Raw genomic sequence first — 57,671 nt, forward strand, 5'->3', positions numbered from 1 at the left:
AGCAGTTGTAATCCGGCCAATGGCTTTGATATCCGGGTTTTCTGGTGTTGGAGTCGTCGTGACTTTGGTGCGACCAAACTCCGGCCCTTCCAGACCACCACACAAGTGGTTTAAAAAAGCCCCGATGCCAGGATTTTCAACCTGCACCCGAACACAGTGCTCTGCTGTTTGCGCGACCGGGCAATTGCTGGCGGTGGCAAGGCTGACCACCTTATGGAGCGTTTCTTCGGTCGGCACAAAAAGCCAGAAATAAGTTTCTGCAAAAAAATAATCATCGATGGATTCGCACTCAGCACACCACATTTTAGCCCTCCTCAATACTGCGTTAATACCTTTACCTGTAAAGCGAAGTTAAGGTTCACTCTGTTTTCAAAATACCGGGCCACCAACGGGAGGTCAGAGGAATAGGCAACAGAACGAGGGATTTATGACTTTATAATCATTCACCTGACAGTGATAATGCTATGCGTTAAGCATTATTTTGGAAAGTTACCGTGAGAAAAATGCGAGGTAAAATGTCAGGGGTATTAGCAGGAATAATGGTAGTTGGCGCCACCCTGTTGCTGGGCGGCTGTGTTGTTATGAACCTGCCCCGATTTGGCGGTGAACCGGATGACGACAAAAAGCAAACCTATGCCCGGTCGGATAACTACACAGACAATGCCTTTCACAATCAGACCGCTACCCCGGTTTTAAAAGAAGGTGTTAGCACCTGGTCTGTCATCTGGGGCAACATTACCACTTCGGTTAAAGATTTAGCGCCCAATAGCGCTATTCCGGTAAATAAGGTCGATTTTAAAGCGCTGGATCCCAAAGACAATATTTTGGTCTGGCTGGGCCATTCCAGCTTTTACCTGCAACTTAACGGCCAGCGTATCCTGGTGGATCCTGTATTCAGTGATTATGCGTCACCCTTTTCCTTTATGGTAAAAGCATTTAAAGGCACTTCGGTATTTAAGGTGTCTGATCTTCCGGATATTGATGTCCTGCTGATATCCCATGACCATTATGACCACCTTGACTATAACACCGCGGTAGCCCTGAAAGACAAAGTGAAGAAGGTGTTTGTGCCGTTAGGGGTAGGCTCGCATTTTGCCCGCTGGGACTACACCGACACGCAAATTGAGGAAGCCAACTGGTTTGACAGTATAGAGCTGGAGAGCAATTTACGCATTCATCTGGTTCCGGCCCGACACTACTCCGGACGGGGTCTGAACAAAAACCAAACCCTTTGGGGTGGCTATGTGCTTACTACGCCTGACTATCAGCTTTACCTGGGCGGCGACTCCGGCTATGGCCCCCACTTTAAGGCAATCCGCGATCGCTTTGGTGATTTTGACTTAGTTGCCCTGGACACTGGCCAGTATGATCCTCGCTGGCCCTACATCCACATGACGCCAGAAGAGTCTAAACAAGCCGCCACTGATGTGGGCGCAAAAGTATTCCTGCCCATTCACATTGGTCGCTTTGCACTGGCTCGTCATCCCTGGAAGGAGCCGTTTGAAGATATAGAAGTTTTAAGCGACAACGCACCGTATCAGCTTTATACGCCCCTGATAGGCCAGCCACTGCGCCTCGGCGAGACACCAGCCCCCTCTACAGAGTGGTGGGAAGCTGTAGAGTAACAACCTGTTTGCCGTTACACCGCAACCAGGAATAAGCCCGCACTGACAGCCGCGCTGGCAGTGCGGACATGATTCCAGAATGTCCAGCGAACAAGATAATGTTGCCAGACCGCCTCACCATTCGTGTTCCCCTCCTCCTCAAGCCGGCGGTTTAGCGGTACATTTCCCACGGCTGTAACTATCAGCATACCACCAAGGTACAGGCCACCAGCCAGCCAGGTCATGGCAGAAGGGCTGGTAAAAAGTGCTGCCAGGGTCAGCACACTGGAGCCCCAGAACAGCAACATAAATGCCGAGCTTAAAATGTCCCGATTGATTTGGCGCATGGTAGTTGCCCCTTGTTGCGCCGGTAACCGGCTCAAGGAAGGCATCACAATTACCGAAAAAGCAAAGTAAATACCAGCCATTAACGCACACAATCCGCCGCACAAAACCGTAATCAGTGTTTGCATTTCATCTCCTTGTTTAATTCCTCTGAGTATCTCGTTTTACGCCTGAGTAAACGCAACCATGCGTCCAAAAGACCTGCCCGATCGTCCTCATTTCCAACTTTTTTTACCGAAGACATTCTCGACAATCCGGATTTCAGAATTCCTGTCCCGGTCTTTCAAGAAAAACAAAAGTAGACAGATAAGTATATTTTTAATAAAAACATACACTTTACTTAAATACACAAATTTTTACGTATTTTCCCCTTGCAACACCGGACTGGTTCTGTGTATTTTATAAACAACACTTGAACGGTCGTTCAAGATGCAAAAATGAATGACTTGTATAAACAACCTTACGACGCCATGGAGAAAGTCTTATGCCAGCATATGCACGGCCTGTCGCCATAGATAGTAACGAAAGCTCAAGGGCATTGCTGTGTCCCTGGCTTAACCCATTAACACCGGGAGCAGCAGCGAATAGCCCGACGAACATGGTAACTAACTGTCTGACAAAGCTGCTCAGACATGCCTGTAATACCGGCCGGACTCAGGTTGATTTCCCCCTGGTTCATCCGGTTTAAAATCTTATTCGACACAAGGAGTTAACCATGCAAAACCCCGAACAGCAACGCCCGCCATTACCGCCTTTTACGCTGGCATCTGCTACTGAAAAGGTGCGTCTGGCAGAAGATGGCTGGAACAGTCGCAATCCGGAAAAAGTCGCCCTGGCCTATAGCATTGATACCCGCTGGCGTAACCGGGCAGAGTTTATTCACGGCCGGGATCAAGCCGCAAAATTTCTTTCCCGAAAATGGGATAAAGAGCTTGAGTATCGCTTGATCAAAGAGTTGTGGGCGTTCACTGACAACCGGATTGCCGTGCGTTATGCCTACGAATGGCGCGATGATTCGTCTAATTGGTTCCGCTCTTACGGCAATGAAAACTGGGAGTTCGACAACCAGGGCCTGATGGTTAATCGCCACGCCTCATTGAACGATCTGCCAATCTCGCCGCAGGAGCGTTTATTTCACTGGCCATTGGGGCGCCGTCCCGATGACCACCCGGGTTTATCCCAACTGGGCCTGTAGCCCCTTTAATGGGGTGTCATCGCCCCATTTTTTTTAATTAATCTGTATGCCAGGCCCGGTGCTGCAATCGCAAAATTGAAGCGACAGTTTTTACATAATCAGGCCATTTGTATACCGAACTGTTTACTTTTTAAGGTAACGGCTGTCGCGTCACTGTTGTTAGTTAATGCAGTGCGCTGAGGTTATCTCATCAGAACGGTTAACCGATAAAGAGAGATATCACATGGACAATTTAAGCGGAATTTTAAATCAACATACATTTGCCACCGTCATAAATCACAGTGGTCTGTTAACGGGCGTAAAACACTTCGGCGATCAGGGCCAGTTACATTTGCTGCAATCCGGCAAGGTCAGACTGAATCGCCAGGGGCACCGGGATCTGCTAATGGACCGCCCCTCAGTGGTGTTACTACCTAAAGGTCAACAGCACCTTCTGGAATCCATTGGTGACCAACCCGCTAAAGTGATCAGTGCCAGTGTATCTTTTAGCATTGCCAGTTCCTCGCTGTTAGTCAAAGCCTTGCCGGATATCGTCTATCTGCAAGTGACTCCCCAGTGTTCGTTATCCTGCACTGTGCAATGGTTATTTAATGAGGTGTTTGAACAGCGTCTCGGCAAAGACATCATGATCAATAAACTGGGCGAAATATTTATGTTGCAGGTACTTCGCCACGCCACCGAGAAGGGCAGTCTGCACCAGGGGGCTCTTGCTGCGATTAATCATCCGCAATTGCGTAAGGTCATCGAAGCTATCCACGCTGATCCGGGACAACACTGGTCTTTAAATGAACTTGCAAGTATTGCTGCTATGTCCCGGTCTAAGTTTGCTGAGAGTTTTAAATCCCTGGTGGGACAAACCCCAAACGATTACATCACTGACCAGCGTCTTGCCGTCGCCCAAAAGCTGCTTAAGCGCAACAAACCGGTAAATTATGTCGCCGGTGAAGTGGGCTACGAACATGGCTCTGCACTGGTGCGCATATTTAAGAAGAAACTGGGAGTGTCACCACGCCAGTGGCTCCAGCAAAGTCGTAAGGGGTATTCGACGGCAACCGGAGCGCCGGCCGCCGGGCTGGCAGGGTAATTTCCCGGAATAAACGAGGATTCGATGGACAACATCACCGATATTATTAAGCGAATTTCATTAAAAGCCGAAGTCTTTTTCAGTGGCAAACTTTGTGGCATCCAGTCTTTTGCCAGCGACGATAAAGGGCATTTGCACCTGCTGAAATCCGGCACGTTAACGATTGTCATGAAAGATGGCAGCAAGCAGGTCATTGATAAACCGTCGGTAATATTTATTCCCGGGCCAGCAGAACATCGCATTCTGGCACCGCAGTCAGAAGGCGCCGAAATGGTCTGCGCAACCATCAGTATGGAATCCGCCCATCAAAAACTGTTGCTGGAGGCGTTTCCGCCGCTGATTGTTCTGCCGCTGGATAGCGAGATATACATAGGTCAGACGGCGCAGTGGTTGTTTGATGAGGCGTTTAGTCGCTCTGTTACCCGCAGTGTGATGATAGATAAACTGAGTGAGATATTCTTACTGCAGGTATTACGCTACATTCTGGAAAACGATTTAGCCAAGGGTGGCGTATTGGCGGCGCTGAGTCACCCGATGATGGCCAAAGTTATCAGTAAAATGCATAACCAGCCTGAGGTGAACTGGACAGTCGACAGCCTGGCGGAAATCGCCGCTATGTCCCGCTCCCGCTTCGCAGCATCCTTCAAAGAGATAGTCGGCCTGACACCCAACGATTACCTGACCGACGTCCGCATTGCGCTGGCACAGGAAATGTTACAGGCTAATAAGCCGGTTAATCTGGTTGCTAACCTGGTGGGCTATGAGCATGGTTCAGCGCTGGCCCGGTTGTTTCGCAAAAAATTGGGTATGTCACCCAGAGAGTGGCTAAAAGAGCCCTCAACCGGAAATAATAAACCGCTGTAAAGGCGTGCGGCACACACAGGAACAGAAACGTGGCCTTTCCTTACTTCGCTCGTTACCAGAGCCCTGATATCTTCGCCCATAAGGTGATGTTATGCATAAATGGAGGACGCATGGAAAACCCGGGAAAACTGTTCTTCTTCTGTGGCAAGATGGGAGCAGGAAAATCCACAAAATCAAGGGCTGTAGCTGCTGAAAATAACGCCGTCTTAATTTCAGAAGATAATTGGCTGTCTGCTCATTACCCTACTCAAATTAAAACGTTTGATGATTACATTAAGCACTCAAACCTCATTAAACCTTTCGTCAAAAGACATGTTCAGGATTTGCTGAGTATTGGGATTAATGTTGTTATGGATTTCCCGGCCAATACCGTAAAACAACGAGCCTGGTTTATATCACTTTGCCTCGAAGTAAGCAGTGAACATGAGCTCTGGTATTTAGATCTCACCGATGAGCAATGTTTATCCCAAATCGCCAAACGTCGGGTTGAACAACCAGCAAGAGCTATGTTTGACACCGAAGCCGTATTTCATCATGTGACCCGGTATTTTGAAGCGCCAGCGGCCAGTGAAAAACTTAATTTGGTGCGTGTGGCAGGATAAGCATGTAATCCCCTAAAGGCATTACATTTCGCCACGAGCAGTAAACACGATTAGGTACAAAGCGCAGACGATTGGTCGCTTTTTGTCAGTCGGCTTCCCTTACATTAACAGCACTGGCAACAGGCCAGCATCGATTAACCGTAATAATTTAAGGAACCTTCTCGTGAAACCATTATCGCTACTGTTTGTGCGTTTAAGCACGCTCTCCGCAAGATTGTTTACGCCATTGCAAGCCGGGCTTTCACTGGTTGGCCGGCTGTATGTGGCCTGGGCCTTTTTTGCCTCAGGCCTGACTAAAACCAATGACTGGGAAACCACTTTATTCTTATTCGAATACGAATATCACGTGCCCTTTCTGCCTTTTGCCCTGGCAGCCTGCCTTGCCACTGTCGCAGAATTAATTCTGCCTGTATTGCTCAGTGTCGGGCTGGCCGCCCGCTTTAGCGCTTTAGGCTTAGGGGTTGTTAATGCAGTGGCGGTGATCAGCCTGGAAGAGATTGCCCCGGCAGCACTCTATGGCCACGTTATCTGGGGGCTCATTTTACTGCATGTCACCGTGTGGGGCGCTGGTACACTTTCGGCTGACCATTTTATTATGCGCAGAAAAAGTCCACTGCTTAACGCGCAGCCTACGTCAGCCTGAGTAGCAGAACGTGACCAATACCAGCATGCACAAGCCAGTCACCGGCGCTGAGCAAGTCATTCAGGGAGCGCCGTCTGTCACACTCGACAGCGGCGACCACTGCATTCCACAACATTACCTCAGTTATGCTTATCAGCGCGATACCATTGAAGATATCGTGCGGCAGTGTCACTTGAGTGATGACTACCTGATTATGGCCGGTGAAGATAGTGGCGGACTCTATATACAAATAGGCATTGTCGGTTTCGACACCTACAAAGCTCGTACGCCAGAGAGTAAGCGTAAAATTGTGTATGGCAGGCGTTGGCGTATAGAGCCCAAATTCCCAACGTCGGAGCTTATTCAAACCATTTTTCTGGCACTGAAAAAAGCCCGGGAACACGAAGTAAGGGAACGTTTTAAAGTGGCTTTAAATGGTCAGTGGAGCTCTCCTTTCAGCACCCACCAGGATTTACCATTGTTTGTTGCGCAGTCGTCCTTTTTGCGCGACAACGAAGGGAGCCCTTCAATCCACCATTTTCGTCAGCAGGCTGTGAGAATATGCAGGCAATTGCGCTTTGATCACGGCAATATCTCTGTGCTCAGTATCGAGCAACGTAGCAACGCGCAGTGGCTGCTGGACCTGTCGCTTTCCCCTTCGAGGTACTCGGAATTACCTGAGTCAGCGATGCGCACGATGACCTTGTTACTGGACTCCCCTTCGGTCAATATCATGCTGTTTGCACTGATGGATATGTTTATCAAACGCAGTGACGACTGGGTTGCAGAGCACTTTACCTACCAGAAGGTCGCCCGTTTTAGCACCCGCTATTCAGCAACCCGCCAGGCCTCACTCTCGCTGCAAACCCGCAAACGCAATGAACAGGCTGAATTCGACGACTTTTACCAGCGCCTGGCAGCGCATAACGATGGCGTCGACCGTGACAGAGCACCTGATATCATTGGCAAGCACCTGCCCCGGGATATTCAGAATCAGTTACAGCAACACTCCGATATCGATGGCTTTTTGCCTGAGTTGTCCATTACTGCTGCGCCTTGAGCTCCTCTTTAAGCGTAGCTATCTGCGCAGCTAGTCAGTCTCTGGCTGTTGCATCGAACGGTCTTAGCTGCCCTGCCACACAGTACACGTAGCGCGGGCTGGTATCGGTGCTTGCAATCACTGTTTATGATCTGCCGGTGCCCCGGCAGCGTGCATTGTCAGTAGCGATAAGGCAATTTGTTTAGCCACCTGGGCTGCATTTTTATTGCTGGTAGTGTGGGCATTCACAATGGCACCATCGGTCAGCACGGCAAACTGCACAGCCAGTTCGTGGGGATCGGCCAGTGGAATACCGGCCATAAGCTCTTCGATATACTGAATCACCAACCGCTTATGCATGGCACAAATAACATGCACCGGATGGTCCTGACGCGGATACTCGGCCGATGCATTAATAAACATGCAGCCGGAGAACTGTCTGGAGGTGGTCCATTCCGCAATAGCGTCAAAGTAGGCCAGTACTCTGGCAAATATTGGCTCGCCGGTTTGCTTTGACTCATACTTTTTCACCCCGGCTTTCAGCATCGCCATAAATTCCTGATCGCGGTGCTGCAAGGTTGCAATAACCAGCTCGTCCTTGGATTTAAAGTGGTTATACAGGGTACGCTTGGCCACGCCGGCATGTTCCAGCACGGTATCAATCCCGGTACCTTTAATGCCTTCGCGGTAAAACAGCTGCTGCGCGGTTTCAACCAGATGTTCACGCTTACTTTTACGCCCTTGCGCCATGATGTCACCTCAATGAGTACACCGATCAGTATACATTAAACATAATGAAACAACAGTTTCACTCAGCGTTCAGGCGGCGCACTCAGGCGGCCATATAAAAATACCGAAAAAGGCACGCAATAGCTTAATATCGCTTTGGTAAAGTTAATGTTGTCGTGATTCAGTAACACTTCATACTGATTAATTAAAAACAAGATGGTACCCACCACCAGCGCCGTTTTAAATGCACTGATCAGGTCACTGAAATTAAGGTGTTTGGCCATACGTTTTATCATTGTGACAATACCTGCTCTATCCCTTCAGGATAACGATGTCCGCGATAAAGTAGCTGTCCGGATTGTGAAACAATAACAAACACCGGCGTACCCAGCACGCCGTAAGCCTGGCTTATATGATTGTCGTGATCATATGCCACCGGAAAAGTCATGGCGTAGTCGTTTATATAACGATTGGCGTTGGCCACCGAATCGTTAATCCCCACGTTTACTGCCAGCACGTCTATAACATCACCGTATTGCTTATGCAGATTAACCACTTTTGGCGTTACCTTTTTACAGTACGGGCACCAGGTCGCCCAAAAATAAAGTAACGTGGGTTTCGCATTCTGACTGGCAGGGAACGTAAAGGTTTCCCCCCGAAGGCTGACAAACTCAAACTCGGGGGCCTGAGGCGACGTTCTCTGCTGCTCTTGTGCGCTGGCGATACTACTCACTCCGCTCAACAACAGGACAAATACAATACTGATCAAATTTATATAGCGCATAACAACTCGAATGTTCTGATTAATGGAAAATGAGTAAATAAAGACCGTGCTACCCTGACCTTTCTTCCTCTTTTTGTGCCGGACCCGGCATGCCCGTATGGGTTTGCTATAACCGCATAGCGAAAGACAAACTGATAAAATCAAGTCCGGGATTAGGCTTTTTCACCCCGCCATTTGAGTAGTGAAAGTAACGCAGTGCGAGGCGATACTGATAGGTTCGACCGAATTCATAACCAAGCCCAAGGCGATCCTCAAACTGATAGTGGGTACTTACATTTTTTCCGGCAAACCTGGTGTCATCCAGCAGCGATAAACCGATCCCAAACTCACCAAAAAAACGGCCTGTAGCGCTTGGAGAGAAGGTTTTACGTAATACCGGTGACAGCGCAATAATAAAGTTAGTATCGTGTTGTCGCTCGGCACCGTACTCCCAGAAATTCACACTGGTTTCCACGTAAAAGTGCAGATCCGGGGAGTAATCGGTTAAGACTTGCTGATAATACTGATACGCGACTTTTATGCCCTCAACGTCGCCTTCCCCACGAATATAATCTACCGCTACGCTGGCAGCCTGAGCGTAAGACGTGGTCGCGGCAATCACAACAACAACGCCTGTCAGCTTTTTTAGTAAGCGTGCCGCCATAGGTAAAACATGCTTATACCAATTCATTTTCACACCTTAAAATATGGGTTATTTGATGGCGGAAATTCTAGGCTGGTAAGCGCTGGATAAGTTGCCCTGTCGTATCGTAAAGTTACCCAATCAGCGCCTTTCGTGGTCTGTGGATTTTCAGAGTAAAAAAAGGCGGTGTATCACTACACCGCCAAACACTGGAGACAGTGAATGTCCCCGACAGGTGAGCCATTTGGCGAGCCGATTGGCAAGCCAATTAATAAGCTAGTTCAAGCGTACTATCCATCCTTTTTGCAGCGCCGCGGACAGCCACGCAGCAAAATCAAGCGCCGGATAAGCATCCAGCAAAGCGCCTACACTCAGCCCCTGACGAACTCCATCAAGCCATTGATATTCCAACGAATTGGTAACAGTTACCGAGGTATTTTCCGCGCCCTGCGCAATAACATAACAACCACTTTCTTCACTATTCATAACTTTTTCCAACTGTGCTTTTGCGGGAACATTACTCTCGTCGTAATCACGGTGAAGCTGCCATAACCCGTGCAGCGGATACTGACTGCTGATCAGTTGCAACGACGGTTGTAATTGCAGATAAATTGCATCGGGGTCCTGGGTTTGCAAACGCGCTAATGAATCGACTTCCAGCTTCAGATGGCGTTGTCTCGAAGCTGAGTGAAAGGCCCACTCAAAACCCGCCATTTCGGTTAAATACGGATGGGTCGCGTGTAACTCGCTAGTACGTAACAAACTCACCAGGCCATAGCCCCAGTCAGCCCAGTCGCCACTTACCGGCAATTCTTCTCGTAACAGCCGGCGACTAAGAATATATAAGGCGTCTTCGCCAAGCATTTTGGTAACTACCGGAAAACTCAGGCTCAGACTTCGTTGTGCGGTGCTGTACAAATTATACTGGTATACCGCCAGACCAGCTTGCCCGGGGTCAGAGTGTATCGCTTGTAGCAGATCTGCCTGATAGCGTTGCACCGGGTTTATTGGTTGATTCGATGGGTAGGAAATCATTTAGCAATCTCCAGTACCATCATGTCCATGTGCCTACGGGCTTGCTCTGCTTCAGCCAGCAGTTGCGGCCATTGGGGTAAATTATTGTCCCACTCAATCAGCGTTGCTGCTTCAGGAAAACGTTCGTGGGCGTTATGAAAAAGCGCCCAGCAATCATCTGATACTGGCTGACCATGATCATCCACCACCAGCTTGCCCGGTGCTGCCGGAGAGCTGCCGGCCAGATGCAGTTCTTTTACAGCCTGCGCCGGTAGTTCACTTAACCACTGACGGGCCTGCACCAGTGGATTTTCCCGGGAAAAATTGTGGTAATTCACCAAAATATTATTCAGGTCCACCAGCAGTCCGCACTGGGTCTGCTCGACCACCCGGGATAAAAATTCTGTCTCGGTAAACTGACTCTGCGCTACAGGGATATAGGTCACAATATTCTCTATCAGTAACTGCCTGCCCAACAGTTGCTGTACCCTGTCGATGTTGTCGCAAAGTACGTCTAACGTTGCGCGGTCAAACTTTAGCGGCAACAAATCCCCGGCATGTACCGGTGAGTTGCCCAGTTTTCCCCAGGTAAAACAGGCGTGATCCGATATCAACACCGGATCGATGCGCTTTACCAGGTTAGCAAATGCCTTAAGGTAATCAGGGTTAATTCCCTGAGCGGATCCCAACCCCATAGCCGTGCCATGAATACTGACAGGGTAGGAATCCCGAATCTGGTCTGACAGGCGACATATCGCGCCGCCGTCAGCGAAGAAATTCTCGGCATGAATTTCAACAAAATCAATAGAGGACGACGGCTGCATTAACGCCGCAGAGTAATGCTCGTGACGTAAACCAACTCCCACCGGAGCAGAGCTGGTTAGAGCCTGACCACCAGGTTTTAATACGGCCATCGTAAATCCTCCTTTAAGCCGGGTTAGCGATTTTGGCGCTGTTCAGCGTCATAACGTTTTTTGGCCTCTGCTTTGAGCATGCCGCCTAAACTTTCGCAACTCCCTTTAGCGACCAGCTTCCATTCGCCGGGATCCTTATCCATAGTGGACTGCCCCGCACAACTGTGGGTGCCAGCCAGGTTACCGCAGTCGTTCTGACCTGCGGCCGCGATGCCGTAACATTTTTCCTTACCTGCCGCCTGCGCTGGCGCAGCGATAACAGATGTCAGTGCCATGGCCAGCGCCGCAGCAGCAATAGTACGTTTGTTAGTCATGTTTATTACCTCGTTAAGCGACTAAGTTAATGTGTGAGTCAATCCACTGGGTTAACTCGGCGTAAGAACCCGAGCCAACTTTAGTGTCGAGACGCTTTTCGTGATCCAGCAGAATGAGCGTGGGTACTGCGCGTACGCCAAGCCGGTGTGCCAGTTCGAAGTCTTCTTCAGCATCCACTTTGACTACGCGTAAAGCGCCGGCATAACCCTGCTCAATCATGTTGATAACCGGTGCAATTTGTTTGCAGGGGCCGCACCACTCAGCACTAAACCACAGCATCACAACAGGCTCCGGATAAGGATGGCCATTTGCGCTGATAGACTGAAATTCCGCCGTCATAAGGCTTACTCCTCTGCGTTGGTGTCTGCGACAGACAGGGCCTCAATGCCATCCCATACCCGGTAAGCGGTTTTCAGGTTAGCTGGTACATCTTCCAGCCACTTCTTCTGTACGGCTTTATTAAGGTTCAGATAGAGCTTGTCGTCTTCGATGTAAAACGCAGCAGGGTCTACGTCGAGCTTCTTATTCAAGGCAACACCCATGGCACAGTAGCCACCAAACTGCGGGGCATATTTGTCGGCATCGGCTTTAAACATGTCGCGGTTTTTGGCGCTGGCAAAGCGGTAGATAGCACCGTCATGGGTGGCAGTAAATTTAGCTGTACCTTCCACCGCTTTGTGCTGAGTAAAATAAGCCACAGGATCATAACCATGGATAGCTACATCGTTTTCGGCGATATTAACTGACGAGGCGAATGTCAGGCTGCTGAACAGAATAGAACCGGCCAGGCCAGCCATTTTTACCAGACGTGAAATTTTCATAAGACGTTTCCTTAAACAAATTAACAAATATAAACAGGCAAAGTGCGAACCTAAGATTCAGGCTTGCTCTCTGTGATGTATAAGGTATGAAAATTCGAAAACAGGAAGGAAACTCAAACGCCACAAAATAAGGCTATTCGTCCAGAGAGCTGTCAGACCGACAGAAGGCAGAAAAACCAGGCAATAAAAAGGGCACACCTAAGTGTGCCCGGCTTGCTGTTTTTACGGAGAACAAGCAAAAACTATTTCTTGAGGGAAGCCGCGAAATCCTGCGCTTGCTTTAATAATCGCAACGCGTTATTCCCCCATATATCGGCGAGGTCCTGTTCGGTGTAGCCCTCGGCCAGTAAACGTTCGGTGATCTTAGGCAGTGCCGCCACGTCCATCATGGTTTCGACACCACCGCCACCATCCCAGTCGGCGCCCACGCCGGTATGCTGCGGCCCGGCCACTTCCAGAATGTGCAGAAAATGTTCCATGTAATCTTCAAAGGTAGCTCTGACCGCCGGATGCTCCATATCAATCTGCTTGCGCTTGGCTTTAAGCGCGGCAATTTCATGGGCGCTCATTTCAGCCATATTACCCATCTGCTTAAATAAGGCGCTGTAGGCCTTACCCCTTTCAGGATCACTGGGAAGTTCTTTAAGATACGAGCTGTAGGCATTCACATGGATTACACCACCACTCTCTACCAGCTTTTTAAGCAGACTATCGTCAACATTACGGGGATGATCATAGATAGCTTTGGTGCCAGAGTGAGATAAAATTACCGGCGTTTTTGACAGTTCAATCATGTCGCGAAGAACGTCATCATGGGCATGGGAACCATCCAGAATAATGCCCAGCTCATTGGCTTTTTTAACCAGCTCTTTACCCAGTGGCGACAGTCCGCCCCACTGCTGCCCATCAGGGTCTGTGGAGCTGTCACCAAACTGGTTATTTTTAAAATGCACCGGCCCAACCATGCGCAGGCCCATTTTGTAAAAGCTCTCCAGCAGACTCAGGTCTTCACCTAGTGGATAGGCGTTTTCCATGCTGATATAAACAATTTTTTTGCCTTGTCCGGCAATGGTTTTAGCATCTTCGGGCTGGGTTGCCAGCGCAAAGGTATCCGGATTAGCTGCCACCATTTTATGGATCGCCATAGCGCGCACTAACGCAGTGTCACGGGACGATTTAAACCCGGCATCGGTTACCGGCCCCTGCGGACTGTAGATAACCCAGAAACCACCATCCAGACCACCGCTATCCATGCGGGGCACATCAACCTGCGAAAAATCATCGTCATAGGTATGTGCATGCATGATGTCAAAGCCTGGTTGCACCAGCAGCGCCGGTGTATCCAGGTGAGTATCCATTACCACCAGCGACTCGTGCAGCGCATCAGCATCGGTTGCAGCGCCAGCCGGACTGCAGCAAACTGCCACGGTCAGCGCGCAAAGCGAATGTTTAAGCGTTTTTATCATTGCAGAAAATCCTGTGTATCATTAAGGCTGCAAAGATAGACAGGCTTTAATGACTTTATTTATTGTTACTTGGCAATGTGCATATCAAACCACGTACCAGAGTAGCCATATTCACCGTATTTTGGGATAAACCACCCCTTAGTATCGATAAAATGCATATTTAATACCGTATACCAAATTAACAACTGGTTAATCCCTGCGGGAAACAACACATCAACGCGCTGGCTTGCACTTCTGTAGGGATTTAATTTTGACCATTTGCACCACTATAGACAAAAGTATAACCGCGCAGAATGGTTTATCTCTCAGCCCAATTTGCCGTATAGTGCTTATCACAAAGAAAGACACGCCAGAGGAAAACTGATGACCCACCCAGTAAAAATGTCCACCGGAATGAAAATTTTCAGTTGGTTAATGGTGTTATGGAATGGCATTGGTGTGGCCGCCTTTTTTAGCCAGGTGATGATGACACCGGAAATGATTGCCCAGTTACCAGAAGCCCAACAGGCCGTTTACCGGGATATCCCGGCTTGGTCGTATAGCGCTTATGCGCTTGCCGTATTTGGCGGTCTGATTGGCAGTTTGTTACTCGCACTGGGTAAAAAACTGGCCTTTCCAGTATTGGTGGTTTCACTGGCGGGGGTAGTGGTGCAGCAGTATTATAATTTTGTCATCATCGATGCCATCAAACTGATGGGGTGGGGCATTGTGGTTATGCCCATCATTGTAACCACCATTTCCATTGTCTTAGTGTTAATCAGTCAGCGTGGTGTGAAATCAGGCTGGTTAAACTAACCCAAAGAGAGAGTTATGCAGTATTCTGATCGGGCCAATGCCATCGCGCCCTTTTATGCCATGAGTTTTGGCGAGAAAGCCACCGCCCTGGAAGCTAAAGGGCATTCTGTTGTCCGGTTAAATATCGGCGAACCGGACTTCGGCGCACCGCCAGCCGTGCAGCAGGCCATGCAACAAGCGGTAGAACTAAATCAATTGCCTTATACCAGTGCCCTGGGCGACAGCCGGTTACGTGTGGCAATCGCAGACTTTTACGCTCTTAAGCACGGCGTAACCATTGCGCCGCAACGGGTAGTGGTTACTGCTGGCGCATCTGCCGCGCTGTTACTGGTTTGTGCCGCCCTGGTCAATCCTGGCGACGAGGTGATGGTGGGCGATCCCTCTTACCCATGCAACCGTCAGTTTGTCACCACTTTTGGCGGGCAGGTTAACCTGGTTCCGACCACCGAACACGATCGCTTTCAGTTATCGCCTGCTCTGGTAGAACAGTACTGGAACAGCACTACCAAAGCGCTGATGATAGCTACGCCATCAAACCCTACCGGAACGGCCGTAGCCAGTGCAGACCTCGCAAGCATGTGCGAATTTGCCAAAGCCAAAGGGGCCTGGCGGATCATCGACGAAATCTATCTGAACCTCAGCGACGACGAGCATGGCGAGCCGCAAACCGCTTTAGCATTTGATGACGATGCCATCATCATTAACAGTTTTTCTAAGTATTTTGGCATGACCGGCTGGCGCTTGGGCTGGATGATTGTTCCCGAGGATATGGTGGAAGTAATCGAGCGACTTGCCCAAAATCTGTATATCTGCCCGTCAACACCAGCACAGCTGGCTGCCCTGGCCTGCTTTAAACCAGAAACCCTGGCGCTGTGTGAAACACGAAGAGCTTCCCTGTTAACCCGTCGGCAAATTGTACTGGATGGCCTGGCAAAAGCCGGATTGCCTGTACCTGTGCCGCCGGATGGTGCCTTTTACGTTTACATTGATGTCAGCGGTCTGGGCATGAGCGCTATGGCGTTTTGTGAGCGCCTGCTGGAGGAAGCGCATGTGGCACTCACCCCTGGTAACGACTTTGGCCCAACTGGCGGTGACCAGTATGTTCGCCTGTCCTATGCAACAGCAGAAGAGCAGTTGCATGAGGGTCTCGCTCGCATTGCAAAATTTACTCACAAATTGAAACACTCTTTACAGGAATAGAGTTGAAATAGCCCCGGGTTCACGGTCTACTATGGCGTTAATATAACTATAAAAGACCAACCCAGGGACTTTCACCATGAAACGACTTTTTATTTTAAGTGCGGTCGCCCTTGCGCTGTCCGCCTGCTCCGAAGCGCCACAAACCAACAGCACAACCCAGCCAGCATCAGTTGCAGAAACAGCACAAGTCAGCGAATCAGAACGTCTGAACGCGTGGTTTGAAGAAAAATACGAAGAACAATTGCAGTTCTCACCATTAATGATGACGCGTCTGGGGCGCAAGGATTTATACGACCAGATTGATGATATGTCTGAACAGGCCCAGGATAAACGACTGGCCTGGATGGCGGGCACCGTTGACGAACTCAAAGCCAACTTTGACTACAGCAAGCTCGACGAAGAAACAAAAATTTCCTACGACATCTGGATGTTCCAGTTCGAACAAGCGAAAAAGCAGGCTGAGTTCCGCCGTCGTAACTACGTACTAACCCAAATGAACGGCATGCAATCCATGCTACCCACGCTGCTGATTAATTATCACAAGGTAGCCGAGGCATCTGATGTCGATGCCTATATTTCACGCTTAAAAGGTGTTGGTAAAGCAGTAGAACAGCTGACTAATCAGGTTGCCATTAACGCCGATGAAGGCGTAAAAGCACCGTACTTTGCTTACGAAGGCGTGATTAAACAAAGTAAAGCCATTATATCCGGCAAACCTTTTAACCCGAACAGTGACAAGGACTCCTCATTACTGGCGGATGTAAAAGCCAAGATTGCCGCACTACAAAGCGCTGGTGATATCACCGCAGAACAAGCAGCGGCCTATATCACCGATGCTGAAGCAGCCCTGGTAGAAGATGTGATGCCAGCTTACGGCAAACTGATCAGCTGGTTTGAAAATGACCTGCCGAATATTTCCCGCGACGCCAAAGGGGCCTGGTCATTGCCACAGGGCGAAGCCTATTATAATGCGGCTCTGGCGCTGAGAACCACTACCGATCTGACTGCCGATGAGATTCACCAAATCGGCTTAAACGAAGTGGAGCGGATCCTGGGCGAAATGGAAAAAATTAAGCAGGCAGAAGGCTTTGACGGCACCTTAAAAGAATTCTTTGCTTATATAAAATCGGATAATACCGACGAGCGTTTTTACTACCCCAACACCGATGAGGGCCGCCAGGCGTATCTTGATGATGCCACCCGGTTTTTAGATAATATCGCGGCCAAACTACCCGACTTCTTCGGCATTCTGCCCAAGGCTGATCTGGTAGTAAAACGGGTTGAACCTTATCGCGAACAGGCTGGTGCACCGCAGCATTATTTTGCCGGTTCTCCCGATGGCAGTACTCCGGGTGTTTACTATGCTCACCTTATCGACATGACCACCATGCCGAAAAACGAGATGGAAGCCATCGCCTATCACGAGGGTAACCCCGGCCACCACATGCAAATTTCCATTGCCCAGGAGTTACAGGGAGTCCCTAAATTCAGAACCACGTCCTTTTTTAACAGTTATGTAGAAGGCTGGGCGCTATATGCCGAAAGCGTGGCCAAGGAGATGGGCGGCTATCAGAACCCCATGTCAGATTTTGGCCGCCTGGTTTCAGAAATGTGGCGCGCTATTCGTCTGGTAGTAGATACGGGGATCCACGCCAAAGGCTGGACTGAGGAAGAAGCCAATCAGTTCTTCCGTGACAACTCACCGGTTTCTGATGGTGCCATTAAAACCGAAGTGCAGCGTTATTTTGTCTGGCCGGGTCAGGCTACTTCATACAAGATTGGCATGCTGAAAATTCTTGAATTACGTGCCAAAGCCGAAGCCGAGCTGGGCGAAAAGTTTGATATTCGTGATTTCCATGATGTGGTACTTGGCAGCGGTGCCGTGCCTCTGGCCATTCTGGAACGCATGGTAGATAACTGGATAGCAAAAGAAAAAGCAGCTTAAACCCGTATTACGCAATATCAACGCCGGCATTTTTTCGCCGGCGTTTTTGATTTATAAATCCTAAGTAGCTGTTGTTGGTCGCAAATAACAAAACCAGCCTCTTGTGTGCTCACCTTTTTTACAGGTATGGTGGTATAAAATATTAAAAATACAAAACGACATGAAAATATCCCAGCAAGACATCGATATCTGTTGTGGTCCGGAGCCGCTGGTCGCTCACACAGACAGTCAACCGGTTAGTCAGCCCATTCATCAGACTTCCCTTTTTTCGTATAGCAGCTTTGAAAATTTGTGTACGGCGCTGGCTAACGAATACAGCATGCCGGTATACACCCGAGGGCGAAACCCCAGTGTAACCAGTGTGGAAAAGAAGCTGGCAGCGCTGGAACGCGGTGAAGCCTGTAAGCTGTTTGCGTCGGGAATGGGAGCCATCAGCGCCGCCATTACCGGCCTGGTTAATCAGGGTGAACATATTATTTTTATTAATCAGGTTTACAGCCCTACTATACAGTTGGCTGAACAGCTGAGTCGCTTTGGGGTAACCTTTACTTATCTGACTTCAGGGGATCCCGAGCAGCTGGAAGCAGCCATCCGCCCGCAAACCAGATTGATTTGGTTTGAGAGCCCGGCCACCATGACCTTCAAGCGCATAGATATCAGTAAGGTGGTAGCCATTGCCCACCGACATGGCATTTTAACCGGTATCGACAACACCTGGGCGACGCCTCTGCTGCAAAAACCTATCACCCTTGGTGTTGATATTGTTGCGCACTCGCTTACCAAGTATATCGGCGGCCACAGCGATGTTGTGGCTGGTGCGCTCATAAGCCGTCATGCTGTACTCAAGCAAATTTTCTATCGTACTTTTTTGCTCAATGGCGCAGCGCTTGGGCCAATGGATGCATGGCTGATTGAACGCGGCTTACGCACCCTTAGCGTTCGTTTACAGCAGCAGGAAGCCAGTGCGCTGGCTATAGGCCGTTTTCTTGAAGGTCATCCTAAAGTGTCCCGTATCTACCATCCGGCCTGGCAAGAGGATGCCCCGCCAGCAGAGACAAACCCGTTGGCCGGCTATAATGGCCTGATTAGCTTTAGTCTCAAACCAGCGGATTTTGCCAGCGTTACCCGCTTTTTGAATGCGCTGAAACAATTCCGCCTGGGCGTTAGCTGGGGTGGCTTTGAGAGCCTGGCTATTTCATTGCAACGCCCGGAAAATGCCGAACAACTGGCAGCAATGAATCTGCCTCAGGGCCTGATCAGGCTATCGGTAGGACTGGAAGCGGTACAAACGCTGATTAACGATCTGGAACAGGCTTTTACCCATGTCTGAACAGGCAAAGCGCCCGTTCGATAAACCACAACCCGTATGGCTTGCGGCTTTACCGCTACTTGTACTGCTGGCCGTTTTTTGCGCTGGCGCCCTGTTTACCGAACTGGGGGGCACCCTGGTAGTGGTGGCTATCCTACTGGCCGCCCTCGTGGCAGGCGGTATAGGTTTTAGCCGTGGCATTCGCTGGCAACAAATGGAAGCCAGCGCCGTCGCCAAGTTTGGTGATGTATTTCCTGTTGTGCTGATTTTGCTGTCCATCGGTGGCTTAATTGGCAGCTGGATGCTGTGCGGTACTATTCCGTTTTTTGTTTGGCTGGGTATTTACCTGATTGATCCTGGCTACCTGTACGTTTCTGCTTTTCTGGCCGCTGCGCTAATGAGTATTTTTACCGGTTCGTCCTGGGCATCGGCTGGCACCATCGGCGTGGCGTTGATGGGACTGGCAACGGTGATGGACGCCTCTTTAGCCATTACCGCTGGCGCGGTTATCTCTGGCGCCTGTTTTGGCGACAAAATGTCTCCCCTGTCAGACTCAACTAATATTTCGGCAATTGCCGCCCAGGCCAATCTTTATGAGCATATTGGCCACATGGTGTACACCGCACTACCATCATTTTTACTGGCCTTACTGGTGTTTTTACTGGTGCCGCTTTCTCCCACCGGTGCACAGAACGATGCCATCGCCGCTACGGCAGCCATGCAGGCACTGATTGAAGACGCCTTTGCGCCTGCCTGGTGGCAGTTACTGCCACCCGCGCTGGTGATTTTAGCGATAACACAAAAATGGCCACCGGTGCTGGGAATAACCTACTCTACTTTGCTGGCCCTGATATTAGCAGTGGCATTTCGCCCCTTTAGCCTGGACGACGCTGTCATGGCTTATTTACATGGCTTTTCCGTAGACATGTTGCCAACAGCAATCCAGCTTAAAGCACAGGCTAACGAAGCGTTTTTACAGCTGGTAGAGCGCGGCGGCCTTTACTCAATGGTCGGTACGCTGGTGGTAATAATTGCGGCATTTTTGTTGGCCGGCGCCATGCAGGCCAGCGGCGGTTTAAACGTACTAATTCAGGCTATGCTAAAACAGGTTAAAGGGGTTTTCAGTCTCATCTTAAGCACCATGCTAAGTGGAGTAACGTTATTGTCGTTAACCAGTCATGGCGGCGTTACCAGTTTAATTGTGGGTAATCTGTATCAGCAGGCTTACCAGGCAAAACGCCTGGCGCCGGTCAATCTTTCCCGCAGTATCGAAGATTCTGTAACCCTGATGGATCCGGTGCTGCCATGGACTGTGTCGGGATTGTTTATGGCCTCAACTCTGGGCGTGGCAACCATAGATTACATGCCCTGGGCTCTCTTTTGCTGGGGCGGGCCGCTATTTTCGTTAATGCTGGCAGCCTTTTTTAGCCAAACCAGGGCAATCCGGGCCGCCCGTCAGATAAATTAAAATTTCAGCTGAAAAGCCGTATAACCATAAACCGTATCATCCGGGTAATTGCCTTGTTCAAAGGCATCGCCTTTCAGCATATACGCACCACCAAATTCCAGGCGGAATTTAGGTAGCAACTGGTGCCGCCAGCGAAATTCAATCTGGTTACCGATATCACTGGCGCTGCCCTGCGGCGTTTTTTGGTAACTCATATTTAAATAACGAATCAACAGGTTATCTTTTTTGGTAAATTTGCTGACCATTTTAAGCCCTACTGACACCAGGTTTCGACGCGGCTGGGTGACATACACTTCCGTCGGACCAAAATCGAAACGGCGTACGCCATACAGCGCGTCAAAGTTGGTATTTTTACCATCGCTACTATCGTTGTCACCACTGATGATATCGGCAATGAACTGTAGTGACGTGGTGTCGGTCACCATTTGCCCGAGGGCACCATGAAATAGCCAGGCCTGATGATCGATTTCAGTGACATCACTGGGCGATGTTGATTGATGGCGGGTACCCGACTGCACAATGACTTCGGCATCAGCACGCCATTTGGTGTCATTAGGCAGCGTATAGTGCGCACTCACCGTAAGAAACTCACGATTGGCAGTATTCAGATCCGGACCATCTTCTTCGTCAAACCAATAGGCTTGTAACTGCCAGGTTTTCTTGGCTGACGCCGCGTAAGCACCATACATAACACGTTCTGAATAAGATTTATCGAAGGCCCGCTCATTGGCATCGACACTTGCTGCATCACCGGGTAACCGGGTCACCGGCATCAGATACACCCCGCGCACAGTCCAGTCCTGCCATTGCCAGTCACTGACTACACCATCAAAAGTATTCATCGCATTACGGAAATAGCCGCTTGAAATGATACGGCGACTGCCATGGTCGAGTAAAAAGCGCCCCACGCTGGTCTTCTTCATACTTAGCCCGGACTCACTTTCGCCAGTGCCCAACCAGGAAAAATGAAATTGCACAGGTTCAAGGGTATTGACCTGAGAACGCCCAAGCGTGGGATCATCGTTATCCAGATACACCCGCGAGTCACCCAACTCCCCAACAAGTTCGAAGTTTGACCACTTCATTACACCTTTCACCTGTAACTTGGATGACAAGCGCTGATTATGCTGATGGTAACGAGGGTTCGTCGTGGGAAACAGCGGGTTGGTGATATTTTCAAAACGAACATTCCATTGTCCGGACACGTCAATCGTGGGCGACTCCGCCTGCGCTGGCATAGCACTCGTTAATAACGTGCCAACAACAGCGCTACAGCTAGCAAATTTAAGGTACAGTGATCTCATGGGTGTCTCCGGTTCTTTCACCTGGGAATGCTTAAATGAAGTGGTGCAGAAATGTTTGCTTCAGGTTTTGAATCGGCCGACTTTTTGTCCGAGCTGTTGCACGGTACCGTTTAACAAGCCAGCAATTTCACCTGTATTTTCAATGGTTTTAAGATTTTGCTGCCCCAGTGCATTGAGGTTTGTAACATTCGTATTGATATCTGAAACCACCTGACTTTGTTCTTCAGTGGCGGCAGCAATTTGATAAATGGTTTCGTTGGCTTCATCCACAGCCGCACTCACCTGGTCAAAAGCCCTGGCAAGCTGTTCCGAGACAGCAACCACAGAATCCACCTCACTGGCACCCTGCTCTATAGCCCTTACCGCGTCATTAACACTGTGCTCCAGACGCCCCAGCATTTCATTGATATTTTCAGTGGACTGTTGCGTACGACTCGCCAGTGTTCTTACTTCATCGGCAACCACCGCAAACCCACGGCCCTGCTCACCGGCACGAGCAGCTTCGATAGCGGCATTAAGCGCCAGCAGGTTAGTTTGTTCTGCGATGCCGCGAATCACATCCAGTACCGCAATGATGTTTTGCGATTCTTTCGCCAGGCTAGAAATAACGTCATTTGCATTGGTAATGGATGCTGACAGGTTAGAGACGTTTTTCACCGAGTCACTAACCACCTGCTTGGAAGAAGTACTGATCTCGGAGGCCACTTTTACTTTCGACATGGCTCCCTGACTATTACTCGCGGTGTCAGATACCACATGACTCAGCTCGTTAACCGCAGTGGCGATCTGGTCGAGGTTGTCGTTTTGTTGGTGAGAGGCCGATTTAACAGTATTAGAAGCCTGATCAAGGTTAGCTGACGCGCCTTTAAGACTTTCTGTATCCTGTTGAATCACCACAATCAGGTCCTGCAGGTTTTCCATAAAGCGATTAAAGGTTTTAGCTAAGGTGGCCAATTCATCTTTACCGCTACTATCCAGACGACTGCGCAGATCGCCGTCCCCCTGGCTGATATCCCGCATAACATCAATTAATGTATTCAGGCGGTCGGTAACTAAACGCGGGCCATACATAACCGACAAGGCAGAAACAACCAGCACAATCACCAGAACCACCATCAGCATAAACTGACTGCTTTGCGACGATGATTGCATCTCAGCAGCCAGTGCATCAGCAGCATTTTTAACTGCTTCGCCTAAATGGTCGTAGTGGCTGCGGAGCTGCTCAAACGCTTCGATCAGGCTTGCAGAACGCAGTTGATGGGCTTTTTCAAAATCCCCTGCTTGTACCAACGCCACTACCTGATTAGCACCTTTTAACCAGATGTCGTAATCATTTTTAAACTGACTGGCACTGCCAATGTTAGTGACCTCACCTTCCACCAGGCTGCGTGCTTTGTTCATTCTATCGAGTGCTTGTTGCGCGTTGTCTTTAAAGTCGGCAATTTCACTGTTTACCGCCTCCCCTCGCATACCCGCCATAATGATGGCGTCCTGAAGTGCGGTTTGCGCCTGGTATAAATCCCTGTCTGCGTTCAGGGTAAGGCTGACCGCATCAAGATAACGCTGAGCAATTTGCTCTGAGTCGTTGGTCAGGCGACTAAGTGATGTGACCGAAATTACAGCAACCAAAACCAGCAATGCCGTAACAACAATAAGGGGAAAAGCAAATTTACTTCGAATGGAAAACTGGCTGAAATCTATCATATGCCGACTCTGACTACTGACATGTTAACTATTGCTAAAAGCGTGGCACATAATTGTTAATTTGCAATAAACCAGCAAATTACCACACAAACCCAAAATGTCACATTTGTCACCAAATGTACATTTGACGCAATTATGACTATAAAACAGTCAATGTCAACCGTGATCAGTAAACTCAATGGCAATGAATTCTTTACCCAAATGGGCTTAATCCGGCAGAGAAGGAAAGATTTGCGTTATAAAACTGTGATTTAGCGGGTAGTTAACCAGCGAATAGGCCAGCATCAAGTGTATTGAAATAAATACAGAGTTAAAGCAATATAAAGGTGACAGGTGAGAAATAGTGCTATTTCCCTGGTCGGGATGCTCAATGATACCCAAAAGACACGCGAGTTTTTTTGAATTTCTACACACCCTATTAAGAAAAACTCATCAAGATGTAATTGTTGATCAACTGTATGACCAGTTTTAGGGGAGCGACCCGATGCTAAGGGGTCAGGTGGTCAGGGAGTCGCGACTGGGGGCAGTACCAAATTCTCTGGTGTACTCGCGGCTAAACTGCGATGTACTGGCGTAACCCACTTCAAACGCGGCTAAACTGACCTCTTTGTCCTGCATTCTGATCAACCGGCGCGCCGCTTGCAATCGTAAGGTTTTTTGAAACTGCAGTGGGCTGATGCCAGTGATAGCTTTAAAGTGTGCGTGAAAAGACGACACGCTCATGCCAATCTGTCGGGCCAGCTCCTCCACGCGCATCGGCTCAGCATAATGTTTTTTAAGCCAGCTGATGGCCTGATTGATTTGCCCGGCATGAGAATCAGAAATCCCCATCTGCGCAATAGCCGGACCAATCCCGCTACACAACAGCCGAATCAGGATTTCTTCCATGGCGAGTGGCATCAGTAAGTCACCCAGTTTGGGTTCGTCAATATAAGTTAGCATGCGCAAAATAATATTGACTATTTCCGGCTCCGATTCACTAATGTAAACCGAGCTGACCGACTCAGCCTTGGGCAGACCAGCCGGATAAAGACGCGACGCGACTTCAGCAATCCGGGCTGCGGTTAATGGCACCATCAAACAAAAGTAAGGCGCATCTTCACTCGCCCGGGTTATCTTAACCCGGATCGGCACTTCGGCGGCATATACCACCATGGAAGTTTCATTTTCGACGTATTCCAGATTGCCCCGGCTGGCACTCACAGCCTTGGCCCCCTGCGATACAATACACACACAAGGTTGAGTTAATACACTGGTTTGCTCGGTAGAAATTCGCGAGGCCCGGGTTACTTCGAGATTGTTTTCACTCAGCACAAAATAGCCGTCGGTAACTACGTGGTTATTTAGCCACTGAGTAATGTGCGTTAAATCCGCCGATTGTATTAACTCACTCATGTTTTTACCCCTGTCCGAATACGTCTAGCAAACTATGCAGCTGTACCGCGTCTGCAAAACTGGGGGCACTGCGCGTTTGCCGCCTGATATCGCTGGCAATAAGCTTATAGATCCCGGCTACATTGCGGGCGATAACACTATCGGGTAAATCGTTATAGAATTCAGCAGGTACGGTTAGTTCTTGCAGCCCGTCGTCGTCACCTGTGGCCCCTTTGATGTTCAGGTTGGCAAACTGCCCATGGCCGATGTTACCGGTAATTTGCAGATCGCCCCTGGTACCGTTGATTTCCCAGAAGAAGTTAGTCGCTTTGCTCATACCACCGCGATAATGGGCAGAGAATGCTGCGCCACTGGCAAACTGGCCATAGGCTAAAATCTGATCAGCTGCGGTAAACGGCACTTCTTTATCAGCGTCGGTAACCCTGACGGTTTTGCGCCGATGGCCCAGTTGGCCACCGATGGATACAATCTCGCCCAATACGGTTTGTAAACCCGCCAGTGTGTGAGCAAACGGGATCGTCAGCATAGTGGCGCCAGTGGTTTTATCATACAAATAAGCAAGTTCTTCACTGGTTTCCCCACCCCAGTTAGCACCAGAACCAATCAGCGACGATGAAAGCACATCCCCCACATAGCCGTCTTTAATTAACTTCTGCAGAAATTTAACCTCTACAGACGTTCGCATTTGCGTACCAACGGTGGCTACCACCCCTTTTTCAGCAGCCAGTGCAGCGAGCTTCTTCGCTTCTTCCAGACCATTGCCCAGAGGCCACTCGCAGTGCACATGCTTACCGGCATTTAACGCCAGTGAAACCAGTTCAAAATGATGAGGGACTTTTACTGTTACCACTACCAAATCAATTTCGTCTGAACACACGAGTTCGGCGGGGGATTGAAAGGCAAACGGCAGCTCCAGTGCTTTTGCGGTGCGTTGAGCACTTGCGTAACTCGAGTTGGCGACTCCTACAATTTCAAAATCATCGCTGAGTGAAGACAGCGCAGGTAAATGCGCAGTGGCAGCCCAATGGCTATCAGGGTTTAATCCAATAAAACCCACTTTAATTTTGCTTTGCATGCAGGATTCCTCTAGATGTATTTGCCCGATCCAACATAACCTGAGCCTTTAGAGGGATAATTTGGAAATACAGGCTGACAGATATCATTGAATTATTGATTTTATTTTGCGCCTTTCTGGTAAATTCAGCTTGCCCGATCCTACGGCCTTCAAACCTAATCCTACGAGTTAGGCAGACCTCTTAGCGGTAAGACCGCTGAATCGCCGCCACCAGCACGGGACTCGCAACTGAACCCGGACACAACACATCGCAGCACGTACAACTTTAGTCTAAAAAAACGTAATTTCTGCCGCATTTCAAGCATAATCTGCCCCACTCCCGACTCTGGGAGTCTTTTCTAGCAAATCCATTTCAGGAGGATTTATGTCTGTAACACCACGTACAGTAACCTCACCTAAAAAGTTTTACATTGGCAAAGGACTACTGGGGCAACTGCACGATTACGCCCAGGATTTTGGTGATAATGCCTTTATTATCAGCGATGAATTCATTTTAGAACGGGTTAAGGAAGAAGCCGTTCCCGGCCTTACTGACAACAACATTAAAGCGCATGTTGAAAAGTTTAACTACGAGTGCTCAAAAGCTGAGGTTCAGCGTTTGGTTGAATTGTCTGAGAAACATCATGCTAACGTTATTGTTGGTATTGGCGGCGGTAAAACCTTAGATTCAGCCAAGGCGACCGCATACCACCGTAAGTTACCGGTGATCCTGTATCCAACCATTGCTTCAACCGATGCACCTTGTACCGCTCTGGCGGTGTTTTACACCGAAGACGGTGAGTTTGATGAGTATCTGTTTTTACCGCAAAACCCGGATGCCGTCATTGCCGACATGTCGATTTTGTGTGCCGCACCAGCACGCTTCTTCTCGGCAGGGGTGGGCGACGCACTGGCCACTTACTTTGAAGCCCGCACCTGTTATGCTGCCGACGGAATCAACCTGGTACTGAAAAAACCATCCCGTACCGGTTTGGGTCTGGCTGAACTTTGTTACCAGATGTTGCGCGAAAATATCGATGCCGCTATGGACGCTATCGACAATAAAATTGTCACCCCGGCGCTGGAACAAATTGTAGAAGCTACCATTTACCTGAGCGGTGTAGGTGCCGAGGCTGGCGGCCTTGCTGCGGCTCATGCAGTCAACAACGGTATGTCTGCGGTACCGGATCTGCATCACGTGCAGCACGGCGAAAAAGTGGTGTTTGGTTTGCTGACACAACTGGTACTGGAAAACGCCCCGAAAACCGAAATTGACGAAGTCATTCGTATTATCAAAACCGCCAGACTACCACTGACACTCAGTGATATGGGCCTTAAAAAGTTTGTTGAAGAAGAGTGGCGGAAGGTGGCTCAAATTGCTTGTGCAGAGGGTGATACCATGGGCAATATGACCATGCAACTCAGCGAAGATGACGTTTATCAGGCCATGATAGCCGCTAACGCCATGGCTGAGCGCTATAAAGCGCAATAGCAGTACACAATAACTAATGCCTGGCCGCCTTGAGCGGCCTTTTTTTTGCTCTGCTAAAAGCGCAAAAATTTACGTTGAACCTGACGCAAAAGCCCCGTAGATTACCCTGCTATGATGTTGTATTGAGTGTGGTTTCTCTTTTTCATGCGCAAATTTTTTGTTTTATTTTTGCTTTTCAGTCTGCCCCTGGCTAACCCCCTTGCGGCAGAGATAATTAAACAGTCAGCGTCTGGTTTATGTCATGACAGTCGCAGTCAGTGGTACGAACGGACCACCCGCTTTACTGCCTACAGCAGTATGAAAAACTGCCTGGCAGCGGGCGGCAAAGCCTATTCCGGCTATGCCTCATCTGCCTCAGTTCAAACGCCCGATGGGTATTCCCGCAATCTGTTTCCGCACTGGCTGGATGAAGACGGAAATTGTCGCGATACCCGCGCCGAAACACTCATTCGCCAGTCTGCTACTCCGGTCGTGTTCGACGATGCCCGTCACTGCCGGGTGACAACCGGACAGTGGTATGATCCTTACACTGGCAACACCTATACTGACGACAACGACCTCGATATTGATCATATTGTGCCGCTGAAATGGGCATTTGAGCACGGAGCCGATAAGTGGCCGGAAATAACCCGAGCGGCGTTTGCCAACGATATTATTAATGTAATAGCGGTGAGTCTTACGGCGAATCGTTCGAAAGGTGCCAAAGGTCCAACCGAATGGATGCCCTCTAATCAGGGCTACCGTTGTACTTACCTGGAACGCTTTCAGGTAGTTACCCGCAAATATCAGTTGGCGTTTACCGCGACGGAGCGCCGGGTGCTAAACAAGCAACTGTCTGCCTGCGGTTTACCTGGCTAAGTTACCCGACTCCCCAACGGGTAACTACGTTCAGACAGCCCCTACAAATGGCTCGTCTGGCTGCCGTTCGATGCGGTAGATGTATACTGCCAATAGTGTTAACAGTACGCTGGTAAAAGCAATCAGCGCATAAAGGTCACCCAGACTACCGGTAGCCTGCTGTAAAACACCCGCAAGCATATTGCCTGAAGCTCCGCCTAAGCCAAATGTCACCATGCCAATACCATTGATTTGCATGGTTGCTTTAGAGCCGTAAGCTTTGCTCACCCAACCCGCCACTACCCCCCATATCGGGAAGTACATCAGGCCATAGCCAAACCCGGCAAACAGCACAAACTGAGCGGGGGCGAGAATAAACGCAATGGTACCCAGCATAAATCCAATGGAAATAAACAGCAGCGCCGCACCAGCCCCTTTACGATCAGCCAGCTTACCGATAAGAAATCCGGCGACCATGCCCGACAAACCAATTATTGACCAGGTATAACCGCCCAGTGCTGGCGGCAGAGCAAGCTCCGTGAGATAAGTATTTAACCAGGTAGAAAAAGGCATAGTAGCAAAGCCGACTAAAAACGTAATCAGGCATGACAAAAAAGCGATGCGTTCGCGCAGCACGATTCGAAAAAGCTGTTTCATCCCCATAGCAGGCAACATGTCTGTAGTCGTCTGCGTATTTGCCATGCTGAGCCGCTTTAGCACCATAGCTGTAGCTACAAATGTGCCCAGACCAAGCACCGCAGCGACAATCCAGCCGCCCTGCCAGCCCATTAACGGCACAACGACCAGAATAATCGCGCCGCTGATACCGTATCCCCAGGCGGTACCACTGGCAGCCACAGACAGAGTGGTTGCCCGGTACTGCGGACGGCCATAACAGCTTACCAGTTCGACAATGCCGCCCCAGCTAATAGCAGCATTCGCCGCCATCAATATCAGTATCACCAGTATTGCCAATGGCGATGTAACCCATGCCATGGCCAATAACAACAGCGATGTCAGCGCCATACAGCATAATACCAGCCGCGCCGAAGAAAAGCGGTGACCAAGCCCCCCAAGCAACATTGCGCCGCCAAGATAAGCCAGCTGAGTTGCCGCGCCAATAGTGGCTAAATACCAGTGGCTGATTGCAATATCGGCTTGCATCAGCGGCACCAGTGCTGCAAATAAAAACAGCCCGAAACCATGGCTGATAATCTGGTTAAATCCAAAGGTAATAGCTAGCTGCACAGCCCCACTCCTGTTGATTTAGGCAGTTGTTTAAAACCGGCGACAGCATAAACCGGCGAGAAATCGAACTGTAATCCCTTGCGTTTATTCGGTAAATTGATAAATATTCAAATCTACGTTCACATTCACTGAAAACTGAAGCCGGAGTTTTTGCTATGCGCGATCTGCCAATTAATCTGCTGCGTACCTTTATGGTGGTGGCCGATACCCTGAATCTGACTGAAGCCGCAAAAGTGTTGCACAAGGCTACGTCGACAGTGAGCATGCAACTTAACCGGTTGGAGGAACTGGTTGCCAATCCGCTAATGGAAAGGGGGCAGCATGGCGTGCGCCTGACGGCCGCGGGGGTTCAGCTAACCACTCACGCCCGCCAACTGCTTAACCTGCATGATCAGATTGTGGGCTCTTTTCAGAATATGGAAATTGATGGCACGGTGCGCCTGGGCAGTCACGACCAGTATGCCAGCCGAACTTTATCTCCGTTATTGCAGGAGTTTATTCTCAGTTATCCGGAAGCACAGTTAGAAGTGTTCTGTGATCACAGCCCTGATACTCTGTTACACAAACTGGACAAGGGTCAGCTGGACATTGCCCTGGTGGAGATGATGGCAGGTACATCCGGCGGCACCCGATTGCGCCGTGATGCGCTGGTGTGGGTAGGCTCCAGGGATCACCATTTGCAAAGTTTGCCAATCCTGCCGTTAGCGGTATTTGACGAAGGTTGTTACCACCGTAGTCACGCTAAACGCGTGCTCGAAGAAGCCGGTATTCCCTATCGAATTGCTTTCACCAGTCAGAGTCGCGCAGGGGTTTTAGCTGCCGTTCGCGCCGGTGTTGGCATTGGTACTATCCCGCTGCATACGCTGGAAGATGACTTACTGGTGCTCAATGAGGAATTGCCTGCACTACCGGAAACCGAAGTCGCCTTGTTTATGGGAAAAAAAGTTAATGAAGCGACCCGAAGACTGGAACAAATTATCCAGGACAGCCCACTGTTTAATCCACTGGGTGTTGCCCATCAGGAGAGCTAGGGAACTTGTGGTTTACCTTTAATCCGGTTCACCAGCAAGCAGCCCCTCACTCCTTGCTCAGATAAGACTCAGTGACCAGATACCAGACTTTTTAATTCTTGCGCCATTACTGCAAGATTATTGGTGGTCTGAACAATATGATTTGAATACTCCTCAACCCCAGCCGCACTTTCTTTATTATTCACGGCGCTGTTGGAGAGGGATTGCACGGAGCTATTGATAGCGCCTAAGTTTTGCTGACTCTCATCGATGAGATTTTTAAGCGTATTAAACTGCTGATATATGTCTTCTACAGCCTGCAGAATATCCATTAACTGACTCCCTGCAGCACCAACAATATTAGCACCATCTTCTATGCTGGCGGTGGCCTGGGACAGACTCTTTTGGATCTCAATTGCGGCACTGTTACTTTGAGTTGCCAGAGTTCTAACCTCGTCAGCCACTACCGCAAAGCCCCTGCCCTGCTCCCCTGCGCGGGCCGCCTCTATTGCGGCATTTAATGCCAGTAAGTTAGTCTGTTCCGCAATGCCTGAGATCATTGCCGCAGCGCGATTAATTTCCTGATTGTTTGCTTTAATTTCGTCCATGGAATTAATCGTTTGCGTAATAGCTTCGTGCCCCTTGGAGGCATTGTCTTTGGTGGTGCGCATAAGCCGGTTAACATCACTCACCACATTCACACTTTCCTGCATACTGTCTGTTACAGTACTGAGGTTATGGCTGGTTTGATTTGATGCTTCAACTTGTTCCTCGGCCCGATTACGCAGTACACCAGAACTGTCTAAAATGGCTTTGGACGTTTGCCCCAGTTGTTCCGTTGCCGTCGCCAGTAACAGTGCATTTTTCTCCGCGCTTTTGACCATTTCTGTCATCTGCTTGCCGCTGCTCTCAGCTACCTGACGCATGGATTCAGCCTGTTCTATAGACGCTTTCGCTTGATTCTGGCTGGTTTGTCGCAAGTTTTCCATCAGGGCTATCATCACAACATTGGCAAAAATAGCACCACTGAGAAAAATAGTCTGAGCACCACTTGAGTCCTGCGTGTTAATTTCAGTTGGTGGCAGCATGCCGTTTATCTCAACGAAATAAGCAATAATTGTGGTAGATAAAATAAGTCCTCCCCAAATCACACCTTCTTTCAAACCACAAAGTAAGATAGCTACTGCCGGGACCACTAATAACCATGGGGTAGAACCAGAGTAAACACCGCCGTTTTTAAACAACAAATATGCCTGAATCCAAAACAGGGCAGATGCCGCTGAAGTGGCCGCAAAGTTAACCGCACCGGACTTTAAAATGGCCAGCGACACAGCGAAGTGAAGCCCCACAAACAGACAGGCCACGGCACTGTCGTTAGCACCGAAAAAGTAATACAGAAAAGCGTAAATCGCTGCAGCCGGGGTCAGGATTGCGCAGAACATCATGGTGAGAGTGGCTTTATGCTTTTGTGCTTCAGGCACTGAATCTGGCATAAAGAATTGGCTTAAGCGCTGCATAGTTTGATGACCTGTACTGTGGCGTTAAAAAAGAATAGTCCGGGATCCGCTGGTAACGGCCCAATTGTTAAACACATGTAAAAAATAGTGTGGAAATATTATTCAGTCAAATGAATAAGATACTTAATTTTGCCCCATTTTCAGCGCCTCTGTGTTTTGCGGAATAAAAACTTCCTGACTACATTCATGCAATACGCATTGTCACATGCAGAAATAGTCATTCTGTAAAAGTAATAACAAACAATAGAGGGCCACCCAATGCAGAAACTTGGATATATCGCTGTTTTAACAGGGTTAAGTTTTTATTTGCCGACCCTGTCACATGCAGAAAATGGCGGGGCCTGGACGATAAAATCCGGATTAAGTCTGATTATTTTTGATGAAAGCGCTGATGTCTTTTTAGGCGGTAATCAGGTACCAGGAGCTAGTTTTACCACTGATAATGATCAGACGATCACGGCATCTTTAGACTATCGCTATAACGCTTCATGGTCGGTGGAAGTAACAGTAGGAATACCACCTGAGGCCACACTCAATGGCAGTGGCCCGTTAGATGGTCTTACACTGGGTAAAGTGACTTACGCACCGGCGACGCTAACGGCGTTGTATCATTTGCCAGCCATGTCAGAGAGTCTGGATTTTTATGTGGGCGGCGGTCTAAATTACACCATCGTTATGGATACTGAAGATGCGACAGTCACTAATTTTGAGGCAGATAATGCTTTTGCCATGACTGTTCAGGCGGGTGTTAATGGCAGTTTTAATCAAAGCAACCTGGGATGGTATCTGGATGCAAAATATATTGCGCTGGATACAGATGCCACGGGCTTTGTTGGGCCGGCCCCGGCAAAAGCCGATATTACGCTTAACCCACTGATTGTTACCGCAGGGCTAACCTACGCGTTTTAGCCCACAAACCAAAAAGCCCGAACTCGGCTGTTCCGGGCTTTTATTTTGCGTTATTTGCTGTTTGCGATTTCGTAATTTACCCTTACTCCGGTTTTGCCAACACTTTCATCGTTGCCAACGTTAACGCTTCAGTGGCGGTAGTGATGACTTTCTCAGCATCTGGTGCCCAAAACGGGCTGTGTAATGACGGTAACGCTGTTTCACCGCTTTGGGCAGCGTCCCAATTTGCTTTGGGTACGCCACCAACCCAGAACAGCAGGCTTTTAATCGACTTGTCAGCACGGTAATAGCGGGCAAAGTCCTCTCCCGCCATGGTGGGCGGTTGCCGGGTCACCTTCTCATCACCCAGATGAGATTTAAAATACGTAGCAATTTCCTCGGCAAATTCTGGGGCATTAAATGCCGCTGGCGTGTATTCATCTTTCACAATAACTTCAGGCAGCATGTCATCCGGCATACCGGCAGCAATACCTTCGCCTCTGGCAATACGCGCTATACCGTCCAGCAGTTGCTTGCGGGAAGCATCAGAATAGCTTCTTACCGTTAACAGCAGCGTTGCTTTGTCCGAAATAATATTGTGCTTTGAACCAGCGATAAAACTGCCTACGGTAACAACGGCTGAATCGAGTGGGTCCAACTCCCGGCTGACTAATGTTTGCAGCGACGAAACAATGCGACTGCCAAGTACCACCGGATCTTTGGTTGCCTGCGGATAGGCACCATGGCCGCCAATACCTTTTACGATAATATCCACACTATCCACGTTGGCAAAGGTAAAGCCAGGGGTATAACCGATTACACCTGCAGGGATAGCTGCCGAGTTATGGAAAGCAAAGGCATAATCAGGTTTTGGGAAGCGCTCATAAAGGCCATCCGCCAGCATATCCCGCGCGCCCTTACCACGCTCCTCCGCAGGCTGTAAAATCATAACCACCGTACCCGACCACTGCGCTTTAAACTTCACCAGTTGCAGCGCAGTGCCATACCAGCCAGACATATGGGTATCATGGGCACAGGCATGCATTACCCCGGATTCCACGCCTTCATCTGTCGTAGCGGTAATTTTTGAAGCAAACGGCAATCCGGTTTGCTCCACCACCGGCAATCCGTCCATATCGGCACGAATTAACACCACTGGGCCCGGACCATTTTTCAGCACCGCCACAACACCGGTACCGCCTATTTTTTCGGTCACCTCAAAGCCAAGCTCTCTGGCCTTATTTGCGAGAAACTTTGCCGTTTTCACTTCATGACCACTGAGTTCAGGATTAGCATGAAGGTACTTGTACATGCTCATAAGCTGAGGAAGATCATCCTGCACAGCCTGTTTAAGTGGAACAGTTTCAGCCTGTACCAAGCCACTGCCAAGCCCAAGTATCGCCAGGCATAAAGCCACTTTCGTTAATTTCTTCATTACGGGATCTCCTTGTATTTTAAAACAATACCCTAGTGTGAATGATGATGAAACCGTAAAGCGCTGGACGTCAGTGTGGTTAGTAAAAATTTATTATCAGTTATATCTACCGGTAGGTTTTATTAATAGCAACCAACCGACGCTAGAACCTTTGTAAACGGCACACAGTCTTGCCCCCGCTCTAACGTCATTTCCGTGTATTTTTGAACGATCGGTCAAACATTTTGAACGCTCTGCACATCCTTCTTGGCCTGACCCGAAATACACTGTTTTCTGACAACAAAGATAAAGCAGGAAACACGACATGTATCAGTTAAAACATCTGTCTCACGCAGTTAAACAAGCTTTGCTGGTGGGAAGTCTCTCGGTACTCTCTATGCAAGTTTATGCCCAGGAGTCTGCTCCCGACAAGAATGCCGATGACGCCAGTATCGAAAAGATTGAAGTTACCGGTTCGCGAATTAAACGGGCAGAACTTACTTCACCTGCGCCGGTTCTTTCTGTTGATGCTGCCGAAATTGCTCGATTTGGTAATCCGGACCTGGGTAGCATTCTGGCCGAGCTGCCGGCCATCGGCGCTAGTGCAACGCTCATCGGCAATAATAACATTAACGAGAATGCAGGTTTAAGCTCTCCCGATTTACGTGGATTGGGTGAAAACCGCACACTCACCCTGGTTAACGGCAAACGCCATGTGGCCGGTTCGCCATTTAGCAGTGCGATAGATACTGGCTCTATACCTAATGCGTTGATCGAACGTATCGACGTGATTACCGGGGGAGCATCGGCGGTTTACGGTTCAGACGCGGTGTCGGGTGTTATAAACATTGTTTTACGAGACGATTTCGAAGGTGTTGAGTTTCGCGCCAGTGGCAATACTGATACCCAAGGGATCGGCAACGATACCTACAATTTCGGTGTCTTAGTGGGGAGTAATTTTGATGATGAACGAGGAAACATTACTTTTTACGCCGAACGCAGCCAAATTAATGAAGTGCTGATCCCAGAGCTTCAGCAAGCGGCAAACTGGGGGTCTTATATTAACCCGGATGATACAGGCGAGGATGACGGTATTCCTGATCGCCTGCGGGCACAGAATGTGGGGTCTGAATTCATAAACCGCTTTACTGTTATTAACCCTTTTGGCGGCGGACCACGGTTAACCTTTACACCAGATGGAACCCCCTTTACCCAGGTGTCGCGCAACTTTGATAACAGTTTTGCCTTTGGTACCTTTGATCAGCCCTACGAATCTGTCTTTTTTGGCGAAGATTACGAAAACTATATTCCTGATCAGGAAACCACTACTCTGGCCAGTACCTTTCGTTATGACATTACCAATAACGTGCGTTTTTATGGCGATATCAAATATATCGAAAAAGACATTGAGCAGCAGTTTCAACCCTCGTTCCGTTTTGGCGGAATTTCTTTTAACGCCACTGACAACCCCTATTTACCAGAAGCTGCCAGAGCTGAGTTATTTGCCAATGGTCAAACCGGCGACGTAGAGATTTCCCGCTTCTTCGACGATATTGGTAATCGCTCCGCGGCAAACGATAGAGAACTGTTCCGAGTAATTGGTGGCTTTGATGGCTACTTCTCACTAGGCGGCACAGACTTTGACTACGATGTATTTTACACCTATGGCGAAACCTCAAACACCCGCCGAACGCTTAACGATCTTATCCCGGGAAATCTCAATGCAGCACTTGATGCTGTGATCGATCCAGCCACAGGCAATATTGCCTGCCGTAGCCAGGTTCCAGAAGCTCAAGGGGAAGGCTACGAAGATCCGAGTACCGTTAATCCAGAAAATTGTGCTCCTTTTAATCCCTTTGGATTTGGCCAGGGATCAGCTGAAGCGTACGATTTTATTTCCGGAGATGTAGAAAGAAAAGACGAAATTGAACAAACGGTTTTTGGTGGTTCATTATCGTTTGATTCCAGTGCTTACTTTGAATTACCAGGTGGGCCATTAGCCTTTGCTGTTGGCTATGAATACCGCGAAGAAAAAGTCAGTACGACTACTGATGAACTCACCAAACAAGGTGTATATACCAATGCTGCCACCCCTGACTCCTCAGGTTCATTTGATGTTGACGAATTTTTTATCGAAATTAGTGCACCGCTGATTAAAGACATGTTCTTACTCCAGGAACTTACTTTAGATGCCGCATTCCGTAGTGCCGATTACTCGCATGCTGGTAACGCAGATGCCTGGCAACTAGGGTTTATGTGGGCACCGATTGAAGATGTACGAATTCGTGGAACCGTGAGTGAAGCGGTACGTGCACCAAATGTAGATGAAGCATTCAGCCCACAATCCCCGGGCTTTGAAAACATAAATGACCCTTGCGATGTCGATAACATCAATGATGACCCTGACCGCGCTGCGAACTGTTTGGCACTGGGGATCCCTGCCGGCTTTGAAGCCAATGATAACGTAAGTATTGATATCCTTTCTGGTGGCAACCCTGACCTATTCTCGGAAACCAGCAAATCAAAAACGGTTGGCGTAGTGTGGACCCCTGCCTTCATCGATAACTTTTCACTTACGCTCGACTGGTATGAAATTGATATTCAGGATGCGATTAATGCCGTTGATGCGCAGGATATTCTGGATAACTGCGTAGACGCAACCGGAGGCCCGGATCAAAGCTTCTGTAATCAGATAGATCGTAATGCCGAAAATAACGTGGAATTGGTACGTTCAGGCTTTGTTAATGCGTCTGCAATTTACACCTCCGGCGTAGAGTTTCAGTTACGTTACCAAGCCGAATTGGCTGCGCTTAGTTTACCGGGTGAAATCCGCCTGAACCTGCAAGGTAACAAAGTGAACGATTTAGAAACCTTCGAATTTCAGGATCGCCCCGACGAAATCAATGTTGATGTAGGTGAAGTCGGCAATCCTGAGTATCAGTTGCGCACCGTGCTGGACTACCACCTTGGTGACTGGGTATTAAATCACACGAGTCGGTTTATCGACCGCGTGGCCACTTTTGATGTGTCGCCTGGTGCAGATACACCGGAAGATTTATCGCCAGCATTTATTGGTTCTATCTGGACTCATGATTTTGCAGTCAGGTATCTCGCTACCGACAATGTTGAAATGAGCGTTGGTTTACGTAACGCCTTTAACAAAATCCCACCGGGTTACACCTTTGATCCACTCTATGACCTGGTTGGACGCAGAGTTAACGCCTCCGTGGTAGTACGCTTCGAGTAAGCCGTACTACTATCTCCCTGGATGGCATTGCCCGCTAATAATTCTGTTAGCGGGCTTTTTTATGTCTGTAAAAAAGAACAGTAAAGATAGGAAGAGTTGGTGTTTGCAGTACAAATCTAGTCTTCGACAAACGCACGTTAAACAAGGCGTGCCAATTTTAGCCTGATAGCCAGATCACAGAGGCGATACCAGGATTACCACAATATTGAATTGATAAAGCTAATTATTTTGCGCGAGTTTTCTAACCGCGCCCGGAGTTTGTCCTTTGGCTTTCTTAAATGCCCGGGAAAATGCTGATTCAGACTGATAGCCTGCATCCAGCGCAATAGATAGGATAGAATCATCAGAATATTGTAATGCTGTAAACGCCTGATCCATTCTACATGCGGTGAGAAAATCCATGGGTGAATGCCCCACCAAATCTTTAAATTGCACCGCAAAACTGGTGCGCGACATGCCTACCTTTTTGGCCAGTTTTTCTAGTGTCCATGCCGCTGATGGCGCATCTCGCAGCATCTGCATGGCGTTGGCTATACGTTGGTCATTCAAATAACGAATCTGTGAATCAGGTATAGACGATACACAGTTACAGCATTCTTTGAGTACACTCATCATTAACACATCAGCCAGTTGGGTAATTACACTTCCAGCAGGTTTTTCGTTTTCTTGAGTCTCTCTCATAATAAGTTCACTAAAATACCTGATTAACTTACTACTGTGATGTGCTGTCGTTCGAATGAGCAAATAATCGGGCAACGTGGTAAACAGCGTTCGATTTTCAGCTTCGCTGAGGCTTATAACGCCACAAAGCAAATTGGTTGTATAACCGCCCCCGTTTAATTCCAGCGTACGATAACCTTCAGAAACGAACTTAAGAGGCAGCTTATCAAATGGAATGGCAGAACAATCCAAACTGCTACAAATGACATGTGCCATACCAGGTTTAAATAATAAAATATCACCACTGTGAAGTGTGATAATTTGCTCCCTGGTGCTCACTCTGGCCACGCCGCCGGTATTAAAATGAAATTGCATACCATCAGTGTTGACGGGCACGTCGATTGACCATGGGGCTCGCAAGGTACTATTTAAATACCTGACCTCTCCCATGGAAATTCGTCCTAAAAGATGACGAAGACCGCTCAAAACTGTTGTGAGTTTTGGTCTTTCGGATTTTAAAAGCACCTGGCTCTCCAGCTAAATCTACATAGCGCCCACACAGAAATGGCGCATAACAAACTCATTTTCTATGTTTCCGACACGCTACAGGCTATGCACATCGGGGTCTATGAACCGAAGTATTTAATGTACAGTTGGCTAAATAAAATGGACGTTTAGTTGAAGGCGACCTGTTTTAACTCAACACATACGATGTATTAATACGGCATTAAGCTAAACAATCAGCGTGATAACGATTTACCGAGCACGCCATAAACAACAATAACTTTGCCTGCTATTTAATCAAAGACCACAGGAGTGTCAGAATGCTTTCGATAAAAATGCAATGCATATATTGGCATGGACGGATTGGAACTGTGGACAACAACGAGCATGTTATGCCATTGAGAGAGCGGTAAGGCGTCATCATGCATCACACACAGTTTCGTCTTTGAGGATGTTGGCTGCGTGCACTTTCACTTTGGTGGGACAGCGAACCACAGTTCCCGGCAGGGTCACCGAATGGGACACTGTCCCTTTCCATCAACGAGTTGTTTATTTCTGGCTTTAAAACCAAAAAGCCCCGAACATTTCTGTTCAGGGCTTTTCGAATAATGGTGCCTCGACCCGGGATCGCGACTCACGGTTACCGGCAGGCGATACGCAAGCGTGTCCCGTTCTTATATTTGACGACAGGATCAAAAAAGCCCCGCATTTTCATGCGAGGCTTTCTGAATAATGGTGCCTCGACCCGGGATCGAACCAGGGACACGCGGATTTTCAATCCGCTGCTCTACCAACTGAGCTATCGAGGCAAATCTGGTTAGCGTTTTCGGCTAGTGCCGTCCTGCTGTGGGTGCGTATTTAACGAGTTTCGCGCTTTTAAGTCAACCACTTTTTTTAATATTTTATTTAACTGCGTGTTCTTTGTGCAATCAGTACAAAATCACGGCTTTTTCGGCGGTACATAGCCTTCTATCGTGGGTTCCTTGCCTTCAAACAGAAACGCCTCCATTTGCTCTTCCAGGAATTTTCTGTCAGTAGGCTCCATCATATTGAGCTTTTTTTCGTTGATCAGCATGGTCTGCTTTTTCTGCCATTCAGCCCAGGCTTCTTTTGAAATGTTGTCAAAAATACGTTTTCCCAGTTCACCCGGGTAAAGCTGAAAATCCAGGCCATCAGCCTCTTTGTCTAAATGTACGCAATGTACCGTTCTGGGCATCGTTATTCTCCGCGTTAATGTAGTGTGATTATAACTGTTTCGACAGTTCGGTCAGCAATCTTTTTACCGGCGTGGGCACGCCCACTGTTAATGGTTCATGTAACGAAACCCAGCTATGCCCCGATTCACCAATAACCTGATTAAGTGACTGGCAATGTAACAATTTGGGCTGAATATCCAAATGGTAGTGACTGAATGTATGTCTGAATGGCGACAGCAGTTCAGCGTTGTACTCTTTACCTGCAAACCTGGCAATATCAGTGGGGATATCATCAGCGGATTCGCTTTCGACAAAACTCCATAGCCCGCCCCAAATCCCAGTGGTCGGGCGCTGTTTAAGTAACACACTGCCCTGATAAAACGGGATCCACATCACCGTGCTTTTTACCGGCAACGCTTTTTTCGGCTTTTTACCCGGATAGTCTGTCTGATTACCCTGCGCATAGGCAATGCAATCCTGCTGTAAGGGGCACTCATCACAACGAGGTTTACTCCGGGTGCATATCATCGCCCCGAGATCCATCATCACCTGAGTGTAATCATTGGTGCGCTCGGCCGGAGTATTTTGCGTAGCATACTGCCAGAGCTGTTGTTCTACCTGCTTTTTCCCGGGCCAGCCATCTACCGCGTAATAGCGCGCCAAAACTCGTTTTACATTGCCATCCAGGATCGGATGAGACTGCCCGCAGGCGATAGAAAGTATGGCCCCTGCAGTTGAGCGGCCAATCCCGGGCAGCGCCATTACCTCTTCCAGGGTTTGCGGAAACTCGCCATTATATTGCTCTGCAATATTTTGCGCCGCCTTGTGTAAATTTCGCGCTCTGGCGTAGTATCCAAGCCCTGTCCACAAATGCAGCACTTCATCCTGTGGGGCGTTAGCCAAATCCGTCACTGTTGGAAAGCGCTGCATAAAGCGCTCAAAATAAGGGATGACAGTGGTCACCTGGGTCTGCTGCAACATAATTTCTGATACCCAGACCCGGTATGCCGATATGTCCTGCTGCCAGGGTAAATGCTTGCGGCCATGGGCATCAAACCACGCTAATACCCTTGTTGAAAATGAATTCACGACTTTCTACTCCCAATTTCAGCCCGGAAGTGTATCAGTGATTGCGCCGATACCGTAGAGCCTGATAGGCTGCCCACGACTTTTTTCAGAGGACAGCCTTATGCGTTATGTTTTTTTACCCGGAACATTGTGTGATGAACGTGTGTGGCTGCCGGTATGGAAACAGCTCAACATTCCCTCCAGAGCTTATGTACCGCTGCAATGGGCAAATAGTTTAGAAGAAATGCTGGCGCTCACCAGTGACCGCACCGACCCCGATGGCAAAAACCACCTGATAGGCTATTCCATGGGCGCATATATCGCGGCGCTCTGGGCGCTCACTTATCCGGATAAAGTGGCCTCGTTAACTTTACTGGGTTATGTCCCAACCGGCCTTTCTGAGCGCGAATTAAAGCGGCGCAAAACGCTTATTCAGCAGCTAAAGAGCGGTAATGTCGATGTGACAGCCAAAAGCTATCTGGCCAATATGATGTTGCCCGAACATAGCGATGAGATTCTGCCCTTTGTAACCGATATGGCCAGCGACCTGGGCGCGGCCACGCTGCGAGCACACATACAAAGTACAACACCGCGAAAGGATCTCACCGCAAAGCTGGGGCAGCTAAAATGTCCGGTGTATTTAGTTGGCGCAAAACAGGATACCGTCGCCCCATATTCAGCAATGCAATCGGCCAAAGAGCGTATTAAGGGTGCAAGATTACTGCCGGTTGAAGACAGTGGTCACATGATGATGCTGGAACAGCCTGCTGCAGTGGCCGCTTTACTAAACGAGTTATTCGCCTGAGTTCAGCCAGGTATTTAACGCATGCTGGGCAGAAGGGAAAGCAAGAGCAAGTCCCTGACAGGCGTCTTTATTAAACCATTGGTAAGCGCTCACCTCGTCTTTATCCAAGGTAAAATCAGGTAATTCAGAAAGCTCTGTAACAAAGAAGATATCCATGGTCGGATAGACCAACGATTTATAGGGATACTGATTTGGCCAGGCGCCAAGATAACGCAAAGGCGTAGTGAGTGTAATACCGGTTTCTTCCAGCATCTCACGGCGCAGTGCTTGTTCGGCTGACTCATTAGGATTAACAAACCCGCCGGGTAAATCCCATTCACCAGCGGACGGGGCTTTACCACGCTTTAGCAGTAACACGCTTTGGTTATAAACCAAAACCGCTCCTACTGCCGCCGCCACATTGCGAAAAACTTCAAAATCACACTTACTGCACTGGTAGCAATTATTATCTTTGCTGGTAAGAGCCGACTGTCCGCACCGGGGGCAATAGTGTTGCGACATTCTGTTATATTCCATTCGCTTAGCTTAATGCTTAGGCTATCATACAACAATCAGGCGTCCAGCATTGGGCATAGCGTATAAAGGTAAGCACGCCGCCAGACCGTTGCAATTTTGTACGCGTCGTGGATAATGCCGCGGCAATCAACAGGTGACAGAATATCATGGCAAAATTTAACTCACAGGCCGAAGCTGAAGCAGCCGGCATCTACATCAGTAAAGTCAAAAGTTTTGTTAAGCGCGAGGGGCGTTTAACCAAGGCTCAGGGGCGGGCGTTAGAAGAATTCTGGCCCACAAAAGGTATCGATTACCAGAGCGAGCCGGTGGATTTTACTGAGGTATTTGGCCGCGCAGCGCCTGTGGTGATTGAAATTGGTTTTGGCATGGGTAAATCCCTGGTCACCATGGCCCATGAGGCACCTGAGCTAAACTTTATTGGCATTGAAGTACACCGCCCTGGCGTAGGTGCCTGCCTTGCTGATGCCGGTGAGCTGGGCGTAGAAAACCTGCGCGTGATGGAGCACGATGCCGTTGAAGTTTTAAAAAACATGATCCCGGACGGTAGCTTGCACCGTTTGCAGTTGTTCTTCCCGGATCCATGGCATAAAAAGCGTCACCACAAACGCCGCATCGTACAACCTGAATTTGCTGAACTGGTTCGCACCAAACTGGCCATCGGCGGTACATTCCACATGGCAACCGACTGGGAGCCCTATGCCCAGTTTATGGCAGAAGTAATGAACGCCGCTGAAGGCTATAGCAATACCGCAGCCGAAGGCGATTATGTCGCGCGACCGGATTATCGCCCTATCACTAAATTTGAAGTACGCGGTCAAAAACTCGGCCACGGCGTATGGGATCTGATTTACGAGCGTACCGCATGAGTTTATCGCCGCAAAGTCAGCTGATCCTGCGTAACAAAGAGCAGTTTGATGAAGGTAACTGGCTCATTATTAATCCTGATGACGCGAGTTTATTTGGCTCGTTGAGCGAATTGTCGCTCATGGTATTACACCAGTACTTTGATGTTTTCAGTCAGGCCACCCGCCAGCGTGAGGCTGCACGGTTTGCCAGCCAGGACATAATAAACAACCCCGAATCGCTGCAGTTGTCTGCCACAACAGGTAACCATACTCATATTTTTGCACCTTTTATTTGTCAGGCAGACAACATTACCGATGTGCTTATTTTTATGCCTAAGGCTAAAGCACATCTGGCCATGCTCATGGCAATGGCTGGCGCTATTGCCGGTAACGGGCATCGCGTGCATGTGATTGGCGAAAACCGCGGCGGTATCAAAAGTGCAGGCAAAACCATGCAAAGCTATGGTGCTGTGGATAAACTCGACTCAGCCCGCCATTGCAGCTGGCTAACCTGTTATCTGGAAAACGCCCCTACTGGTTTTAATATCGGTGATTATCTGGCTAAAGACACTTACACCAGCCAGGGCACTCAATGGAAGGTTTGTTCGTTGCCCGGCGTGTTCAGTCATCGTGAACTGGATGCCGGTACGGCCATGTTACTTTCTGAACTCCCCGCCACAGTATCTGGCAAAGTACTGGATTTTGCCTGTGGTGCCGGCGTAATAGCCAGTTACCTGTTAAGTGCGGGCAGCAAAGCCAGTCTGGAGTTACTGGATGTCAGTGCGCTGGCATTGTGGAGCAGCGCGCAAACCCTGCACAGCAATAATCAACAGGGCATGCTGATTGCCACTGATACCTTGCAGGGCGTAGCCGGCAAATATCACGCCGTGGTCACCAATCCACCGTTCCACACGGGCGTAAAAACCGATTATCGGATTACCCGTGAATTTATTCAGGGCACGAGACAGCATTTATTGCCCAAGGGCACGCTGTATCTGGTGGCAAACCGTTTTCTGCCTTATGCCGAGTTACTTGCAGAACAGTTTTCTCAACCCAAATTACTGACTCAGGACAGTCGTTTTTCTGTTTATTTCGCACAAAGTTAGCGTTTAAATCCTTGTCTTGTGTGATAATTTAACGGCTGACACCAGATATAACCGCAGGAGAGCAGTGTGAACATCGTTTTTGCCATTTCTGAAGTCGAAGAGCTAGTAAAAACCGGCGGACTGGCCGATGTGGGTAAAGCGCTGCCGCTGGCCCTTAAATCGCCCGATCACACTATCAGTATCTTTTTACCTTACTACCGGGCTATCGCTGAGCAGTTCTCGTTATCCGAAGCCTGCAGTAGTCAGACACTGTTTAGCGAAAGTAAGGTTTATCACTATTCGCTGCGCCAGCTGCACTGGCATGGTATAGACATTTACTTTGTTGATTACCCTGAATATTTCGATCGTGATGGCTTGTACAACAGTGCCTACGAAGCCTTTTACGATAACGGCGAGCGCTTTAGTTTTTTCTGTGGTGCGGTACTTAACGGTTTACAGGCCTTAGGCATGCAGCCTGATATCATTCATTGCCACGACTGGCATACCGCCATGCTGCCCTTCTTACTGAAAAATGACCGCAGCGGCTATTTTGCCAACACCCGCAGCGTGTTTACTATCCATAACGCAGCTTTTCAGGGCGTTCATCGTATCGACGAAATTCCATTTTTACGTCAGCATCCGGCTATTTTTCAGCAGGTACACGGCGGCTATATTAACTTTTTGCAGTCTGCAATTGAGTGCGCCGATAAAATCACCACTGTTAGCCCCAACTACGCTGCCGAGTTGCTCACCGATTTAGGCAGTCACGGACTGCACGACCGCCTGATGCAGCGCCAGAACGATTTATCCGGGATTTTAAACGGTTGTGATTACACCCAGTGGGATCCTTTAACCGACCCTTACATTCCGGCTCATTTCGATGCCGGCGACTTCACCGGTAAAGCGCAATGTAAAAGCGCTTTACAGAAAAAATCAGGTTTACCCGTTGAGCCCGCTATCCCGGTATTTGGCATGGTGTGCCGCCTGACCGAGCAAAAAGGGTTTGGCTATTTAATTCCTATTCTTGACCGGCTCATTCAGCACAAATTGCAGTTGGTCATTATTGGTACCGGCGATCCGCGGGTTTGTCAGGACCTCGGCGAGTTTGCCGAACAACACCCCGAACAGTTCTCGTTTATCAATGGCTTTAGTACCGAACATGCTCACCTGATAGAAGCCGGTGCTGATTTCTTTTTAATGCCATCTCAGTTTGAACCCTGCGGACTTAACCAGATGTACAGCCTGGCCTATGGCACGGTGCCAATTGTTCGCGCTGTTGGCGGTCTTAAAGATACCGTCGTCGACCCCGAGTATGCGCCCCACTCCGCCACCGGATTTATGTTTGCCGAACCTACGCCCGAGGCATTGCTAACCTGTATACGCCGGGCGCTGCTGGCTTACCACGAATGTCCGGTAAATTTCAGGGAAATGGTACAAAGGGGCATGCACACCCGCTTTACCTGGCAGGCAGCCGCAGAGCAATATCTGGCGCTTTATCAGAGTATTCATCACTAATCTGCCCGGCATCGGGTAAATCAGCCTGATGCCAGCATGCAAACCTGCCGGTCTCAAACTGCGAGAATACTTTCTTTTTCAGGTATTATAAGCCAATATTAAGGTATTCATCTTCCCAGGCTTAGTTAACATTTTTCATGTCTCAGCCGACTGCCAGTTTGTCGATTAAAAGCATTATTATTTGGCTTGTGATTGCCATTTCAGGCGGCGCTATGCTGTTGTCTACGTTAATCACAAACTATCTGCAACATGCCGAAGTAAAAAATCAGCTGTTGCAGGGCGCGCGCTCAATAGCTGATATGGTAGCCACCTCGGCGCGGCCGATTCTCGCCGTTCCTCCGACTGATATAAACGAGGAATTAGCCCAGAGTGACAGACTGTCAATTCTGCTAAACGGGCTCGATAGCTTTCCCAATGTCCTCAACGCACATATTTATACTGTAACAGGCTCCGACACACCGGAAATGCAGGCCTTGTTCAGCAAGTCGACCACCACCGCCGTAGAAAGTCGCATCGGTGACATGGCGCGCTTCTTTACGCCGCGGTTAAATGAGCATGACAAAATCATTGAGGTAATTCGTCCGGTTAACCTGGAAGACAAAACCCTCGGCTATGTTTACGTGCGTCTGTCGGCTAAGTCTTTTTATGAGTACATCGCCAATACCCGCATGGTCCAGTTAGCCACGGTTATGCTGATTATTATTGCGGCCTTTATGGTGGCGCTTAAATATGGCCAGAAATTAAGTAACCCTATCCAGGACATCACGCTGATGCTGCAGAAAGTAGCCCGCACCCGCGACTACTCCCTGCGTTTTTCTGCCACTCATGTCCGCGAGTATAATCAGATGCTCGACTCGGTAAATGTATTACTGGCCCGGGTAGAAGAGTACATTGTTAAACAGCAACAGGCAGAAAAGCAGTTGCAGACACTTAACAGCCGCCTGGAAGAAGAAGTCCATCAGCGTACCGTAGCGCTTAAGAGTGCCAACGATGAGCTGATCCAGACCCTGGAAAAGCTCCATCAGTTTCAGCGCCAGATTGTCGAAAACGAAAAAATGGCCTCACTGGGTGATATGGTTGCCGGTGTCGCCCACGAAGTAAATACGCCTATCGGTCTGGGTATTACCGCCTCTACCATGATGCTCGACAGGCTTGCGGTTATCGACCAGCAGTTTAAGGATAAAACCCTTAAAGCCAGTTCCATGCAGCGATTTATCGACGAGAGCCGCGAAAACCTCAACATTATTTACCGCAACCTCGACAGAGCAGCCGAACTGATTTCGAGCTTTAAGCAGGTTGCCGTCGATCAGTCCAGCGAAGAAGCGCGCGAAGTCAACGTCAGACAATTAATCGAAGAAACACTGATGTCGCTCAGACCAAGGCTTAAAAAAGTCAGTCATACTGTTAGTATTGATTGTCCGGAAACCCTCAACGTTAACTGTAAAGCAGGCCCGGTAAATCAAATTTTAATCAATTTAATTATGAATTCTTTGCTACATGCCTTTGAAACGGTTGAAAACGGCAAAATTGACGTCATAGCTAGGTTGACTGATGACCAAAAACTGAAAATAATTTACAGAGATAACGGAAGTGGTATACCCGAGAGCATAAAAAGCCGTATTTTTGATCCCTTTGTTACAACCAAAAGGGGGCAAGGCGGTTCTGGTCTGGGTATGCATCTGGTATTTAATTTGGTGACCCAAGCGCTCGGTGGCAATATAAAATTAGAAAGCGAAGAAGGTAATGGTGTCGAGTACACCCTGACATTTCCAGTCACTTTAAAAAAATCATAAAAAAACGTTATTTAACAAATTTTTTCTTGGACTTAACTTGCCCTTAAGCGTACTTTTACGAATGTGGCAATTAATTTGCAAGTTGAAAGACTGATAACAATAAAATCTGATAAACTTTGTATAGAATAGTAATTTTTGTAAAAAGAGTGTGAACATGCAGACGCCCAACATATTAATTGTAGAAGATGAAGTGGTCACCCGAACCACACTAAAAAGTTTGTTTGAAGCCGAAGGCTACAACGTTTTTGAAGCAGAAAACGGCGAACAAATGCATGACTTTTTTGAAAATCACACAATCAATCTGGTAATTATGGATATTAATCTACCTGGTAAAAACGGATTGATTCTGGCTCGTGAAGTACGTGATCGTAAAAACATCGGCCTGATTTTCTTAACCGGTCGTGATAATGACGTAGACCGCATTTTAGGTCTGGAAATTGGTGCAGATGATTACCTCACCAAGCCGTTTAACCCACGTGAGCTGACTATCCGCGCACGTAACCTGTTAAGCCGCACTACCAGCAGCACCGAAGACGATGATCTGCCTAGCCGCGTAAGCTTTAACGGCTGGACGCTGGACGGTGACAGCCGCTCACTGATCGCGCCAAGCGGTAACGAATTCCGTTTACCTCGCAGCGAATTCCGTGCTCTGCACCTGTTTTTAAGCAACCCAGGTAAGATTCTTACCCGTGAACAGCTGATTATGGAAATGACCGGCCGTGAACTGCGCCCGAATGACCGTACAGTAGACGTTACTATTCGTCGCATTCGTAAGCATTTTGAGTCTGAGCCGAACGAAGAAGAGTTGATCGTCACCATCCACGGTGAAGGCTACCGTTTCTGCGGTTCTGTAGACAGCTAAGAAAACAAACGCTCTTTTACGTATTGAGTCACAGCAGCAACCGGTGTAAGCCGTTGCTGCTGTTTTGCTTTATGCGCTTTAGTCAGATGGCATGGGAAATCTATTTCCGGCCCCTGATATGCAAAAGGCCCTTAACGGGCCTTTTTGTATGGTTAGTTACGCACCGGCAATCTTCATTTTTTCCAGTAATACCGCACCGGTACTAACACTGCCACGGCAATCCCGTTCAGCGCCAATCGCCACGATATTGGCATACATTTCCTGCAATGTGCCGGCAATGGTGATTTCGTGCACCGGATACTGAATCACGCCGTTTTCTACCCAGAAGCCTGCTGCACCGCGCGAATAATCGCCGGTCACAATATTAACGCCTTGCCCCATCATCTCGGTTACGTAAAGGCCGGTCCCCATGGTTTTCAGCAGCTCGGCATCCGACTGACCAGAATCGCTGATAATCCAGTTATGAATACCACCAGCATGACCATTGGTAACGGTGTTAAGTTTACGTGCAGAATAACTGGTGTACAGATAGGTCGACAGCTTCCCGGCATCAACAATAGTCATGTCTTTGGTTGCGACGCCTTCATGGTCAAAGTTACTGCTGGCCAGACCGCCTTTAATGTGCGGGCGTTCAACGATGTTTAACCACTCGGGAAATACCTGGCTACCGAGCTTGTCGAGCAGGAAAGACGAACGGCGGTACAGAGAACCACCACTAATCGCGCCCACATAGTGGCCAAACAAGCTCGAGGCGAGCTGTTTATCAATAAGTACAGGCACTGTAGCCGTTTTAATTTTTTGTGCGCCCAGGCGCGCTACAGTGCATTTTGCCGCTTCCAGACCAACCGCCTCAGGTGAGTCCAGTTTACTGGCATCACGGCTTACGGTGTAGGCGTAGTCTCGCTGCATATCGTCATTTTCACTGGCGATCATCATACAGCTTAAGCTATAGCGACTGCTGGCGTAACCTGCATTAATGCCATGGGTATTGCCATAAACGCGCATACCAATGTTGGCGTTGTAGCTGGCACCGTCTGAATTGGTGATCCTTGGGTCAAAGTCCAGCGCCGCGCTCTCAGCAGCAATGGCCTTCTGAATGGCAGCCTGTGGGTCCAGCGGCACCGGATGGTACAAATCGAGGTCCGGAAATTCCGTCGCAATCAGCTCGGCATCGGCCAGGCCTGTGCAGGGGTCTTCACTGGTGTAACGCGCAATATCAACCGCTTTTTCAACGGCCAGCGCGAGGGCTTCCATACTTAGGTCGGCAGTAGAAGCGCTGCCTTTATGTTTACCCACATACACGCTAATCCCCAGACCACCGTCGTTGGTAAATTCGATATTTTCCACTTCCCGTAAGCGAGAGGAAACCGAGATTCCCTCAACCTTCGACATGCTGGCCTCGGCCTGAGTAGCGCCCTTTTTAAGCGCTAACTTAAGCGTATCGGCGACTTTCGATTGAATTTCTGCTAGTTGTTGTTCGATCTGCATAGAAGTTTCGCTATAAATGTCCGTTGTTCATGGCTACAATTTAGCATTATCAGTTTTAAACGAGAGTCCAATGAACGACCCAGGTCAGTATGATGACACTAATTGGGATAACGACGACAGCTATCCCGAGCACGATGAAATCGTTAGTAAATCTGAGCTTAAACGCCTGTCTGCCTTACAGCAGCAAGTTGGCGAGCAACTCGTAAATTTGTCTGACGCGCACTTAAAAACCATCCCTATGGATGATGAGCTGGCCGATGCAGTAACGCTGGCCCGCAAAATAAACCGTAAAAAAGATGGTTTTCGCCGTCAGTTACAGTTTATTGGTAAGTTAATGCGCAGTCGCGATATCTCACCCATTGAGGAAGCGCTGGCTAAGTTACAACATTTGCACCAGGCGCAAAATGCGCGCTTCCATCTGTTAGAAAAAACCCGCGATGCCATTGCTGACCGAGGCGATGACGCCATTCAGGCAGCCATTGATGAATGCCCGGCACTTGAGCGCCAGAAGCTTCGTCAGTTTCACCGGGCAATTGGCAAAGAGCGTAGCAAAAATGCTCCGCCTAAAGCCTATCGCGAGTTATTTCAGTATCTTAAAGAACATATGCTGGACCAGGATTAACTGGTCCCGCCAACGGTCAGCTCGTCAATTTTAAGGGTGGGCTGACCCACGCCAACCGGCACGCTTTGGCCGTCTTTACCACACACACCTACGCCACGATCGAGCGCTACATCATTACCGATCATGGAAATTTTCTGCATGACTTCCGGGCCATTACCAATCAGCGTTGCGCCTTTAACCGGCGCGGTGATTTTGCCATTTTCAATTAAATAGGCTTCGGCGCTGGAGAAGACAAACTTACCGGAGGTAATATCCACCTGACCACCGGCAAAGTTAGGCGCGTAAATGCCCTTGTCGATAGTGGCAATAATTTCTTCCGGGCTGTACTGGCCTTCCAGCATGTAGGTATTGGTCATGCGGGGCATGGGCAAATGCGCGTAAGACTCTCGACGACCATTACCGGTAGGCTTTACTCCCATCAGGCGCGCATTCATTTTGTCCTGCATATATCCGGTTAGCACACCGTCTTCAATCAGCACGTTATGTGCCGTTGGCGTACCTTCATCATCCACTGTCAGCGAACCACGGCGGTTATCCAGGGTACCGTCATCTACCACGGTAACGCCCTTGGCCGCCACCTGCTGACCAATGCGGCCAGCAAAGGTCGATGCGCCTTTACGGTTAAAGTCGCCTTCCAGACCATGCCCTACTGCTTCGTGCAGCAACACACCCGGCCAACCGCTGCCCAGCACAACCGGCATGAGTCCGGCTGGCGAAGCAATCGCCTGCATATTCACCCGGGCCATATGCAGGGCATCGTCTGCGATTTGTTCATAAAACGGCCGGCCATCTTCCTGACGGGTAAAGAAAGCATAGGTATGACGTCCACCCGCACCGGCACTGCCGCGCTCACGGCGGTCGCCGTTTTCCAGTAATACCGAACAGTTCAGGCGTACCAGCGGGCGAATATCCGTTGCCAGGGTGCCATCGCTGCCAGCCACCAGTACTTCCTCGTATACGCCGCTTAACGACACAACTACCTGATTTAGGCTGCTGTCCTGCTGACGAATGTAAGCATCGACGGCTTTAAGTAAGGCAATTTTTTCGGCTTCGGCCATGGCCAGAATGGGGTTGTCAGACGCATAACGGCTAACCGGTGCGATATCCGTTAGCTTACCTACTTTAACCTGGCCACCAATAGGCGCAATACTGCGTGCGGCAGTACAGGCTTTGGTAATAGCCTCGACACTGATTTCGTCAGAGTAAGCAAATCCGGTTTTCTCACCGCTTACGGCACGAACACCTACCCCACGCTCCAGATTAAAACTGCCTTCTTTAATAATGCCGTCTTCCATTACCCAGCTTTCATGCTGGCTGGATTGAAAGTACAGGTCGGCGTAGTCGTTTTGATGAGAATGGATCGACGCAAGCGCGGTATCCAGAGAGGCGCGGGTTAATCCCGAGTCAGCCAGTAGATTTGTTTCAACTTGATTTAACAAAGTGACTCCTGAAACGATTATGTTGAGCCAATGGCATGGCCTGACGGTATTTTTTGATATCTGCAAGGGACACTGTTTGCTGCACAATGCCCGGCGTAGTTTCGCGTTGTGCCAGTAAATCTCCCCATGGCGAATATATCACGCTGTGCCCATAGGTTTCACGACCATTTACGTGAGTGCCGGTTTGATCGGCGGCAACTACAAAACACTGCTTTTCGATAGCTCTGGCACGTAACAATGTATGCCAGTGCGCAGCACCGGTAACCTGGGTAAACGCGGCCGGTAACACCAGTACGTCAATCTCGCCCATAGCATCAAACAAACCGGAAAATCGCACATCGTAGCAAACCGCAACGCCGATTTTGCCTACCGGGGTGTCGATAACCACCACTCGCTCACCGGGTTGGGTGTATTTGGATTCACGGTAAGCCTTGGTGTTGTCTGCCACCGCAGCATCAAACATATGGATTTTATTATAACAATCCAGTACCTGGCCTTCCGGTCCATAAACAAAGCAGGAGGCCGTAAACTTTTGCGGATCCGCGGTCGTCGCTGGAATTGTGCCAGCCACCAGGTAACAGCGGTAGCGAGCGGCAATATCCGCTAAGCGCTGCTGAATAGCCCCATCACCAGGTTGCTCAGCAATACTTAGCAACACACCATCACGGGTGCCAAAACAAGCAAAACACTCAGGTAATACAACAATAGTATGGGCGGGTAACGCTGCTTCCGCCAGTTGTGATTCAACGAAGTCCAGATTGCTCTGAACATCTGGGCCGGACGTCATTTGTATAGCGGCCAGATTAACTGTCTGCATCGATAGGCTCCTGCTGCTGTATTGGGGCAGGGGGTTCAGCGTCGATACCGTCTTCCTCAGGCGGTTTACGCTGTGCGGGCAGCTCGATTTCCTTGCTGTTACGCCCCACCTCTTCTAATTCCGGATTATCCAGTGTGCCGGTCACATGATAATTCACATTAGAGATCACTTTGGCCGAGGTCAACACCTGATCGAGCGCCAGTGCTGCCAGTGCAGTGGGCGGATTCACCATAAAATACACCAGGAAAGGTAAATTCCCGGTCACATTGGGGGCAAAACTCACGTTGTAATTTAGCGTGCGATGGGCCAAATCGGTGTAGCCGGTTATCTCAATTTCACCGGCACCGCCATCAACTACGGTATCAGAAGTGCTGGCCACACCATCGATTATGTTTAAGCTGCCTTTAATGTCGTCGTAAAAGAAGCCCTGAGCAAACACATCCCTGAAATCCAGACTCAGCTTTCGTACCAGCGAGTTAAGGCTGAAAATAGTAAATATGCGCGAGCCTTTGTCGCTGACCTGAGTTAAATAGCCGTCGGTCAGCTCGGTGTTGACGCTACCGTTTAACGTCTCAAGCGAAAAGTTAAACGGCGAATTATCCCAGTCGAGGGCAAAATCAATATTCGCCTTAGAGTCTTTGATCCCGGAATTAACGCCTAACTCAGCCAGCAGTGCGCCAATATCGGTACTGGTAATTTCACCTTCAAAATGGGTGGTCGATTGCGCAGCAGATTTACGTAACCAGCTGCCGGTAGCCCGGAGTTTGCCGTCGTCGTTAGTCGCATCAAAACGCTTTATCATCATCCCGCCATCAACCCGGGTGACTTCCAGGTCAACGGTACCAAACTCTTTATCAAGGAAGTTACAGGCGTCACAGTGGAAACGCAGAGGTGGCAGCGCGTCCGGCTGATAATCGTAAGCCACTTTTTGTTGTTCAGTGTCAGCCTCGTCAGATTGCCAATCAGTCAGACGAATAAAATCTGCATCCACTTCGATACCTTGCTCCAGCCAGGCATCAAACAATTTCACTTCGGCCTTTGCCTGCGACGACAACACGTTTAACGACCAGTTATTACTCTGCTGGCGCGCCGAAATGGTGACATCGGTCAGGGTTTGACCCGCCACCAGCAGATTTTCGGTTTCAATAAAAATTCGTTGCGGTACCGAGAAATAGTTATGCCCGGATGCCACTTTGGCTTCTGCCTCAACGTCTTCTGCCAGTCCACCAATCAGTAAATCGATCACCCGGTACCACTGTGCCACATCCACTACCGGCATCGCAGCAGAAATACTAAAACCGGTTCCCAACCCTACGATATCGCTGTTACCCAGCGCCAGGTGGGCACCGGCAAATTGTCGGACATCGTGGGGTAACACGCCGGAAAAATGCACGTCGTTGCCAAGACTAAGGGTAACATCCGAAGCATCCTGGTTACCGTCCACCAGCACCATCAGCTCTTTAACCGTCATCTTGTCTTTTTGCAGCGGCTCCGGCAGTTTCGACACTACCCCACTTAACTCACTGTTAAGGGAGGCATTATATTGAAAACCTTGTTGTCCCAACGACACCGAAATATCGGTTTGCCACTGCGCATCGCCGGTTAAATAGGGCTGGAAAGCCGGGATAAATTGCTTAACCAAAGGCTGTGCAGCCCACTGACCATTAAGTTCGATATCCAGTAAATACTCATCGCTAAGCTGATTACCTGCCAGTGTGACCGTGACCGGTTGCTCAAACAAATTAGCCGCCAGCTTATTGATAGTAATAGTCGCGTTAGCAAACTCCACCTCACCATTCACCGCCCCAAAGGTAAGCCCCAGGCTTTCGATACTGACCTGGTTACCAGTGAGTCGGGCAACGCCGGAGGCTTTCACATCCTGGCCCGTTAGCGGGATTTCCAGTTTTACGTCACTTTCTACCTGGCCTTCAACCACCACTTCCTGACTGAGTATTTTACCCAGCGAGTCGCTTAGCCCGGAGTGGCGCATCAGATCGGCAACCTGTGCTCCACTGCCATTGCCTTTAGCGTCAATCGTGAGTACCGAAGATCCGGCTAAACGCGGGATCCTGGCATAGACATTGGTTAGCTGAATGTCTTTGAGCTGGCTCGCCGGGCTGGTCATGGTTAATGACTCATTTTCAAACAGCAAATGCATATTTACGTTGGCAAGAGCAGGCCAGTCCGGCGCAAAGGTAAAGTCGGCATTGTTTACGTCTACGCTGGCCTGAAAAACACCCTGCCCATCGTTAAACGGAAATGCTGCCGGGTTGCCATACCATAGTACCGCAGCCTGCTGTACTTCACCGCCGCCACTAAAGGCCCGGGTCAGGTAATCCACCGTGCCCTGCCCCATATAATGGGCGGGAAACAGGCCGGGTACCTCTGGCAATGACATGTGGTCAATAGCCATGGTGGCGCTTAGCATACCGCTGGTAAACTGATAACGAATGTTTTGCCTGAAGCGCAGTAAATCACTTTCTACGTCTAAATCCCGCAGGCTCAACACCCATTCAGTGTTGGCCTGTGTGGTTTGTTCCCGGTAAACATAGATTTGGCCTTGCAAACGGTTAAGCGTCATATTCTGCGGCAGCAGATTATTAATAGCCAGCTCAGCATTGGTGGCATCCAGTGTCAGCGCGCCATGGTCGCCGTACCAGAAAAATTCGCCATCAATCGCATTGATGCCTGGTACGCTGCCGCTTTGATTCCAGTGCATATCAAACACTTTAGCGGCCACCCCAAGCGCCTTGTTATGCCACTGAATTTGCAACGTAGCCAGTTCGGCGGTGGGATTCAGCTGCTTTACCAGTTTGCCGCTGTTGCCTTCGGCAAACAGTGGCGCCAGCGCAATAATAGGCGCCAGGGAAATGGGTTTAACGGTATTAATAGTGAGCTTGCCCGTACTATCCACGTTGCCCACCAGATCGGTTACCAGGGTATTGCTATCCGCTTGCAAAATGAGCTGGTCAACCCTGACCGACCAACCATTATCAGTGGGTAATGCCTGAATCTCTCCGCCCAGAATTTGCGTCTGCAATACGCTGCCTTCGTTATCCAAACGCCAGGCAATATCGCTGTCGTCAAACTCCATTTGCACCGCTTCTACCCGGTTTTTCTGCAGGCTGGCCCAAAATTCAAAATTGCCACGACTGTATTGCAGCGGTGAACGCGTCGGTAGTAAGGCACTGATCCAGGGGGAAATATCCAGCGATTCACCTTTTACATATAAGGTTCCGGATAAGTCTGATTTACCGCCATGCAAATCCAGCACAAAGGAGGCCGAATTGTTAGCCAGTTCCTGAACCCGAATCGCGCCGCGCCCCTGGTGTCTTCCTTCACGATTCACCCAGTAAAGTTGTGAAAGTTCTATCACTTCCTCTTCACCCGGGGTCACCAGGACAACTTCACCGTGTAACAGCGAAAAGCTTTGGAGCTGATCGAGGAACAGACTGCGCAGCGCTTCTACAATAGGAAAATCGCCTTCACCGCCTTTTTCCATGCGCTGGGTATCAATTTGGGCGTGCAGTCCGACTAAATCAAAGCGTTTGGAAGACAGCTCTCGCTGCTGCAAGGTTTGCCAGAAATCCACTTCCACGTAAACCTGTTCCAGCTTAAGCTCCACCGGTGACAGATCATTTTGCTGAAATTTCACACCATTGAGGACAATACTGGGTCCGGTCCCCTGCCAAGCCGCCGACAAGCTTTCGATAGTCAGCTGGATGCCATACTGGGCACTCAGGTAGTCTTCAATCAGGTGTTTTTCTTCATCAAGATAGGGCAAGGTGTAACGAAGTGCACTCAGCGCCACCGCAAACAGCACTAAAGCAATGGCGCAAAATAACCAAAGCTTTTTAACAATGTAGGTGGCGACACTGAGCACTCGATTCACATCATTACCACATCATACTTATCCTGGTTGTATAAGGTTTCGGTTTGTACTTTAATTTGTTTCGAAACAAATACTTCCAGTTCAGCCAGCATATGCGACTCTTCGCCCAGCAGATAGTCGGCCACGGTTGGCGAGGCGTAAACCACAAACATATCAGCATCGTAAGCCCGGTTTACCCGCACAATTTCACGCATAATCTCAAAACAGATAGTCTCAATGGTTTTAACCGTGCCACGGCCTTTACACACCGGACAGTCACCACACAGAATGTGCTCGAGGCTCTCACGGGTGCGTTTGCGGGTCATCTCCACCAGCCCCAGTGAGGTAAATCCATGAATATTGATTTTTGCGCGGTCTTTGCTGGTAGCCGCTTCCAGACTATTGAGCACCCGGCGTTTGTGATCGGCGTTGGTCATGTCGATAAAATCAATCAGGATCATACCGCCCAGATTACGCAGGCGTAACTGACGGGCAATGGCCGCCGTGGCCTCAGTATTGGTGTTAAAGATGGTTTCTTCCAGATTACGATGGCCGACAAATGCACCGGTATTAATGTCGATGGTGGTCATGGCCTCGGTTTGATCGATAATCAGATAGCCACCGGATTTCAGATCGACCCGGCGCTCCAGCGCCCGCTGCATCTCATTTTCTACATCGTACAAATCAAAAATTGGACGGTCGCCCGGATAATACTCCAGCTTGGAATGCATTTCCGGC

52 protein-coding genes and 1 tRNA gene (2 of these 53 cut by a window edge) are annotated in these 57,671 nt (G+C 49.1%); 24 read left to right on the plus strand and 29 right to left on the minus strand.

Going from position 1 to position 57,671, the window contains the following annotated elements; all coding sequences use genetic code 11:
• Positions 1-303, minus strand: partial view of an EAL domain-containing protein gene (locus BFC17_RS21775; protein ID WP_070178639.1) — the 5' end (the start) only. It extends 837 nt beyond the left edge of the window; the window shows 303 of its 1,140 coding nt (coding positions 1-303); it begins with the start codon at positions 301-303; its stop codon lies off the left edge, out of view.
• A gap of 200 nt (positions 304-503) precedes the next feature.
• On the opposite strand from BFC17_RS21775, the gene BFC17_RS21780 reads away from it, so the two are divergent.
• Positions 504-1,625, plus strand: coding sequence for an MBL fold metallo-hydrolase (locus BFC17_RS21780; protein ID WP_070178640.1), 1,122 nt, complete (start codon positions 504-506; stop codon positions 1,623-1,625).
• Positions 1,626-1,639: 14 nt separating this feature from the next.
• On the opposite strand, the gene BFC17_RS21785 is transcribed toward BFC17_RS21780, so the two are convergent.
• Positions 1,640-2,077 carry an anthrone oxygenase family protein gene (locus BFC17_RS21785; RefSeq protein ID WP_070178641.1) on the minus strand — a complete coding sequence of 146 codons (438 nt, stop codon included), beginning with the start codon at positions 2,075-2,077 and terminating at the stop codon, positions 1,640-1,642.
• Between the two features lie 587 nt (positions 2,078-2,664).
• Between BFC17_RS21785 and BFC17_RS21790 the strand changes: the two genes are divergently transcribed.
• The 6 genes from BFC17_RS21790 to BFC17_RS21815 all read left to right on the plus strand — a co-directional run bounded on the left by BFC17_RS21790 (position 2,665) and on the right by BFC17_RS21815 (position 7,376).
• Positions 2,665-3,144, plus strand: coding sequence for a nuclear transport factor 2 family protein (locus BFC17_RS21790; RefSeq protein WP_070178642.1), 480 nt, complete (start codon positions 2,665-2,667; stop codon positions 3,142-3,144).
• Positions 3,145-3,367: 223 nt separating this feature from the next.
• On the plus strand, positions 3,368-4,228 hold the full coding sequence (locus BFC17_RS21795; RefSeq protein WP_070178710.1) for a helix-turn-helix domain-containing protein: 861 nt from the start codon (positions 3,368-3,370) through the stop codon (positions 4,226-4,228).
• Positions 4,229-4,252: 24 nt separating this feature from the next.
• The gene (locus BFC17_RS21800; protein WP_070178643.1) at positions 4,253-5,092 is read left to right on the plus strand and encodes an AraC family transcriptional regulator; all 840 of its coding nucleotides are present in this window, start codon (positions 4,253-4,255) and stop codon (positions 5,090-5,092) included.
• Between the two features lie 110 nt (positions 5,093-5,202).
• The gene (locus tag BFC17_RS21805) at positions 5,203-5,694 is read left to right on the plus strand and encodes a P-loop nucleotide/nucleoside kinase family protein (RefSeq protein WP_070178644.1); all 492 of its coding nucleotides are present in this window, start codon (positions 5,203-5,205) and stop codon (positions 5,692-5,694) included.
• 163 nt (positions 5,695-5,857) lie between these two features.
• Entirely contained in the window at positions 5,858-6,337 is a 480-nt protein-coding gene (locus BFC17_RS21810) for a DoxX family protein (RefSeq protein WP_070178645.1), read from the plus strand.
• Between the two features lie 10 nt (positions 6,338-6,347).
• Entirely contained in the window at positions 6,348-7,376 is a 1,029-nt protein-coding gene (locus BFC17_RS21815; protein ID WP_070178646.1) for a hypothetical protein, read from the plus strand.
• Positions 7,377-7,493: 117 nt separating this feature from the next.
• On the opposite strand, the gene BFC17_RS21820 is transcribed toward BFC17_RS21815, so the two are convergent.
• The 10 genes from BFC17_RS21820 to BFC17_RS21865 all read right to left on the minus strand — a co-directional run bounded on the left by BFC17_RS21820 (position 7,494) and on the right by BFC17_RS21865 (position 14,020).
• Positions 7,494-8,105 (minus strand): TetR/AcrR family transcriptional regulator, encoded by a 612-nt coding sequence (locus BFC17_RS21820; RefSeq protein WP_070178647.1) that lies wholly within the window; start codon positions 8,103-8,105, stop codon positions 7,494-7,496.
• A 62-nt stretch (positions 8,106-8,167) separates the two neighbouring features.
• Positions 8,168-8,380, minus strand: coding sequence for a nitrate/nitrite transporter NrtS (gene nrtS / locus BFC17_RS21825; protein ID WP_175439617.1), 213 nt, complete (start codon positions 8,378-8,380; stop codon positions 8,168-8,170).
• Complete coding sequence (locus BFC17_RS21830) at positions 8,377-8,868, minus strand: TlpA family protein disulfide reductase (RefSeq protein WP_070178648.1); 492 nt, start codon at positions 8,866-8,868, stop codon at positions 8,377-8,379. The genes nrtS and BFC17_RS21830 overlap by 4 nt, the downstream gene beginning before the upstream one ends.
• A gap of 106 nt (positions 8,869-8,974) precedes the next feature.
• On the minus strand, positions 8,975-9,538 hold the full coding sequence (locus tag BFC17_RS21835) for an acyloxyacyl hydrolase (protein WP_229681099.1): 564 nt from the start codon (positions 9,536-9,538) through the stop codon (positions 8,975-8,977).
• A gap of 228 nt (positions 9,539-9,766) precedes the next feature.
• Complete coding sequence (locus BFC17_RS21840; protein ID WP_070178649.1) at positions 9,767-10,525, minus strand: HvfC/BufC family peptide modification chaperone; 759 nt, start codon at positions 10,523-10,525, stop codon at positions 9,767-9,769.
• Positions 10,522-11,418 (minus strand): MbnB/TglH/ChrH family RiPP precursor modification enzyme, encoded by an 897-nt coding sequence (locus tag BFC17_RS21845; RefSeq protein WP_070178650.1) that lies wholly within the window; start codon positions 11,416-11,418, stop codon positions 10,522-10,524. Before BFC17_RS21845 ends, BFC17_RS21840 begins: the two co-directional genes overlap by 4 nt.
• Positions 11,419-11,441: 23 nt before the next feature.
• A complete protein-coding gene (locus BFC17_RS21850) occupies positions 11,442-11,732 on the minus strand; it encodes a BufA1 family periplasmic bufferin-type metallophore (protein WP_070178651.1) in 291 nt (96 codons plus the stop codon).
• A gap of 13 nt (positions 11,733-11,745) precedes the next feature.
• Positions 11,746-12,072, minus strand: a complete 327-nt coding sequence (locus tag BFC17_RS21855) for a thioredoxin family protein (RefSeq protein ID WP_070178652.1) — start codon at positions 12,070-12,072, stop codon at positions 11,746-11,748.
• Positions 12,073-12,077: 5 nt separating this feature from the next.
• The gene (locus BFC17_RS21860; RefSeq protein WP_070178653.1) at positions 12,078-12,554 is read right to left on the minus strand and encodes a YHS domain-containing (seleno)protein; all 477 of its coding nucleotides are present in this window, start codon (positions 12,552-12,554) and stop codon (positions 12,078-12,080) included.
• 242 nt (positions 12,555-12,796) lie between these two features.
• Positions 12,797-14,020: a dipeptidase gene (locus BFC17_RS21865; RefSeq protein ID WP_070178654.1), complete on the minus strand. Its 1,224-nt coding sequence runs from the start codon at positions 14,018-14,020 to the stop codon at positions 12,797-12,799.
• Positions 14,021-14,383: 363 nt separating this feature from the next.
• Between BFC17_RS21865 and BFC17_RS21870 the strand changes: the two genes are divergently transcribed.
• The 5 genes from BFC17_RS21870 to nhaC all read left to right on the plus strand — a co-directional run bounded on the left by BFC17_RS21870 (position 14,384) and on the right by nhaC (position 20,737).
• Positions 14,384-14,815, plus strand: coding sequence for a hypothetical protein (locus BFC17_RS21870; protein ID WP_083271895.1), 432 nt, complete (start codon positions 14,384-14,386; stop codon positions 14,813-14,815).
• Positions 14,816-14,830: 15 nt separating this feature from the next.
• Positions 14,831-16,015, plus strand: a complete 1,185-nt coding sequence (locus BFC17_RS21875) for a pyridoxal phosphate-dependent aminotransferase (RefSeq protein ID WP_070178655.1) — start codon at positions 14,831-14,833, stop codon at positions 16,013-16,015.
• Positions 16,016-16,091: 76 nt separating this feature from the next.
• Positions 16,092-17,960, plus strand: coding sequence for a DUF885 domain-containing protein (locus BFC17_RS21880; RefSeq protein ID WP_070178656.1), 1,869 nt, complete (start codon positions 16,092-16,094; stop codon positions 17,958-17,960).
• 160 nt (positions 17,961-18,120) lie between these two features.
• A complete protein-coding gene (locus BFC17_RS21885; RefSeq protein ID WP_083271896.1) occupies positions 18,121-19,290 on the plus strand; it encodes a trans-sulfuration enzyme family protein in 1,170 nt (389 codons plus the stop codon).
• Complete coding sequence (gene nhaC / locus BFC17_RS21890; RefSeq protein WP_070178657.1) at positions 19,283-20,737, plus strand: Na+/H+ antiporter NhaC; 1,455 nt, start codon at positions 19,283-19,285, stop codon at positions 20,735-20,737. The genes BFC17_RS21885 and nhaC overlap by 8 nt, the downstream gene beginning before the upstream one ends.
• On the opposite strand, the gene BFC17_RS21895 is transcribed toward nhaC, so the two are convergent.
• From BFC17_RS21895 to BFC17_RS21910, 4 genes are all read right to left on the minus strand, one after another.
• Complete coding sequence (locus BFC17_RS21895) at positions 20,734-22,041, minus strand: alginate export family protein (RefSeq protein ID WP_070178658.1); 1,308 nt, start codon at positions 22,039-22,041, stop codon at positions 20,734-20,736. The two genes, nhaC and BFC17_RS21895, sit on opposite strands and share 4 nt — an antisense overlap.
• 60 nt (positions 22,042-22,101) lie before the next feature.
• Entirely contained in the window at positions 22,102-23,745 is a 1,644-nt protein-coding gene (locus BFC17_RS21900) for a methyl-accepting chemotaxis protein (RefSeq protein WP_083271897.1), read from the minus strand.
• Between the two features lie 495 nt (positions 23,746-24,240).
• Positions 24,241-25,140 carry an AraC family transcriptional regulator gene (locus tag BFC17_RS21905; RefSeq protein ID WP_083271898.1) on the minus strand — a complete coding sequence of 300 codons (900 nt, stop codon included), beginning with the start codon at positions 25,138-25,140 and terminating at the stop codon, positions 24,241-24,243.
• Between the two features lie 4 nt (positions 25,141-25,144).
• Positions 25,145-26,215, minus strand: a complete 1,071-nt coding sequence (locus tag BFC17_RS21910) for a Gfo/Idh/MocA family protein (protein ID WP_070178659.1) — start codon at positions 26,213-26,215, stop codon at positions 25,145-25,147.
• Between the two features lie 364 nt (positions 26,216-26,579).
• Between BFC17_RS21910 and BFC17_RS21915 the strand changes: the two genes are divergently transcribed.
• Both BFC17_RS21915 and BFC17_RS21920 read left to right on the plus strand, forming a co-directional pair.
• Positions 26,580-27,686 carry a glycerol dehydrogenase gene (locus BFC17_RS21915; protein ID WP_070178660.1) on the plus strand — a complete coding sequence of 369 codons (1,107 nt, stop codon included), beginning with the start codon at positions 26,580-26,582 and terminating at the stop codon, positions 27,684-27,686.
• A 144-nt stretch (positions 27,687-27,830) separates the two neighbouring features.
• Positions 27,831-28,544, plus strand: coding sequence for an HNH endonuclease family protein (locus BFC17_RS21920; protein ID WP_070178661.1), 714 nt, complete (start codon positions 27,831-27,833; stop codon positions 28,542-28,544).
• A 30-nt stretch (positions 28,545-28,574) separates the two neighbouring features.
• Here BFC17_RS21920 and BFC17_RS21925 read toward each other — a convergent pair whose 3' ends face one another.
• Complete coding sequence (locus tag BFC17_RS21925; RefSeq protein WP_070178662.1) at positions 28,575-29,771, minus strand: MFS transporter; 1,197 nt, start codon at positions 29,769-29,771, stop codon at positions 28,575-28,577.
• A 155-nt stretch (positions 29,772-29,926) separates the two neighbouring features.
• On the opposite strand from BFC17_RS21925, the gene BFC17_RS21930 reads away from it, so the two are divergent.
• Positions 29,927-30,802, plus strand: a complete 876-nt coding sequence (locus BFC17_RS21930) for a LysR substrate-binding domain-containing protein (protein WP_070178663.1) — start codon at positions 29,927-29,929, stop codon at positions 30,800-30,802.
• Positions 30,803-30,870: 68 nt separating this feature from the next.
• Here the strand turns inward: BFC17_RS21930 and BFC17_RS21935 are convergent, their stop codons facing one another.
• Positions 30,871-32,298 carry a methyl-accepting chemotaxis protein gene (locus BFC17_RS21935; protein ID WP_070178664.1) on the minus strand — a complete coding sequence of 476 codons (1,428 nt, stop codon included), beginning with the start codon at positions 32,296-32,298 and terminating at the stop codon, positions 30,871-30,873.
• Between the two features lie 258 nt (positions 32,299-32,556).
• Between BFC17_RS21935 and BFC17_RS21940 the strand changes: the two genes are divergently transcribed.
• The gene (locus tag BFC17_RS21940; protein WP_070178665.1) at positions 32,557-33,207 is read left to right on the plus strand and encodes an OmpW/AlkL family protein; all 651 of its coding nucleotides are present in this window, start codon (positions 32,557-32,559) and stop codon (positions 33,205-33,207) included.
• An 82-nt stretch (positions 33,208-33,289) separates the two neighbouring features.
• Here BFC17_RS21940 and BFC17_RS21945 read toward each other — a convergent pair whose 3' ends face one another.
• Entirely contained in the window at positions 33,290-34,621 is a 1,332-nt protein-coding gene (locus BFC17_RS21945; RefSeq protein ID WP_070178666.1) for an amidohydrolase, read from the minus strand.
• Between the two features lie 304 nt (positions 34,622-34,925).
• Here BFC17_RS21945 and BFC17_RS21950 point away from each other — a divergent pair, with 304 nt between their 5' ends.
• Positions 34,926-37,847, plus strand: a complete 2,922-nt coding sequence (locus BFC17_RS21950) for a TonB-dependent receptor plug domain-containing protein (protein ID WP_070178667.1) — start codon at positions 34,926-34,928, stop codon at positions 37,845-37,847.
• 219 nt (positions 37,848-38,066) lie between these two features.
• On the opposite strand, the gene BFC17_RS21955 is transcribed toward BFC17_RS21950, so the two are convergent.
• The 4 genes from BFC17_RS21955 to mutY all read right to left on the minus strand — a co-directional run bounded on the left by BFC17_RS21955 (position 38,067) and on the right by mutY (position 41,296).
• Positions 38,067-39,032, minus strand: a complete 966-nt coding sequence (locus BFC17_RS21955) for an AraC family transcriptional regulator (RefSeq protein WP_139142164.1) — start codon at positions 39,030-39,032, stop codon at positions 38,067-38,069.
• Between the two features lie 712 nt (positions 39,033-39,744).
• Positions 39,745-39,820, minus strand: a tRNA-Phe gene (locus BFC17_RS21960).
• 131 nt (positions 39,821-39,951) lie between these two features.
• Positions 39,952-40,227 carry an oxidative damage protection protein gene (locus tag BFC17_RS21965; RefSeq protein WP_070178669.1) on the minus strand — a complete coding sequence of 92 codons (276 nt, stop codon included), beginning with the start codon at positions 40,225-40,227 and terminating at the stop codon, positions 39,952-39,954.
• A gap of 28 nt (positions 40,228-40,255) precedes the next feature.
• Positions 40,256-41,296, minus strand: a complete 1,041-nt coding sequence (gene mutY, locus BFC17_RS21970; protein ID WP_070178670.1) for an A/G-specific adenine glycosylase — start codon at positions 41,294-41,296, stop codon at positions 40,256-40,258.
• A gap of 100 nt (positions 41,297-41,396) precedes the next feature.
• On the opposite strand from mutY, the gene BFC17_RS21975 reads away from it, so the two are divergent.
• Positions 41,397-42,080 carry an alpha/beta fold hydrolase gene (locus BFC17_RS21975; RefSeq protein ID WP_070178671.1) on the plus strand — a complete coding sequence of 228 codons (684 nt, stop codon included), beginning with the start codon at positions 41,397-41,399 and terminating at the stop codon, positions 42,078-42,080.
• Here BFC17_RS21975 and BFC17_RS21980 read toward each other — a convergent pair.
• The gene (locus BFC17_RS21980) at positions 42,069-42,596 is read right to left on the minus strand and encodes an NUDIX hydrolase (RefSeq protein WP_070178672.1); all 528 of its coding nucleotides are present in this window, start codon (positions 42,594-42,596) and stop codon (positions 42,069-42,071) included. The two genes, BFC17_RS21975 and BFC17_RS21980, sit on opposite strands and share 12 nt — an antisense overlap.
• 146 nt (positions 42,597-42,742) lie before the next feature.
• Here BFC17_RS21980 and trmB point away from each other — a divergent pair, with 146 nt between their 5' ends.
• The 5 genes from trmB to arcA all read left to right on the plus strand — a co-directional run bounded on the left by trmB (position 42,743) and on the right by arcA (position 48,696).
• Positions 42,743-43,462 carry a tRNA (guanosine(46)-N7)-methyltransferase TrmB gene (gene trmB, locus BFC17_RS21985; RefSeq protein ID WP_070178673.1) on the plus strand — a complete coding sequence of 240 codons (720 nt, stop codon included), beginning with the start codon at positions 42,743-42,745 and terminating at the stop codon, positions 43,460-43,462.
• Positions 43,459-44,547: a methyltransferase gene (locus BFC17_RS21990; protein ID WP_070178674.1), complete on the plus strand. Its 1,089-nt coding sequence runs from the start codon at positions 43,459-43,461 to the stop codon at positions 44,545-44,547. The genes trmB and BFC17_RS21990 overlap by 4 nt, the downstream gene beginning before the upstream one ends.
• A gap of 66 nt (positions 44,548-44,613) precedes the next feature.
• Positions 44,614-46,041, plus strand: coding sequence for a glycogen synthase GlgA (glgA, locus tag BFC17_RS21995; protein ID WP_070178675.1), 1,428 nt, complete (start codon positions 44,614-44,616; stop codon positions 46,039-46,041).
• Between the two features lie 137 nt (positions 46,042-46,178).
• Positions 46,179-47,834: a sensor histidine kinase gene (locus BFC17_RS22000; RefSeq protein ID WP_070178676.1), complete on the plus strand. Its 1,656-nt coding sequence runs from the start codon at positions 46,179-46,181 to the stop codon at positions 47,832-47,834.
• 154 nt (positions 47,835-47,988) lie between these two features.
• Entirely contained in the window at positions 47,989-48,696 is a 708-nt protein-coding gene (gene arcA, locus BFC17_RS22005; RefSeq protein ID WP_070178677.1) for a two-component system response regulator ArcA, read from the plus strand.
• Positions 48,697-48,852: 156 nt separating this feature from the next.
• Here arcA and pmbA read toward each other — a convergent pair whose 3' ends face one another.
• Entirely contained in the window at positions 48,853-50,184 is a 1,332-nt protein-coding gene (pmbA, locus tag BFC17_RS22010) for a metalloprotease PmbA (protein ID WP_070178678.1), read from the minus strand.
• Between the two features lie 70 nt (positions 50,185-50,254).
• Here pmbA and yjgA point away from each other — a divergent pair, with 70 nt between their 5' ends.
• On the plus strand, positions 50,255-50,806 hold the full coding sequence (yjgA, locus tag BFC17_RS22015; protein ID WP_083271900.1) for a ribosome biogenesis factor YjgA: 552 nt from the start codon (positions 50,255-50,257) through the stop codon (positions 50,804-50,806).
• Here the strand turns inward: yjgA and tldD are convergent.
• The 4 genes in view from tldD to rng are tightly spaced (each overlapping or abutting the next) and all read right to left on the minus strand, a layout consistent with a single transcriptional unit that may run on beyond the window.
• Positions 50,803-52,245: a metalloprotease TldD gene (gene tldD, locus BFC17_RS22020; protein ID WP_070178679.1), complete on the minus strand. Its 1,443-nt coding sequence runs from the start codon at positions 52,243-52,245 to the stop codon at positions 50,803-50,805. The two genes, yjgA and tldD, sit on opposite strands and share 4 nt — an antisense overlap.
• Positions 52,229-53,062 (minus strand): carbon-nitrogen hydrolase family protein, encoded by an 834-nt coding sequence (locus BFC17_RS22025; RefSeq protein WP_229681097.1) that lies wholly within the window; start codon positions 53,060-53,062, stop codon positions 52,229-52,231. Before BFC17_RS22025 ends, tldD begins: the two co-directional genes overlap by 17 nt.
• A complete protein-coding gene (locus BFC17_RS22030; RefSeq protein ID WP_070178680.1) occupies positions 53,049-56,954 on the minus strand; it encodes a YhdP family protein in 3,906 nt (1,301 codons plus the stop codon). The genes BFC17_RS22025 and BFC17_RS22030 overlap by 14 nt, the downstream gene beginning before the upstream one ends.
• On the minus strand, positions 56,951-57,671 hold the end of the coding sequence (gene rng / locus BFC17_RS22035) for a ribonuclease G (protein WP_070178681.1). The gene runs 746 nt beyond the window's last position; the window shows 721 of its 1,467 coding nt (coding positions 747-1,467); its start codon lies off the right edge, out of view — the gene reads right to left on this strand; the stop codon is at positions 56,951-56,953. Before rng ends, BFC17_RS22030 begins: the two co-directional genes overlap by 4 nt.

The organism is Marisediminitalea lipolytica, from assembly GCF_001758465.1.
In the GTDB taxonomy this organism is placed as follows: domain Bacteria; phylum Pseudomonadota; class Gammaproteobacteria; order Enterobacterales; family Alteromonadaceae; genus Alteromonas; species Alteromonas lipolytica.

Bases quoted from the DNA above. Each gene is read 5' to 3' on its own strand.
- BFC17_RS21780 (WP_070178640.1), top strand. From the start codon at position 504: ATGCGAGGTAAAATGTCAGGGGTATTAGCAGGAATAATGGTAGTTGGC.
- BFC17_RS21785 (WP_070178641.1), bottom strand. From the start codon at position 2,077: ATGCAAACACTGATTACGGTTTTGTGCGGCGGATTGTGTGCGTTAATG.
- BFC17_RS21790 (WP_070178642.1), top strand. From the start codon at position 2,665: ATGCAAAACCCCGAACAGCAACGCCCGCCATTACCGCCTTTTACGCTG.
- BFC17_RS21795 (WP_070178710.1), top strand. From the start codon at position 3,368: ATGGACAATTTAAGCGGAATTTTAAATCAACATACATTTGCCACCGTC.
- BFC17_RS21800 (WP_070178643.1), top strand. From the start codon at position 4,253: ATGGACAACATCACCGATATTATTAAGCGAATTTCATTAAAAGCCGAA.
- BFC17_RS21805 (WP_070178644.1), top strand. From the start codon at position 5,203: ATGGAAAACCCGGGAAAACTGTTCTTCTTCTGTGGCAAGATGGGAGCA.
- BFC17_RS21820 (WP_070178647.1), bottom strand. From the start codon at position 8,105: ATGGCGCAAGGGCGTAAAAGTAAGCGTGAACATCTGGTTGAAACCGCG.
- nrtS (WP_175439617.1), bottom strand. From the start codon at position 8,380: ATGATAAAACGTATGGCCAAACACCTTAATTTCAGTGACCTGATCAGT.
- BFC17_RS21830 (WP_070178648.1), bottom strand. From the start codon at position 8,868: ATGCGCTATATAAATTTGATCAGTATTGTATTTGTCCTGTTGTTGAGC.
- BFC17_RS21835 (WP_229681099.1), bottom strand. From the start codon at position 9,538: ATGAATTGGTATAAGCATGTTTTACCTATGGCGGCACGCTTACTAAAA.
- BFC17_RS21840 (WP_070178649.1), bottom strand. From the start codon at position 10,525: ATGATTTCCTACCCATCGAATCAACCAATAAACCCGGTGCAACGCTAT.
- BFC17_RS21845 (WP_070178650.1), bottom strand. From the start codon at position 11,418: ATGGCCGTATTAAAACCTGGTGGTCAGGCTCTAACCAGCTCTGCTCCG.
- BFC17_RS21850 (WP_070178651.1), bottom strand. From the start codon at position 11,732: ATGACTAACAAACGTACTATTGCTGCTGCGGCGCTGGCCATGGCACTG.
- BFC17_RS21855 (WP_070178652.1), bottom strand. From the start codon at position 12,072: ATGACGGCGGAATTTCAGTCTATCAGCGCAAATGGCCATCCTTATCCG.
- BFC17_RS21860 (WP_070178653.1), bottom strand. From the start codon at position 12,554: ATGAAAATTTCACGTCTGGTAAAAATGGCTGGCCTGGCCGGTTCTATT.
- BFC17_RS21865 (WP_070178654.1), bottom strand. From the start codon at position 14,020: ATGATAAAAACGCTTAAACATTCGCTTTGCGCGCTGACCGTGGCAGTT.
- BFC17_RS21870 (WP_083271895.1), top strand. From the start codon at position 14,384: ATGACCCACCCAGTAAAAATGTCCACCGGAATGAAAATTTTCAGTTGG.
- BFC17_RS21875 (WP_070178655.1), top strand. From the start codon at position 14,831: ATGCAGTATTCTGATCGGGCCAATGCCATCGCGCCCTTTTATGCCATG.
- BFC17_RS21880 (WP_070178656.1), top strand. From the start codon at position 16,092: ATGAAACGACTTTTTATTTTAAGTGCGGTCGCCCTTGCGCTGTCCGCC.
- BFC17_RS21885 (WP_083271896.1), top strand. From the start codon at position 18,121: ATGAAAATATCCCAGCAAGACATCGATATCTGTTGTGGTCCGGAGCCG.
- nhaC (WP_070178657.1), top strand. From the start codon at position 19,283: ATGTCTGAACAGGCAAAGCGCCCGTTCGATAAACCACAACCCGTATGG.
- BFC17_RS21895 (WP_070178658.1), bottom strand. From the start codon at position 22,041: ATGAGATCACTGTACCTTAAATTTGCTAGCTGTAGCGCTGTTGTTGGC.
- BFC17_RS21900 (WP_083271897.1), bottom strand. From the start codon at position 23,745: ATGATAGATTTCAGCCAGTTTTCCATTCGAAGTAAATTTGCTTTTCCC.
- BFC17_RS21905 (WP_083271898.1), bottom strand. From the start codon at position 25,140: ATGAGTGAGTTAATACAATCGGCGGATTTAACGCACATTACTCAGTGG.
- BFC17_RS21910 (WP_070178659.1), bottom strand. From the start codon at position 26,215: ATGCAAAGCAAAATTAAAGTGGGTTTTATTGGATTAAACCCTGATAGC.
- BFC17_RS21915 (WP_070178660.1), top strand. From the start codon at position 26,580: ATGTCTGTAACACCACGTACAGTAACCTCACCTAAAAAGTTTTACATT.
- BFC17_RS21920 (WP_070178661.1), top strand. From the start codon at position 27,831: ATGCGCAAATTTTTTGTTTTATTTTTGCTTTTCAGTCTGCCCCTGGCT.
- BFC17_RS21930 (WP_070178663.1), top strand. From the start codon at position 29,927: ATGCGCGATCTGCCAATTAATCTGCTGCGTACCTTTATGGTGGTGGCC.
- BFC17_RS21935 (WP_070178664.1), bottom strand. From the start codon at position 32,298: ATGCAGCGCTTAAGCCAATTCTTTATGCCAGATTCAGTGCCTGAAGCA.
- BFC17_RS21940 (WP_070178665.1), top strand. From the start codon at position 32,557: ATGCAGAAACTTGGATATATCGCTGTTTTAACAGGGTTAAGTTTTTAT.
- BFC17_RS21945 (WP_070178666.1), bottom strand. From the start codon at position 34,621: ATGAAGAAATTAACGAAAGTGGCTTTATGCCTGGCGATACTTGGGCTT.
- BFC17_RS21950 (WP_070178667.1), top strand. From the start codon at position 34,926: ATGTATCAGTTAAAACATCTGTCTCACGCAGTTAAACAAGCTTTGCTG.
- BFC17_RS21965 (WP_070178669.1), bottom strand. From the start codon at position 40,227: ATGCCCAGAACGGTACATTGCGTACATTTAGACAAAGAGGCTGATGGC.
- BFC17_RS21975 (WP_070178671.1), top strand. From the start codon at position 41,397: ATGCGTTATGTTTTTTTACCCGGAACATTGTGTGATGAACGTGTGTGG.
- BFC17_RS21980 (WP_070178672.1), bottom strand. From the start codon at position 42,596: ATGGAATATAACAGAATGTCGCAACACTATTGCCCCCGGTGCGGACAG.
- trmB (WP_070178673.1), top strand. From the start codon at position 42,743: ATGGCAAAATTTAACTCACAGGCCGAAGCTGAAGCAGCCGGCATCTAC.
- BFC17_RS21990 (WP_070178674.1), top strand. From the start codon at position 43,459: ATGAGTTTATCGCCGCAAAGTCAGCTGATCCTGCGTAACAAAGAGCAG.
- BFC17_RS22000 (WP_070178676.1), top strand. From the start codon at position 46,179: ATGTCTCAGCCGACTGCCAGTTTGTCGATTAAAAGCATTATTATTTGG.
- arcA (WP_070178677.1), top strand. From the start codon at position 47,989: ATGCAGACGCCCAACATATTAATTGTAGAAGATGAAGTGGTCACCCGA.
- pmbA (WP_070178678.1), bottom strand. From the start codon at position 50,184: ATGCAGATCGAACAACAACTAGCAGAAATTCAATCGAAAGTCGCCGAT.
- yjgA (WP_083271900.1), top strand. From the start codon at position 50,255: ATGAACGACCCAGGTCAGTATGATGACACTAATTGGGATAACGACGAC.
- BFC17_RS22025 (WP_229681097.1), bottom strand. From the start codon at position 53,062: ATGCAGACAGTTAATCTGGCCGCTATACAAATGACGTCCGGCCCAGAT.